The sequence below is a fragment of the Oleiphilus sp. HI0066 genome, from assembly GCF_001635725.1.
Map to the genome: position 1 here is coordinate 1 of NZ_LWFH01001356.1, position 57,671 is coordinate 57,671.

Sequence of the window (57,671 nt, forward strand, 5' to 3'; positions counted from 1 at the left end):
ACCTCACCTGAGCTCAACAATGGCTTAAGTAGGTTAGAAGCATCCATGACACCACCGGATGCTGAACCAGCGCCAATAATCGTGTGAATCTCATCGATGAATAAAACCGCGTGCTCGCGTTTCTTAAGCTCTGCTAATAGCGCTTTGAACCGCTTCTCAAAATCACCGCGATATTTAGTTCCAGCTAAAAGAGCACCCAAGTCCAAAGAATAAACTTCAGCATTTGCAATGATCTCAGGAACCTCATTCTCAACAATCTTCTTAGCTAGGCCCTCTGCAATCGCAGTTTTACCGACACCAGCTTCACCCACCAAAAGCGGGTTATTTTTGCGACGTCTAGAAAGAATTTGAACAACACGATCTACTTCGTGATCGCGTCCAATCAAAGGATCGATGCGTCCTTGTAGCGCAACTTCATTCAAATTCTCAGCATAGCTTTCAAGCGGATTGCTTTGGCCAGAACCCTCGGCACTTTCTTCAGCCATTTCTGAATCAGTGTTTTGCTCTTCAGCTTGCCCAGGAACTTTCGAGATACCGTGTGAAATGAAATTCACGACATCGATACGCGCCACATTCTGCTTTTTCAGCACATATACCGCTTGGCTTTCTTGCTCACTAAAAATAGCCACCAGTACGTTTGCACCAGTAACTTCTTTCTTCCCAGAAGATTGAACATGGAAAACAGCGCGCTGTAAGACACGTTGAAAGCCCAAAGTAGGCTGTGTTTCGCGCTCGTCGTCGGCGCTTGGAATTAAAGGCGTTGTTGAATCAACAAACTCTGTCAGCTCTTGACGAAGTATTGCGAGCTCAACACCGCATGAATCTAAAACCTTTAAGGCAGAGTCGTTATCTAGCAAGGCTAGTAGCAAATGCTCAACCGTCATGAACTCATGACGTTTGTCTCGAGCATTCTTAAATGCCTCATTTAGCGTTAGCTCTAAATCTTTACTTAGCATATTTGTACCCCGACCAATCCAGGTTAATCTTGCTTCTGCAGTTCACAAAGTAGCGGATGATCGCACTCAGCTGAGTATTCATTTACTTGCGCCACTTTGGTCTCGGCAATGTCTTTCGAATAAATCCCACACACTGCTTTTCCTTGTGTATGTACGGCCAACATGACTTGCGTAGCCTTCTCTTCGTTCATTGCGAAAAATCGAACCAGCACTTCAACAACAAAGTGCATGGGTGTGAAGTCATCATTTAACATCACCACCTGGTACATCGAGGGGCGTTTCAGTGCCGGTTTATCTGGCGCCAAAAGCAATCCATCATCCTGATTCGGTTGGCTCGGGTCCACATCTGAGCCCTGATTCAATACTAGTAGACTATCTTTCAACTTACTCATTACCCGAAACGTTTTTTTACACAAATGTTAAATGGGTTCACATTCACATATTTCAATACGTTTAAACCGTCAAATCGGCCTATTTCAACATTATTTTACATCGCAAAGTGTCACCTAACAGTTTGCACCATCAATTCCGTTCTCAGGATTAAATTTGTGAAATTCTGAAAACTGATTTGTGTGATGAGTCAATTTTTTCGTTAGAAGAACTTGACACTGTTTAAAAACCAACCAGAATTAACACGCTGTAACAAATAACACGTTACAGCTTACGAATAAAAATAAAACGCAGCAGGATTATCTAGGTGGTTGGAACTAGACCCTGCAAACGACACGGGAGTCACCTCATGTACCAAGGTAAAGTTAAGTGGTTTAACAACGCAAAGGGATATGGATTTATCGTTGAAGACGGCTGCACTGAAGACCTATTCGCACACTTCTCATCAATTCAAATGGATGGGTATAAAACCTTAAAAGCTGGACAGTCGGTGATGTTTGAAAAACAGCCGAGCAACAAAGGCGTGCACGCTGTAAATATACAGTCAGCAGAAGTCGCACAAAATCAAGTAGCGAATCTTGACGACGAAGTAATTTCAGTAGAAGAACAAGCAGCGCCGAGCATCGCGGCTGTTTCCGAAACTTCTTCAAACATTGAAGAAGCTAAAGCCCCTATAATGTAAGGGTTGCTATTAGTGATTCTGGGGCGTTCTCGTGCGCCTCAGAAAGTTACTTTTGTTTGAATAGCTCTGGTAGACTTCGCACGTAATCTGCGAGCGAGTTTATGGCTGACCTACTGTTATTCAACAAACCCTTCAACGTCTTGTCTCAATTCACTGATCGTGAAGGCAGGTCCACACTTGCCCAATTCATCAAAACCAAAGACATGTATCCAGCTGGTCGCCTTGATTACGACTCTGAAGGTTTAATGCTGTTGGTCAATGACGGTCAATTGCAGTCACGCATCGCCGATCCAAAACACAAGCTACCCAAAACTTATTTAGTTCAGGTCGAAGGTATTCCAAATGATAGAGACTTGGAAAAACTTCAAAAAGGCGTCACTCTCAAAGATGGTCCAACGAAACCAGCCAAAGCACGATTGATCGCCCCTCCGGATTTGTGGGAGAGAAACCCTCCAGTACGCGACAGAAAAAACATCCCAACAAGCTGGCTTGAAATCATCATTACAGAGGGTCGAAACCGACAAGTTCGCAGAATGACCGCACATATAGGGTTCCCGACACTTAGACTGATTCGGCATGCCATCGGCCCTTGGAAACTCGATGACTTAAAACCAGGACAGATGCGAACAGAAACAGTTCATTTACCCAAGCAAAGTAACAAACCTCGTAATTATCAAAAGAAAAGAACTGAGTCATGACAAATATTTGGACGCCTCATGCCATCGTTGCTTGCGTGGTAGAGCAAGATGGTAAATATCTAATGGTTGAAGAACTTAGCCACGGGAAACGCGTATTTAACCAACCAGCAGGGCATGTCGACGAGGGAGAATCTATTTTGACTGCCGCTGTTCGAGAAACACTCGAAGAAACCGCATGGCAAGTCGAGCTAGTAGGTCTAATTGGACTTTATGTCTACACAGCGCCTCAAAACGGCATCTGTTATCATCGTTATTGTTTTTTGGCCAAACCTATCAGCAATACGCGTCAAAGTCTTGATACCGACATTCTTGAGGCCCATTGGTTGAGCTTTGAGGAAATTCAAAACGAAAGTGAAAATCTTCGCAGCCCTCTGGTTTTAAAATGCCTTGAAGATGCACGAAATAAGCCGCTTACCCCATTAGATTTCATCTACGAGCATTAACAAACAAACTGCTGTTTTTTTAACCATAAGCGGTTACAATCCGCGCTCTTCAACTACGCTAACTATCGCAGCGTTTTAACGAAAGGTACTTAATGAAATCTCCCAATGAAACTCGCGTCATCGTCGGCATGTCAGGCGGTGTAGACTCTTCTGTATCAGCACTTTTACTTCAGCAACAAGGCTATCAAGTTGAAGGCTTATTCATGAAAAACTGGGATGAAGATGACGGCACTGAGTACTGCACAGCGATTGAAGATCTAAATGACGCACAAGCAGTCTGCGACAAACTTGGGATCAAACTGCATCAAGCAAATTTCGCAGCTGAATACTGGGATCGCGTATTCGAGTATTTCCTAGAGGAATATAAAGCTGGTCGCACACCCAACCCAGACATTTTGTGCAACAAAGAAATTAAGTTCAAAGCATTCTTGGATTATGCATTAACTCTTGGTGCAGACTACATCGCGACAGGGCATTACGTGCGCAAGCAGGATAAAGACAGCGAAGCATGGTTATTGAAAGGCTTAGATGTTAACAAGGACCAAAGCTACTTCTTGTATGCTGTTGGTGGCGACAAGATTGCAAAAACTCTGTTCCCAGTGGGAGAGATCGAAAAACCTGAAGTGCGCAAACTCGCAGAACAGCATGACCTAGTAACGCACGATAAGAAAGATAGCACCGGCATCTGCTTCATTGGGGAGAGAAAATTCTCAGACTTCTTGAAACAGTACTTGCCAGCGCAACCAGGCGATATCATTACCGATACAGGAGACACCATCGGCAAGCATCAAGGTTTGATGTATCACACTATCGGTCAGCGACAAGGCCTCGGTATTGGCGGCTTAAAAAACTATGACGAATCACCTTGGTATGTCGCGCAAAAAAATCTAGACGACAACACTCTGGTCGTTGTTCAAGGAAAGAATAATCCACTGCTCTTTGCAAATCAGTTGATCTGCAAAAATCTAGATTGGATTAATGGTGAACCAAACATGCCTTTCTCTTGTACAGCTAAAGTACGCTATCGACAAGCAGACCAGTCTTGTCATGTCGAAAAGCTAGATAACGGAGATCTTAGCGTGCGGTTTGACACCCCCCAACGAGCCATTACCCCAGGCCAATCGGTTGTTTTCTATATTGAAGATCGTTGCCTCGGCGGTGGGATCATTGCATCTACTAGTAGCGAGCCTAACGATGAGCTTAACTAACGATCAGAATAAGGCACTGGCACTATCTGGCTTATTCGAATGCTGCGTATTGGTAGATAGCATTGCGCGCAATGGCTCTTGTGATCACGATGCACAAAACGTGTTGATTGAATCGCTTTTCAACACGAACCCCAATGATGCACAAGATATCTATTCTGACTTGCATGCTCTTAAAAAAGGGCAACAAGCTTTACTAGGCTGCTTAGGAGAATCAGGGGTCGATGCAAACCCACAAGTACTCCGTTACGCACTAGCGCTTTTACATCTGCAACAAAAGCTAAGCAAACAAAGCGATATGCTTTCCTTGATAGGAAATAAACTCGAGCTAGCGTCTAATCAAGTATCTCACTTTGGCATTGATCACGAGAACGTCATCGCGAATTTGGCTTCTACTTACCAAGAAAGCATTAGCACATTTAATATGCGTATTCAGGTATCTGGCCATGCCCGTCATCTGCAAGTGGAACACAACGCCGCAAAGATTCGCGCATTACTTCTTGCAGGTATTAGATCCGCAACATTATGGCGACAACTCGGCGGTCATCGTTGGCAATTTCTGTTTGGTAAAGGAAAGATCCGCAAGGCAGCCAAGTCGCTAAATTCCATCCTGATATAAACCTCTTACTTCTAAGTTTCGTCACCTAATTGTTTGTAGTAAACTCGCGGCCTTTCTAAAGCAGGTACGACAAGTAGAGTAGTCTTATGGAACTAAGCGCACTAACCGCAATCTCACCCATCGATGGTCGCTACGGAAGCAAAACTTCCAGCTTACGCGCAGCATTCAGCGAATACGGCCTTATTTACGCACGTGTTACCGTTGAAATTCGCTGGCTACAAGCGCTTGCTCAGCACTCCGACATCATTGAATTACCTGCTTTCTCAGATGAAGAAAACAATTTCTTAAACGCTATCGTTGATGAATTCAGCGAAGACGACGCCTTGCGCGTGAAAGCGATTGAGCGCACCACAAACCACGACGTGAAAGCAGTTGAATACCTTATTAAAGAAAAATTCGAAGCTGTTGCTGATTCGCTACCAAATTTAGCGAAGAGCCTAGAATTTGTGCATTTCGCATGTACCTCTGAAGACATCAACAATTTGTCGCATGCATTGATGCTTAAACAAGGTCTAGAAAGCAGTGTACTTCCAGAGATGCAAGCTGTTGTGACTAAGCTCAGCGAGCTAGCGCAAGATCTTGCAGAACAGCCGATGCTATCTCGCACGCATGGCCAAACCGCATCGCCGACTACAATGGGGAAGGAATTAGCCAATGTTGTTGCACGACTTAATCGTCAGCTAACTCAAATCAAAGAAGTAAAATTCCTTGGCAAGATTAACGGTGCCGTTGGTAACTACAACGCGCACTACTCTGCCTACCCGAACACTGATTGGCCAGCTCACGCGAAAAGCTTTGTTGAATCACTCGGCATTACGTTCAACCCTTACACCACGCAAATTGAACCGCACGACTACATCTCTGAATTGTTCGATGCTGTTGCGCGCTTCAACACAATCCTGATTGATTTAGATCGTGACATCTGGAGCTACATCTCACTTGGTTACTTCAAGCAAAAAACGGTAGCGGGCGAAGTAGGCTCTTCAACGATGCCGCATAAAGTAAATCCTATCGATTTCGAAAACTCAGAGGGTAACCTTGGCCTAGCGAACGCGGTATTAACGCACCTAGCTCAAAAACTTCCGATCTCTCGCTGGCAACGCGACCTAACCGACTCAACGGTATTGCGTAATCTAGGTGTAGGCTTAGCGCATGGTTTAATTGCTTACCAATCAACACTTAAAGGCCTTAACAAGCTTGAGATCAATCCAAACAAACTCGCGCAAGATCTCGACAATGCGTGGGAAGTGATGGCCGAACCGATCCAAACCGTGATGCGCCGTTACAGCATCGAACAAGCCTACGAGAAATTGAAAGAGCTAACGCGTGGTCAGTCTATCAACAAAGAGACGATTACAGAGTTCGTTAACAAACTAGAGATCCCTGAAGAAGCAAAACAGATTCTTTTAGATCTTACTCCGGGCAGTTACATCGGTAACGCTGTCGATCAGGCAAAAGCCATTGACGCCTAACGAACCATTAGACGTGCTTGGCGGTATTTCCGCCGAGCNCTTTCTGCGCGAATACTGGCAAAAAAAACCTCTACTCATTCGTCAAGCCCTCCCTGAATTTGAATCTCCTATTACGCCTGATGAAATGGCCGGCCTCAGCTTAGAGGAAGACATTGAGTCTCGAATCATTATCGAGCAAGAAGGCACTCAGCACTGGAAACTCGAAACAGGCCCCTTTAGTGAAGAGCGATTTTCCGAGTTAGAAGGTCTCAACTGGACTCTTCTCATCCAACAGCTAGATGCCTGGCTTCCTGAGGCCAACGCACTCAAAAAGTTGTTTAACTTTATTCCTGATTGGCGCTTTGACGACATCATGGCTTCATACGCACCCAAAGGCGGCAGCGTCGGCCCACACTGTGATTTCTATGATGTATTTTTGGTGCAAGCCTATGGTGAACGCCATTGGCGTTTAGGCCAATGGTGTGACGCAACAACACCAACAAGATCAGATACAAATTTAAGCATCTTAGAAGAATTTGAAACAAGCGATGACTGGGTATTGAAGCCTGGTGACATTCTTTATGTTCCACCCAAGCTTGCGCATTACGGCATTGCAGAAAACGACTGCATTACTTTATCTGTCGGATTCAGAGCACCGAAGGCGCTAGAAGCCCTAAGTAGCTTTACCGATTATTTATGCGAAAAAGCAAAGGTTAACCCGTTTTTTTCGGATCCTAATCGAGCACATCAATATGAAAGCGCCTTGATTTCAGATAACGACAAAGCTGCACTGCAGCAATTATTGCTCGACAGTATTTCTGATAAAGAAATGTTCAATGAATGGCTTGGCAGCTTCTTATCAAAACCAAAAAACAACCAAATACTTATTCCAGACGACGACATAAGTGACGTGCAAGACGCATTAGAAGGGCTATCTCAATCAGATGTCGTATATAAAAACGAAGGCTCTCGTTTCTTCTACACCACGCTCGACAAGGACGTATATCTCTCCGTTGATGGCGAGTCGTTTAAGCTGAACAATGCGCATTTAACATTTGTTCAACACTTATGTGTAGAAGATGAATTTGACGCACAGAGTTTATTAACTTATTGCAATATGCTAGAAACTCAAGAAGTCATTGCTATTCTGCTAAACAAAGGCAGTTTGCAATTAGAAAGTGACTAACAATAACGACTAGGAATAACGGTGCCGTCTATGGCTTCGGTCAATATTAACTATTTACGTGAAAATGAGCTTCCCGTAGAAGTAAGAAAAGAAGTCGAGCAACTAAAGGGTTCTCGCATCTTATCTGGTTCGCGATTGTGCATTGCCTTATTCAATGGCCATGTAATCGCCGCAAGCGGCGCACGTCCTGCAGCTCAATTTGCTAGACTCGACTTTCTAAGTGTTGCCCAAGAACATATCAAGACACGCCTCGGAGAAGTAGTTTTAAACCATAGTTTGAAACAGCTTCATAAAGCAGGCGTGAACGAAGTGAATACCGCCGTTTCCGAGCAGCAACTTCAGTTATTTCTCGATGCCGGATTCATGGAAGAGAACATTACGATTCCAGGCATGCATGATAAAACAAGCCTCACGGAGCTTGTTCACCCAAACTTAGACTCTCTTGGCCCTCGCTTTAAATTGATTGGCGACAACCCAAAACCAATCAAGAAAACCAGCGAAAAGCAAAAAGAAAACGATATGCGTAGCATCCGCTTCGACTCAATGGGAAGTTATCGTGATCTTTGCCGCATGGTGATTTGCAACGCGCAACGAAAAGTATTCATGCTGTGTGAGAGCCTTGACGACCCTATCTTGAATGATCGTGAAGTTATCTCGCACATCCAAGAACTAGTGCTACACAGCCGACACGTCGAAGTGCGCTTACTCCTCGAGAATGATCGCCACCCGAGCTCAGGGCACAGCGCAATTCTCGATTTAGCACAACGACTTTCAAGCTTTGTGAGTATCAGAAAAATACATGACAAGCGCATCGCACCAAAAGAGTGGCTATATCTCTGTGATGACCTGCATGCCGTTGAACGTCGTCGCGAGCATGGATACAAAGGCCAAGCCTTCGTTGAAAGCCCAATGACATTACAACGCCTCAGTTATCAATTTGAAAACTTATGGCTGCATTCTGCACCGTCTTCAGAACTGAGACGTTTAGCGATCTAAAATCACTATTCTGATTTTGTCGGACCTTTAAGTACCGACAAAATCATCTCTGCCGCATACAAAGACATCTCTTCCACCGCCTCAAGGCTCACAAACACGCCATCTGTTTTTAAACGACACAAGCCATGTAAGGTCGCCCATGTCGTTTGCGACATACGCGTTGCATCAAACGAAGACGGCATCCCTCCCTGCTCTTTTAACTGACTAATAATTTTTGTATAGCGTCGAAAGGTTGCATGACCTTTTTCCGTCAACTCTGGTGAAGGTTCGTTCCGCCATGTCACCGCACCAAACATCAATTCATACTTCTCAGGATTCTCTGCTGCATAACGCACATAGGCAATCACGTAGTCTTTAAGCCTTTGTTGAATCGATGCGGGATCATCACTCAAACCCGACTGATCAAGCAAAGCATTTAAATCATCAAAAGACCGTTCAGCCACCGCGCACAGCAATGCATGTTTAGACGAAAAATGGTGATATGGCGCTTGGCGCGACACATTCGATCGCTCCGCCAACTCACGCAAGGTCAAACCCGCAATACCTCGCTCGCTCATCAAGGCTTCGGCATTTTCCAACAAGGTGTTGCGCAAATCCTGATGATGGTAGGTGTTTTCGTTTTTATTACTGCGGGTGCTTTTTTTCATGTTGGCGAAGATAACAAATCAATCTTGACACTGTCAAAATAGATGTTATCTTGACGCCGTCAAGTTGAGTTTTACGCTATTTATATTCTGAGAGGTCAGGCTTTATGAGCAACCAACCATACCCACACATGCTGGAACCATTAGACCTAGGTTTCACCACGCTTAAAAATCGTGTCATTATGGGATCAATGCATACCGGCCTAGAAGACCGATTCTGGCAAATGGACAAGCTTGCAGCATACTTCGCGGAACGTGCAAAAGGTGGCGCAGCACTGGTGATCACTGGCGGCTACAACCCAAACAAACGTGGTTGGTTCTACCCTACTGCCGGACTATTCAATAGCTATCTAGATATTCCTAACCACCGTAAAGTCACGAGCGCCGTGCACAAAGAAGGCGGCAAAATTGCCCTACAAATCCTTCACGCTGGACGTTATAGCTACCACCCATTCTCTCACTCAGCGTCGGCCAAAAAAGCGCCTATTAACCCATTCAAGCCGCGCGAAATGTCAGATCGACAAATCCGCTCGACCATCAAAGATTTCGCTAAAACAGCAAAACTCGCAAAACTTGCGAACTACAACGGCGTTGAAATCATGGGTAGCGAAGGCTATTTGATCAATCAGTTTATGGCGCCTCACGTCAACAAGCGTAAAGACAAATGGGGCGGCAGTATCGAAAACCGCATGCGCTTCCCAGTTGAGATCGTAAAAGAAGTACGCAAAGCGGTAGGCGAAGAATTTATCGTGATCTTCCGTCTATCAATGATGGAACTGGTCGAAGGTGGTATGACCGCCAACGAAATCGTCGAGACAGCAAAAGCCCTAGAAGCCGCTGGCGTTACCATTATGAACACAGGTATTGGCTGGCACGAAGCACGTGTTCCAACCATCGTTACTTCTGTGCCGCGTGCTGCCTTCCGTGAAGCGACAGCTCGTGTTAAAAAAGAGCTATCGATTCCAGTGTGTGCATCAAACCGTATCAATACACCAGGTGTTGCAGAAGACATCATCTCTTCAGGTGATGCAGATCTTGTATCAATGGCACGCCCATTCTTGGCCGATCCGCACTTTGTGAACAAAGCGGCTGAAAATCGTGCAGACGAAATCAACATTTGTATTGCCTGTAACCAAGCTTGTCTTGACCATACATTCGAAATGAAACGTGCATCTTGCTTAGTAAACCCACAAGCATGTCACGAAACAGAATTGGTCTACATTCCCGTGACTAACAAAAAGAAAGTTGCCGTGATTGGAGCTGGCCCTGCAGGCTTATCAGCCTCTACCGTTGCTGCGGAGCGCGGCCATGACGTAACGCTATTTGATATGGCAAGCGAGATTGGCGGTCAGTTTAACTACGCGAAGCAAATTCCAGGTAAAGAAGAATTTTACGAGATGATCAAATACTACGGTCGTCGTGTAGAAGTATCAGGGGTAAATCTACAGCTCAACACCAAGGTTGATGCTGAGATGCTCGAGAAAGGCGGTTTTGATGAAGTGATTGTTGCCACCGGCATCAACCCTCGCAAGCCACCGATTGAAGGTATCGAACACAAGAAAGTATTGTCTTACCTTGATGTCTTAACCGGCACAGAAGTAGGTAAAAAAGTAGCGGTTATTGGCGCCGGCGGTATCGGTTTTGATGTTGCAGAATTTCTTGTGCACCCAGGCGCCAAAGCAGATAGCACACCACGCCCACAAAGCATCGCAGAATGGAGCGAAGAATGGGGTATCGACGTGAACAGCGACAACCCAGGTCAACTCGTTGAGAAGAAACCACACGCATCTGAGCGCGACGTTTACCTACTTCAACGGAAAAAGAGTCAGTTGGGCGCAGGCTTGAACAAAACATCTGGTTGGGTTCACCGTGCTGTGTTGAAAATGAAAGACGTTGAGATGATTGGCGGCGTCAGCTACGACAAGATCGACGACGCGGGCCTACACATCACAGTCGATGGCGAGCAACGCCTTCTAGATGTCGATAATGTGGTCATTTGCGCAGGCCAAGAATCACGCAAAGAGCTATACACTGAGGATTCAGCTACCGCGAACTATCACTTGATTGGTGGCGCAGAATTCGCTGGCGAACTCGATGCTAAGCGCGCGATCAAACAAGGTGCAGAACTAGCTGCAGCGCTATAAGCTCAACCTCAAAGCATGAGAGCCAACACTCTCATGCTTTACTCTTCTTCATCCATAAAACAATAAACACACAGTAAAACGCCATGAAGTTCAACCATATTATTTACAAGGTCGAAGACGGCATCGCGCACGTTATTTTGAACAGACCCGAAAAATTCAATGCGTTTAACTTTGACTTGATGTGCGACATCGTCAATGTGCAAAAGGTCATTAAAAAAGATCGCGACATTCGCGTTGTTATTATCTCAGGCAAGGGCGAGCACTTTAGTTCTGGCATCGACATTAAGAGCATCATGGGTAAGCCAATTCAGTTCGCAAAGATCGGCTGGAAGCTAAATCCTTGGGGCACCAACATGGCTCAGCAGTTTTGCATTGGCTGGCATCGTCTTCCTGTACCAGTGATCTGCGTCATGCAAGGTATTAGTTATGGCATGGCAATGACTTTGGCTCTCGGCGCCGATATGCGATACGCACGCCCAGACACAGAGCTTGCCATCATGGAAGCGAAATGGGGCATGGTTCCAGACATGGCTGGCCTGCAAACGATTCGCAGCACGATCTCTCAAGACATCGCGAACGAATTGATTATGACTGGCGATCCAGTAAAAGCCGACAAAGCACTCGAATACGGTCTAGTAACCCGCGTCGTAGAAGATCCAATGGCCGAAGCCTTGGCAATGGCAGAAAAGCTTAAAGCTCGCTCACCTGATGCAACCGCTGCAATCAAGTTCACGAACCAAAAGAGCTGGAATGGTTCAACAAGGAACTTATTAGCACGTGAAACGATTTATCAAATCGCACAACTCATCAGCAAAAACTGGCGCATCATGGATATTCGCAATCGCAAAGATCCAAACAAGCCTTTCGTTAAACGCCAATGGTGGTGGTAATACTGCTTAAGTAAATAGTTAAGAGCAAGCTGTCCGCAAATTGGCTCCGCTTGCTTTTATGAGATCAAATCATCAGACCGCAGAGTTAGCTGTTCTCCGACTCCGCTTGCCACGCCTCGATCGCTTCTTTCGCTGATCGGAATGCCTCAACACCAGACGGCATGCCACAGTACACCGTAGAGTGAAGCAATACTTCTTGGATTTCCTCGATCGTACAGCCGTTGCGCAACGCACCGCGCACATGTCCTTTTAATTCTGTTGAAGCCTTCAATGCGGCCAAGGTAGCGATAGTCACCAAGCTGCGCGTTTTTCTATCGATACCCTTTCGCACCCAGGTTTCGCCCCATGCATTTCTTGTCACCAAATCTTGCAATGGTTGCGTAAAATCAGTCGCGGCATCTAAAGCTTTATCGACAAAAGCGTCACCCATTACTTCACGCCTTACCGTAATCCCGCTTGTATATTTATCTTGTTCAGTACTCACAGTCTCTGTGCACTCCATAATTCCAATTTCATGTTTACCAATAACGCGCCGTTTTTTAATCAATATATGCACGCTATCTTGAGAATCTAGATGATCCCCGTTTTATGTTTTATTTCTCAATGCCCCACAGTACTCGAAAATACATTCATTACAACAATGCCGCTAATGATGAGAACAATACCCACTATCGCCGCAACATCGATCTTTTGATCAAAAATAATAAAGCCAACGATAGAGATCAAAACAATCCCTAAACCCGACCAGATTGCATAAGCCACCCCCATCGGAATAGATCTCAGCACTAACGACAAGCAATAAAACGCCACAGAAAATCCAAGCACCACAAGAACGCTCGGCCCAAGCTTGGCAAACCCTTCCGATGCTTTCAAAGCACTCGTACCAATTACTTCCGAAACAATTGCGATGAGCAAATACAGATAAGCCATTTATTTTCCTTTAAGACTACTTTTCTTGAGGGGAATTAGAACCATTCTATAAAAATCAATTCTTTTATTGTCTGATATCCACTAAATCAAAGGGACCATAATAATTGGATTGCAGCGTTTCAATAACGCGCTCTTCCAATATGACACGAGAAGCATTTTTGCTCTTGTGCGCCAACCAGTTTGTAGCTCTCGCCTCTTTCATACCGAATAAGATGCAAATATTTGGCAAATGACCATATTTGTAGTCGTCATTTGGCAAAGCCGAGGATGGGTTACCAAGCTTATCGCCTGCTTGCAATTTGATAGCAAAATGACTCAGAGCATCGTCACAATAAGATGGCTTAAAAGCATGAGCACTCGTTACTACGCTCATGATTATTAGAGTGAAGATTAATCTCATAGTGAGTAATGCGCAGCTAAGCAAAAGCTTGAGCAATTTATAAGGCCTTTATTCGTCATGTGACTATTGCCTCAAAGCCAGAACTATTAATAGAAAAATTACAACGCAAGCAATAATAGTTCGGATTTGGGTTGATTGATTCCAACGAGGCTCAAACCCGATGCGGGCCTTGTGTAACTCCTCAACGCTAATAGTTTCAACATCGCACGCTTGTAGCTTGTTGTTAAGTGACAAGTGAATGGCAATTGTTGATATCTGTACGCCAGCTAAGTAAGCGGCCGTAACTGATAAAAGCAAGAAAAAGTCCAAGCCTTGAAGTTTTGAAAAACCAGTAAAAGCACAAAAAATAAGTGAAATAGCTGATCCGACCCAAACGAATAAAAATACGGGATGATTATCTTGAATCACTCGATCTGTGACTTGAAAAGCCTTAATAAACTGTTTGTCTTCTAAGTTTTTTATTCCGGGCATTATGACGATTGCGTAAGCGAATAGGAGCCCCGCAACCAGCGAGCATAGTAATGTACATAAAGCTAACATGACATCAAAAATACTCATTATTCATATTTCCCAGCTTTAGAGTCTAACGCCTCAAACTGAGGCCGCGGTCCGCAGCTTTGACTGGTTAAGGGGATTGTTAATCAACATATGACGCTCTCCGGACATAATCACAGAACTGCTCAAGTGCAGACTCATATTCGTCTTTACTACCACTAGCCTTCAAAGCTAATACATTCTGCTTTAAAAGCGCGCCTTCTACTATTGCGAGTTTATTCGGATAGCCAAGGTAGAACTGTTCTTGCAGTAATACTGAAGACATTCTAAGTCGCACAATATCGATTTTACTTTCAATCTCCAGGGCTTCTTCAACCACATTAATCTGGGAATCATGAGCTTTGGAAATGAGGTCCGGAATTTCCTTTTGAAGGCTTTCCAGTGCACTGAGTGCCTCTTTCATGGTGTACCGATTTTCACCAATAACTAAGTCATGCTCCTTATCCGCTGAACACAGCATCTCCGCATTAGCAGCAGAACAAAACGTGTAAATTGTAAGAGCGACGATTCGACCCATGCGAAATACTCTTAACGCCTGCATTTGCGGCAAATTTAGGAGCACCAGCGAGTAAATTTTGCATAGCAGTGCTTTGTTATCCATTTTTCGCCACTGCGATTGTATCGAAACATTCCTCGGGGGTAGAAGCCATAAAGTACTTTGTAACCTGTTCAAAAATTTCCGGTGTATCTGTTGCCGATCTTTCTAGCTGTTCTTTGCGCGGTTTTTCAATCTACTTTAAGCACTCCGCATTTGACAGGTCTACGTATATCAAATTATGTGGAGCATCAATCACGGCGAAAATACTCCGAAACCTGACTCTTTGTGACAGAGTATTTGCTGGAAAGTCCATTACTACATTAATTCCTGTAGACAAAATAATTTGAACAAGCTTTTTAAGCTGCGACTTAAGTAGATTTGAATATTCGATATAGTCATTCAGTGACGAAATCTTATTTGGGCAAAGTGACGCGAGCCATTCATCTTCTGAAAGCAATACTGCATTGCTTTTATGCGCAATTTCGCGAGCTTTAGTGGACTTTCCTGCCCCCATTTTTCGACAGAAGAAGATCGATGTTCCTTTCTTCATCTTCGCTCTCCATTTTGATACATAACGCCGCCTTCCGCCGCGGAACAATGAGGCCAATTTCTGCAGTTCTTTTTGCAAAAAAAGGGCGACGTTGTGGAGTCGCTTGGATGGTTTTTTATGTGATTAGTCACGAATTCCTATACGTTGAATCACAGGAAATGAACCAGGATTGTCAGTTTGTGGAAAAGCATGACAAACATCATCTCGAACAGAAAAGTATACTTTTTTATTTGCCTTTTTAGCAGCTAGCAGAATACTAAGCGCCCCTCTGGTGTCAGAAGAAGGAAGCATCGCGTAAGACTGAGTCTGATCGCATCTTGCAGGGTTAACTGTTCCACCGATAGGTATGAAGGCAATGCTCCCATCAGAATATCCAGCGAAAACAAAATCGATCTTTGCATCAGTGAATTTTGCAGCAGAATTTGCAAATGGCGAAATCAACAAAAGTGCAAAAAGAAGTGTTCTAATATTGTTCATAAATTCTTCGTTTATAAATTACCATCACATAATGCCTCAAACAGGGGCAGTTTTGGAGCGACGAAGCCGCAGAAAAGCTGTTCAGCTAGTCACTTGGAGGCTTTCCCAAGCTATGGATGCTGCGATCTATGTCATTTTCATACAGCAGTCGATTGAATTCTCTCTCAGTCATAGTGACACTTAACAGCTTATTATATGGAATTCTCTATAAACCGCAGACGGCAACGCGTCTTCACGATGATCAAAATTCCATTTTTGTTTAATTGATTCAATCACTTAAATAGCACCCTATCACTAGAAACTAAGATTCTCTTTTCGCAGAAAGAATACTTGGGTTTACACAGATCCGTATAAACCCAGGAGAAAAAGTTTAGTTAATTGTTTTATAAAACAATATCAGAAGGAAGCCGTAACAAGACAGACTTAACTCTCAGTGGTAACGATACCGATAGTACAAATATGATCAAAACAATAGATGATATGGCTCGCTTACCCTTCGAGCCGACCGTTGGTCGTTTAACGAGCTAAAGCGCTTTTGTACCGCCTACACGTGAATGACGACATGTAGTCACTTAGAGTGACTCCACACCTATGCTTCCTGCTATAGCTCAAACGCAAAAAAACCGCATTAAGCGTTCACCTAATGCGATTTTCGAAACTCATCTACGATGTGATTACCGGATCAAGTCCGGCATGACACAAATAGATTAGTTAGCAGCTTTAAACTTCAAGCGGTAAGCGTGAAGAAGTGGCTCTGTGTAACCACTTGGTTGCTCTTTACCTTTGAAGATCAAATCAGATGCTGCTTGGAAAGCAATCGTATCGAAGCTTGGTGCCATGTTGATGTAAGCGGCATCGCCTGCGTTTTGCTCATCAACGGTTGCAGCCATGCGCTTCAAGCTTTCTTCAACTTGCTCTTTTGAACATACGCCGTGCTCTAACCAGTTCGCAACGTGCTGCGCAGAAATACGCAATGTTGCACGGTCTTCCATCAAACCAACGTTGTTGATATCTGGAACTTTAGAACAACCAACACCTTGATCAACCCAACGTACAACGTAACCCAAAATACCCTGACAGTTGTTGTCGAGTTCTTTCTGGATTTCACCTTCAGTAAGCGCAGCTCTTTGCTCAGCCGTCATAAGCGGGATAGTAAGAATGTCATCTACGTTTGCGTGCTCACGAGACTTAAGCTCGTTTTGTACCGCAAATACATCTACTTGATGGTAGTGAATTGCGTGAAGGGCTGCAGCTGTTGGTGAAGGAACCCAAGCAGTGTTTGCACCCGCTTTAGGGTGACCTACTTTTTGTTCCATCATCATGCCAAGCTCATCAGGGATAGGCCACATGCCTTTACCGATTTGCGCACGACCTTGTAGTGATGTTTCAAGACCTGTATCTACGTTCCAGTCTTCGTATGCACCAATCCATGTTTGTTGCTTCATAGTTGTTTTTGGTACGAATGCACCAGCAAGCATTGAAGTGTGGATCTCGTCACCAGTACGATCTAGGAAGCCAGTGTTGATGAATACAACACGGTCTTTCGCAGAGCGGATACACTCTTTCAAGTTAACAGTGGTACGACGCTCTTCGTCCATGATACCCATCTTCATTGTGAAGCGTGGTAGACCAAGTGCATCTTCAACACGGCCAAACAATTCGTTTGCGAATGCAACTTCTTCTGGACCGTGCATCTTAGGCTTAACGATGTTTACAGAACCAGTTGTTGAATTCTGGAATGGGCTGTTGCCTTTCAAATCGTGAATAGCGATCAAGGTTGTGATCACGCCGTCCATGATGCCTTCTGGAATTTCGTTGCCGTCTTCAAGAAGAATCGCTGGGTTAGTCATCAAGTGACCAACGTTACGAACGAATAGCATTGAGCGACCTTTCAATGAGAACGTATTGCCATCAGTGCCCGTGAATTCACGGTCTTTGTTCATAACACGCGTGAAGGTTTTGCCGCCTTTAGAAACTTCTTCAGCAAGGTCACCTTTCATAAGGCCTAACCAGTTGCCGTATGTAGTAACTTTGTCTTCTGCATCAACAGCTGCTACTGAGTCTTCGCAGTCCATGATGGTAGTTAGTGCAGCTTCCATAGTTAGGTCTTTAACGCCAGCAGCGTCAGTTGAACCAATTGGACTGTCTGCATCGATCAAGATTTCAATGTGAAGACCGTTGTTCTTAATAAGGATAGAAGTCGGCGCCGCAACATCACCTGTGTAACCAACGAACTTCTCTTCTTGTGCTAGGCCAGTTGTTGAACCGTCAGCCAAAGACACAACAAGCTTGCCGCCTTCAATTGCGTACTTAGTGCTACCAACGTGTGACCCAGAAGCCAATGGTGCCGCTGTATCAAGAACACCACGTGCGTATGCGATAACTTTGTCGCCACGTACTTTGTTGTAACCGCCTTTTGCTTTCTCTGCACCACCTTCTTCAGAGATAACAGTAGAGCCGTAAAGCGCATCATATAGTGAACCCCAACGAGCGTTAGAAGCGTTCAATGCGAAACGTGCATTCATTACAGGTACAACCAACTGAGGACCAGCCATTTCAGCAATTTCTGGCTCTACGTTTTGAGTAGTTGCATCGAAGTCAGCACCTTCTTCTACAAGGTAACCAATCTCTTGTAGGAATGCTTTGTATTCTGCGAAATCGAAGTCTTGACCTTTACGCTCGGTGTGGAAAGCATCAATCTTAGCTTGGATATCATCACGCTTTGCAAGCAACTCACGGTTACGTGGTGCTAGTTCGTTCGCGATAGCACTGAAGCTTGACCAAAATGCTTCTTGATCAACACCTGTGCCTGGAATTGCTTTTTCGTTTACGAAATCGTATAGCTCTTTTGCGACCTGAAGGCCCGCAGCTTGAACGCGTTCTGTCATATTTGTATTCGCCTCAACGCTTTAATTACTTAGAAAACCGCTCTCAATACCTTGATAAAAAGTCGAGAAACGTCTAAAAAAGGGGCGAAGATAGTACATGAAAATCGTTCAAATCCCAACCACTGACAACGTGCAAAGCTATTCACCATGTTAATAGTCGTTGTCATGCTAGACGCCTGAGCAGTCAGGCTTTTTGCAGCAGTGATCAAATTTTGAGCTACACTCAAATAAAACAACAATTTATCACAACAAGCTTAGAGATTAGTTTATGTCGGCAGTGACGATTACCATCGCCATTGGAAGCCTTATTTGCGCAGGTATTGCATTGATCGTATTCGTTCAGGCAAGAGAGAAGGCGCGTATTGAGCGATTACGTCTGATCATCAAACTACAAGACCGACACACCAACATTCAAAACATTCTATCTAACATGCCACCGCAGTACCTCAACCCTACTTTGAGAAAAATTCTGCACGAGCAATCCATCGAAACCATCAAAGAACTCACTAAATTCAAACCCTCGTCTAAACATGCCGGTTACATCCAAGAAGACGAGCGAGCTATAAAGGAACTCCAAGAAAACCCGAAAAAGCTTCCACCCGTTAAGGTTGACTCAACTGAGAAAGCCCGCGAGGTACGCATCATGCTGCAAAACTTATATAAGTTGCTGCATTTTTGGCGTAAAAAATCGCAGCTTTCACCTGATTTAGCCCAGCAACAGATGGCTCATGTAGGTTTTCTAGCGCGACAATCCAAGGCAGATTTATTTGCAGAGAAAGCAAAGCAAGCCGAGCTTGCAGGTAAACCGCGTGTTGCTATCCACAACTACCATAGTGCCATTGAGGTGTTAAGTGACGTATCAACGCACCCTTCTGCGATGCAAAATATTCAGGCATACAAACAAAAAATGGCAGAGCTGAATAAGAAAGCAGATCAACGTACTGAAGAGATCAATGCAAAAGCACAAGCTGAGCTTGAACAAAACGGTGAATGGGACGAATTTTTGAGCTCAGAAGAAGACTGGAAGAAAAAGAATAGTTACTACGATGATTAACGAAAGAGCGCGCTAATTAACGCGCTCTTTATATGGCACTACTTGAATACCTGAGGCACTAGGCCAGCAAATCTTTAATATCTTGCTCGATGGCTTTCGGCTCAGTCTTAGGTGCGTAGCGCTTCAAGATCTCTCCCTCAGCATTGACCAAAAACTTGGTGAAGTTCCATTTAATTTTCTCAGAACCGAGCATCCCTTTAGCATTTGTTTTTAACAACGAGAATAAAGGGTGTGTGTCAGGGCCATTCACGTCGACCTTACTGAACATCGGGAATGTGACACCATAATTTAGCTCGCAAAACTCGCTAATTTGACTGTCGCTACCTGGGTCTTGGCTTAAGAACTGATTGCAAGGAAAGCCCAAGATTTCTAGACCCTGTTCTTTGTAGGTTTCGTACAACGATTCCAAACCTTTGAACTGCGGTGTAAAACCACACTTACTGGCTGTATTTACTACGAGTAATGTCTTGCCCTTGTAGTCTGATAGAGACTTGGTTTCACCTTTGATTGTGGTGACTTCAATATCGTAAATCGCACTCATTCACTGTCTTCCTGATTATGTTTTTAGATCCAATGCACCTTCAGTACGTGTACCTTATCTGATCCGATCAAACAAAGACAGCGAGGTAATACGATTAAAAGATGAATACGCGGCATCCAAGCTAAATTGCTGTAATGACAGCAAACTTACTGTTTCTGCGTAATCAATGGATTCCAAGTTACCTAGTACTTCTTGGGTAAGAATCTCCGCATCTTTTAACTGCTCTAGCCCTGTGTCGAGCGTATTGAGACGCGCACCCAATTGTCCTCGCGCCTCAAGTACCGATGTTGCCGCAAAATCAAAGTTGGCAATCGTCCCTTCTAGTAAAGATTCAAACGCTTCGCGCCCATCTGTCGTCGGCGCGAAGTTACGTAAGCCGTAGACGAACTTCTCTACCGTTGTAAGCAAACCTTGCTTCTCGGTAGATTCAACTGTAAATGTGTCGCCCGTGGCTGGCGCTCCCCGAATTTCGAACTGAGTACCCTGAGCGTTGATCGTGCCATTTGGTGCATACGCGACATTCGACTGAAGTGTTACCCCTGTCGATTTCTCACGGAGATCAAACGTGTTTGGCGATGTAAATTCAATCACCAAATCTTCAGGATAAAACGCATCATAGTCAGCTTGATCGACCACTTGACCGACCGTAATTGTTGCCGGCGGCTCTGCTTGGTTTCCCTCGCTGGCTCGCGTGAAGAATGAGTTCGTATAGGTGGGCATATCTTCGAAAATAGCCTGCCCATTGATAGTTGATTGAATAGTGACTGAAGCGTCGATTTGAACGTAACGAACCCCTTCATCACCATGGTAGCGATACGAACCAGAATCGTCTTGTTGAAAGGGCTGTGTTCCGCCTTGAAATCCGCTGAATACATACTCGCCACTTGCATCGCGTGCATTGAGTAGCCCTGCTAACTGGTCTAGACGTGACTCTACTTCTGCGGCGATCGAACCTAGATCGTCTTTTGTAAGCGCACCATTACCCGCTGAAACCGCAAGCGTTCTCAAACGCTCAATCACTTCGTTGATGCCACCTAAGCGATCATCTTGCAGTGATAAACGCCCTTCAGCCAATTCAACATTTCGTTGAAACTGCTGATTAACCGACAGCTCCTGTTTCAGCTCTAGAATACGCGTGGAAGCAACAGGATCATCGGCTGGCGTCAGTACGCGCTTGCCCGACGCGAGCTGCTGCTGCGTTTTCTGTTGTTGCGCGGTGACATCTTGAATAGACGACATCGCTCTGTCATAGATCTGTACTGTAGAGATTCTCATATGTGCTCGTTCCTATCTCTATCTAAATGCGCCTAGCAGGGTATCGAATAAATCTCGTGCCACCGAGACCACCTGTGCAGAGGCGTTATATGCAGCCTGAAACTGCACTAATTTGCCTGCTTCTTCATCTAAGTTCACCGCTGCGATCGAGTCTCTTAGACCGGATGTTTGATCTAGCAAAGCCTTGGCAGACTCACTCTCAAGACGCGCTCTATTGGTTACAGTGCCGACTTTCTCGACCACTTGCGCATAAGACTCACCATACGAGACCGAACCCTCAACTAAGCCTTCAAACTCGAGCCCCGCCATCGCTAAGGCATTTCTGTTATCAGATACACCATCGGTATTGTATTCAATGGTGAACTCATCCCCTTTTACACTTTCGCCTTGAATTTCAAACGTAAAACCACGATAAGCTGATAATGCTGGCGGCGCTAAATCAAACACTGTCGCCGTATTGCTCGTAAATGAAATACCTTGCGCCATCGACATATCAACAGCACCAGCCACCGCTATACCTTGTGCAGAGTTGACGGTTTGCGTGGCGACAACTGGCGAACCAGCAGCATACGGATCAATACGACTTACATCGACACTATCACCAAGACCCGTCACCTCAATAACAATGTCTTCGCCCGTCACAGAACGCAGGTCTATTTGGGTTCCATCACTGACAGCAATAACGTCAAGGTTAGGGTTATCGTTAATGGCACGCGCTATTTCTACTGGCGTATAGGTAGCAGGAGGCGTAACGGTAATCGTCTCACCATTAATGATTAAACCTAAAGGGTTCGGGTCACCATCATCTACAAAATTAGTGAGTCGCACTTGCGTGTAGGCATTTGCTTTAATGCCCTCGACGGCAGTGAGGTCTTGTGCGATTTGTCTGGCGGAGCTGTTAGCCGCAATATTCACTGTTTGCGATGTCACGATTCCGGTATTGGTGTCTCGCGACTGAACTTGTAAGGTTTGCGCGCCATAACCGTTTACAAAAGGTCCCGCGCCAGCTGCTGGTAGCGTCAAGGTATCTGGCCCTGTTGCCGACACTAAGGTTTCACCTGGGTCGGACGTAAACAACATGTTGCTTAAGCCTTGCGCATAAAACTGGTTATTGATCGGTGGCGACAAAGGCTCAGGACTAGCCGGATTGCTGTTATCAAGCACTTCGTAATAATTGTCTGTGACGAAGCGAATCAACAAAGGAGGGCTCAGCTCACCTGGCACTGCAAATTCTGACAAAGGTTGATTGGTCAGAGGGTTATTAACATCGAGCATTTCACCTAGCGTAATTTGAGCGTTACCAATATTACCTAAGCTACTGCGCGAACGAATGGGCGATGCTAAAGCGATCTCATCGACTCGATCAATCACTTGCTCAAAATTGATAGCGCCAGCTTGCGTGGGATAAAGCGTAAAGCGATCCCCTTCTTTGAAGGTGCCACCATTAAACGATAACTGAAAACCATCGATCGAAACGCGACTAGGGAAAACATTCGACAGGGTCGATTTATAAACGGTTTCGTCTGTGGATTGATTCACCACAATAAAGTCGGCATCGGTCGGCCCTTCAAATCTCAACTCATAATTATCCGTGGTGAGCTGGGATGTATCTTGAATAAAAATCGATACCGATTGATCGTAAGGTGGTGTGTTTAATGAGTTTGCAAGAACACGCTCCGCTGCAACGGCTGGGTCATTAATATCGGCGAAAAACAAACCGCCTAAATTGTTCTCTAGATCCATGCCCACGGCATGCTGATCGTTCATCGAATCCGCTAATGTCATGGCAATACGACCAATGGCATTAATGGATGTGGTCAGCTCTCCATCGCGAAACGCTAATAAGCCACCGACGGAGCCACCAGTAACATTATCGGTGATGTTTTGCTGTAGCCCATCTTTGACGATGGCGAGATCTAATAAGCGTCCATCAGCAGGATTACGAATGGTCTGTAGCTGAGACGCAGAATTGCCTAATACGAGCGGGTCGCCTTTTCCGAGATACACATTTACTGTTCCGTTGTTCGGGTTTTCAACAACAGAAAGTTGAACGTATTCAGATAGTTCACGCAATAGCTCGTCGCGTTCATCAAGCAATTGATTCGGCTTTTGACCTTCACCTGTAGAACTACTAGCGAGTGCGATAGCTGCATTCGTTTCAGCAAGCCCCTGCGCCAGCGCATTGATCGACGAAACATCCGCTTCAAGATTCTGATTGATATTCGCAACTACGCCTTCAAGGCGCGCCGCCAATGTTTGAAAGCGCGACACTAAGCCTTCAGCTTGCGTGAGCAATAATTGACGCTGAGGTACAGAAGTTGGGTCTTCAGCCGCGCCTTGCAAAGATTCAAAGAAACGGCTCAGCGATGGCGTTAAGCCTGTTGCCTCGCTCGCTAAAAGATTATCGATAACAGAAGCTTGATCAAGAATCGCCTCACGTTCGTTATAAATACTGGTATCAAAACGCTGCTGCGCCAAAACAAAGTCCGATGTAATACGACGAATCGCATCAACACTTGCGCCCTGCCCAACATAACCTGCAGCCGTTAGCTCCCCTGGTTTATCAACAAAGATCGCTTCTTGGCGGCTATATCCAGGCGTATTAATGTTCGCAACGTTATTACCTGTGACAGACAGGCCAACCTGATGCGTTTTTAAGCCACTAATACCTATGTTAATTAAATCAGCCACGTCTAGTTACCACCCTTTACTGATTGAAAGATGGCATCCATGTCTGACAAACGATTCTGAACAATATTTCCAATTTTGTTCGCGTACTCTGGATCAGTCGCATAACCAGATTGCTGCAATGCTTGCGCAAAGGCGATCGGCTGTTCTTTCATAGAAAGCGCTTCTTCATAACGCGGATTGCCTTCTAAGAACTTGGCATAATCAGCAAAGCTTTCTTCATAAGATTGATAGGTTCTAAAGCTATCACGCTGCTTTAAGGCGACTCCCTGATGAAACTCAGTGGTAAGAATATTGGTACTGTCACCTTGCCAACCATTATTGGCCTTAATGCCAAATAGGTTGAAACTTGGAGCTCCATCTTCACGCAATATTGGTTTGTTTCCCCAACCAGTTTCAAGCGCTGACTGAGCCAACATGAGTTTGGCTGAGATGCCAGTTTGGGCTTCGATTTTTTGAGCAATCGGAGCAAGCGATGCAATAAAATCATTTGGACTATTAAATACAGTCTTTTTAAGCTCGCTAGTTCCTGACGTTAACAATGAAGCATTCTCTTCATTGCTCGCATCATTCGCTTGCTTAGCACTCAATTGATCAACTTGTTGCATTGCTTCAACGAGCTTCGCAGGCTCTAATCGAGGGAAGCCTTTACGCTCATAATCGCTCAAGGACATCTTCTTGTTCGCGATACTGAGGTCGCTCGGTACTAAGCCCTTACTTTCTAATATCTGGCGCTCGATAACTTCAGCGAGGCCAATACCGCCGCCGTTTTTCCCCGCCAATGACACAGAAATCTGGGAGTCGAACATTTCTTGATAGAATTCGCTCTCATTACTAGAAAGAATATTGCCTTCTGAAAAGCCCTTATTCGCCTCTCGCATTGATTTGAGCATCATTGAAATAAACAAGGACTCAAACTGCTCGGCAACTGCTTTGATACCCTCTCGTGTATCTTTAGTTGAGGCAGACTTTAGCCCCTGCAGCGCAGATAAATCGTTGTAGTTGGAGACGTCTGGCGTTTGGATCATTAGATCACCACCAAATCCGCTTTCAGTGCGCCAGCTTGTTTGAGCGCTTCTAGCACCGCCATGATATCGCCAGGTGCTGCTCCTACACGGTTAACAGCTTGTACAATCTCACTAAGCGTGGTCGCAGGACCAAACTCAAACATGCGGCCTTTTTCTTGTTCAGCACTGACATCTGAACGCGGCACAACGACTGTTTGGCCGTCCGAAAATGGATTAGGTTGGCTGACTTCAGCTTGCTCGTTGATCGTCACCGTCAAACTGCCATGGGTTACAGCGGCAGGAAGTACTTTTACATTTTGCCCAACAACGATGGTTCCAGTTCGCGAATTAATAATGACTTTTGCGGCAGCCTCACCTGGCTCAACATTCAGATTTTCTAGCATTGCGAGATACGACACGCGCTGCGCTGAGTCCCTCGGAGCACGCACACGAATTGATGTGCCGTCTTGCGCATAGGCTGTGTCCGGACCAAGCATATCGTTGATTTGCTGCGAGACGTTCATGGCCGTTGTAAAGTCAGGCTGATGCAAATTAAATGTGATCGTATCGCCTTGGCTAAACGGACTCGCAATACCGCGCTCTACCGTCGCACCATTTGGTATACGCCCCACACTTGGAACATTCACCGTAATCGATGAACCATCGCTACCATCTGCACCAAAACCACCAACGACCAAACTGCCCTGCGACATGGCATAAATTCGACCATCGGCACCTTTAAGCGGTGTCATTAGCAAAGACCCGCCACGTAGGCTCTTCGAATCACCGAGGCTTGATACCGTGACATCAATGCGTTGGCCAGGTTTGGCGAACGCGGGCAAATCCGCATGCACAGCAACCGCTGCAATATTCTTCGCTTTTGGATCAACACCAGGTGGAATCGTGATACCAAATTGATTCATCAAATTACGGAATGTTTGGCTCGTAAATGGGGTTTTATCACCCGTGCCATCTAAACCAACAACGAGACCATAACCGATCAATTGGTTGCTTCGGACACCTTCAATACTTGCCATATCTTTCAATCTATCTGCGTGCGCAGGCGATAGTAACCACACACTTACTAGCACGATACATAATAAATTTATTAGAAAAGATAATTGTCTCAGCATCATTAACGCTCCCTACTACAGAGGCCACCATTCGCTGTTAAAGAATCGCGTCAACCAACCTTGTCGATTCACTTGATCAAACTCACCCGTGCCACCATATGCGATTCGGGCATTCGCAATTTTTGAAGACGGAACCGTGTTATCAATACCGATATCTTGAGGTCGAATCAGACCAGTTAAACGGATGTACTCATCCCCTTGATTCAAACTCAACCATTTCTCACCTTGCACGCGAAGTAATCCGTTAGGAAACACCTCAGCAACAGTGACTGAAATAGCACCCGCAAGACTATTGCTTTGCCCAGATTCAGCTGAGCCCTCAAATTCGCGTTCAAACGATGGATCGGTTGCTAAGCTCATACCCTTAAAGCTGATGGTATTGCCGAGAATATTCGCTTCGTTAAAGTCGACTTCATCGCTTTTGTCATAAGTCGTGTCTGCGCTTTTACTCGCTCGCGTGGACTCTTGCAGGTTCACGGTCAAGATGTCACCGACATTGATCGCAACTTGATCGCCATAGACACTAAACTGGCGATGAGATTGAAAAATACTACCGGTCACAGGTTCACCCATGCGCAAGCTTTGCGCAGGGATCGGCGCATATCTGGGATCATCCGGAACAGGGTGCTCTCGCGTAATCGCAGCACAACCAACGCTCGCCAAAATGGCAAGCGTATTAGCAAGTTTCAATGCAGCTTTGATTACGTTCAACATAGACAAAAACTCAACAACAGCATTACACGTTCTGCGAGATAAACTGCAGCATTTGATCTGCAGTCGAAACGACTTTTGAGTTCATTTCGTAGGCGCGCTGCGTGGTAATCATGTTCACCAACTCAGTCACAACATCTACGTTTGAGGTTTCCAACATGCCTTGGCTCACCGTGCCAATTCCATCTAAGCCAGGCGTGCCAACAATTGGATTGCCACTAGCTTCGGTTTCGCGGAACAAGTTATTACCAATGGCTTTTAAACCTTGCGGGTTAATAAAATCTGCAAGATCAATTTGCCCAAGGTTCTGCAAAGCTGGGTCACCCGCAACAGTGCCTGTAATCACGCCATCTTCGCCAATCGTAATTTCGTTCATTCCTTCTGGAATAGTAATGGCTGGCTCTAAGGCGTGGCCGTTAGCGGTCACAACTTGCCCATCTGAATTAATCTGAAATCTACCATCGCGCGTGTATGCGGTAGACCCGTCAGGTAAGGCAATCTGAAACATGCCTCGACCAGAGATCGCCATATCTAGAGGACGCTCCGTTACCTGCATTGAGCCTTGACTAAATTCTTTAACCGTTCCAACAACACGAACACCCGTACCAAGCTGCAGGCCTGATGGGAGCTGAGAATCCTGTGAGCTAAGCGCACCTGGATCTCTCTTAATTTGATATAGAAGATCTTGAAAAACTGCGTCATCACGTTTGTAACCAACGGTGCCGACATTGGCCAAGTTATTCGAAATGGTCGATAACTTGGTATCTTGTGCACTCAGGCCCGTTTGACTGACATATAAAGCGGGATGCATGACTCTCTCCTATCTAGAACAACCCAAGCGAGGGGTTGACCTGAAATCGGGCAGCAAAATCATGCCGCCCACAACGTTAAATTGACTTATTTAGGAAAATTGCAACAAGCGTGCCGAAGCTTCACTATTTTGATCAGCTTGACTCATTAATTTGACTTGCAGCTCGTATTGACGCGAAAGCGTAAGAATTTCGGTTAACGCAGATACGGCATTCACATTCGAACCTTCAAGAAAACCAGATTCAACGTGAATGGTTTCATCTAAAGGAGGCTCAATACCATCTTTGACGTACATTAAACCGTCACCACGTTTTTCCATATTGGCAGGATCTGGATTCACCAAGCGAATACGATCAATCTGTACAACTGCAGCCTCACCACCTAGCGGGATAACGGAGATAGCTCCATCCACTCCAATCTCAACTCCAGCCGATGGAGGAACAACAATTGGCCCACCCTCACCCAGAACTTCTAGACCCGAACCTGTGCGCAAGAAACCGTTTACATCAATCTGCAAATCACCCGCGCGCGTAAAGGCTTGCTCGCCATCAGGAGACTGAACAGCAATCCAGCCCTCACCCTTTAAAGCGATATCTAGCGCATTGCCTGTTTCCTGCAGCGGACCTTGCTCAAAGCGCGTCGCTGGACGCTCTGTCATTGAATATGCACGACTTGGAAAATGCTCACCATACACAGACATCGCGCGCGCCTGCGCAAAATCTTCTTTAAACCCCGTGGTATTCACATTCGCCAAATTGTTGGAATGTGCGCGTTGCGCATACATATTTTGCTTTGCGCCACTCATCGCAATATATAAAGCTTTATCCACTTGAGTGTCCTTTTTTCGTCAGATATTTACTATTAAGAGGTATAAAGCAATTTATCTGCCAAGGACTAAACGCAAAAAAGGAAAACACAGAAGTGCTTCCCTTTTTTATCGCCTTCAACCAGAAGGCGGCGAATATCAAAAAAGAAAATTAGATATTCAGAATAGTCTGCTGAATCGTATCAGCGGTCTCGATAGTCTTTGAGTTAGCCTGATAATTACGCTGAGCAACGATCAAGTTCACCAGCTCTTGCGACAAATCAACATTCGATGACTCTGTCGCAGAAGAAGTTAATAAGCCTAATGATGCAGTCCCCGGCGCACCAACAACAGCATCACCAGAAGCAAATGTTTCTACCCAAACACTGTCACCAACCGGCGCCAAACCCTCTTTGTCTCGGAAGTTTGCCAAAGCTACTTGACCAAGAACCTGAGTCTCACCATTTGAGAAACGCGACAAAATAACACCTGAACTGTCTACATCTAGACCAACCAGTCGACCGGTTGTATACCCATTTTGCCCTAAGTCATTCACAGCAAACGGGCTGCCGAATTGCGTCAGTGTAGCGATATCGATTTCAAAGTTTGAACTGGTTGGAGGGAATTCTACCGGCAAGGTTCCGCCGTCTACCAAATTGATCGGTAATGCTGCGCCATTTGGATCACCATTTTCATCACGAGGCACCCAGTTAGAAATCAACACATCATCGGTCAAAGTCTGATTAAGCGAACCATCGCCATTGAAGACAACGTTGAATGTTGCGCGAGACGCCTGATCGCCAATTAAAGGGTCACCCACATCGAAGCCATCAATTTGAACATGCATCTGCCAAGTGCTCTGCTCTTGTGCCACGTTAGATGGCTGAGGCTGCTTCACAAAATACAAGTTCAAGATATGCGAGTTACCAAGACTATCGAAGATTTCTGTTGACGTTGCATGGTTATAAGTACCTGCATCTGTTGGATCAAAGCCATTATTGACAAATGGCTGACCAACGGTTGAACCAACGAGTGTGCCGGTACCAGAACTAAAGGAGAAGTTGTCATCCAAGGTAAAGTCGACAACACCACCAACCGTTGCCGCGACAGTACCGCCAACTGCTAAAGCAAGTGCACCAGGAGAAGAGCCTTCAATGTTGTATGCGTCACCTGCTGCACCCGCAACACCGAAGCGCAAATCTTCACCCTGATCTTGAATAATTTCTAGGTCACCTGCGCCATTGATAACAGCAGTAGTACCGACTAATGCAGACGAGTTAATTTGCTGACCAATGTCCGCCAATTGCTCGGCATTGGTTTGGGTTGCAGCTGAAGATGGCTGAAACGTCACTCCATTGACAGTAATCGTCATTGAATCAGAAGTGTTAGCCCAGCTCGCCACTGGTACCGTCACAGTTGTTCTTGCCGTTGCATTTACACCATCAACCGCACTGAAACGATCAGCGACAGCTCGCGCACTTTCGTTAGCGACAGTGGTTACGTTCTCTGTTGTAGTCGGCGTAGCAGGGTTACCGTCATCATAGGTGATTGTAACGGTCTGAGCTGAGTAGTTGTTGTTGGCACCAGCTTGCGCAATACCAACTTCCGTACCATCAGCAACTACAGTTGTACCTGAAACCGCTAAAACTGATTCAGAAGAATCGAGGTTCAACAAAGTATTAACAGAGGTTGTTTGACGTGGCGCCAAGTCATTTGTTTCTACTTCCAGATCACCAAGCACACCAGACACATTGCCTTCGTCATCAGCCTGAAAACCTTGAACTTGCATTCCAGTATTATTAACAAGGAAGCCTTCTCGGTTCACACCAAATTGCCCTGCACGCGTATATTTCACTTCATCGTTATCATTGACGATGAAGTAACCGTTACCGGTAATCGCCATATCAAGGCCGTTATCAGTGAACTCAACATTACCTTGGCTGTGGATCTGACGAATAGCCTGCACCTGCACACCATCACCAACGTCGGTTACCCCACCGCCAAAAAAGCTATTTGAATAGGCATCACCAAATTCAGCACGTGAACGCTTGAAACCAACCGTACTTGCATTCGCAATATTATTACCAGTGACCTCGAGGTCTGTTGCGGATACTTTTAATCCACTGAGTGCTACATTGAATGTCATATTGAACCTCTACTGATTAATTAATTAATTTCGCGCACGTTCTCTAACGGAACGCCACCTAAGCCAGCCAAGTTAAGTGTCACTTCGCCGCTTTGAGCGATTGATACACTATTCACTTGCGAAGCAAACAAGGTATCGACCTGCTCAGCGCCCGCGCTTGTTTTTATTTCTGCTTTTATTGTGTATTTGTCTGCAGGCATCTGATCACCCTGCTCATTCAAACCATCCCATTCAAACGGCACTGAACCGGCAAATTGTTGCCCAAGGTCAACACGCCGCACGAGCTCACCTGAACCATTCAAAATAGAGATAGAAAGATTGCTAGTTCCAGACGGAATGTCTGCAATGCCGCTAATCGTTCCACTTGCCGAAAGTGGAGCCTCAGCGCCTGGCACCAACACAGAGCGCCCAACCATGGCAGACGCTTGCAATGCTTGTGTAGACTGGAACTTATTGGTGAAGTTATTCACCGTGTTGTTAATTTGTTGCATTTCTTCTAGCGCACTAAATTCAGCTAGCTGCGAGATAAAGGCACCGTTATCTTGAGGCTCAAGAGGGTTTTGATTCTCGAGCTGAGCGATCATCAGATCCAAAAACTCGTTTTTACCCAAGTCACCTTTCTTTGCCGCTTCGCCGTTATTTTCTAAGCGATACTGCGCTAGAGGATCAGCAACACCGGAGGTATTAATACTTGTCATCGTCTATCTCGCCTATTGGCCTAAAGTTAAAATTCGTTGCATCATGGTTTTGGCTGCCTCCATGACATCGACATTTGTTTGAAAACTGCGCGAGGCGGACATCATGTCAGCCATTTCCTCTACAACATTCACATTGGGATATATGACGTAGCCCTGCTCATCCGCCAAAGGGTGATCCGGCTGATAACGCATATCCAACGCTGCATCACTCTCGACAATACCTTTAATCTGAACACCTTGAGAACCCGCATCTGTCATACTCGGCATTGCACCTGTCATAGCGCTTTCTTGAATCGCTGCAAATACAGGCTTTCGCGCTCGATACACTTCGCCAGTACTGCTCGCTGCACTATCTGCATTCGCGATGTTACTAGCGGTTGTATTTAAACGTACCGACTGTGCCGACATGCCAGAACCGGCAATATTAAAAATGGAATTTAAAGACATGCTTATTCACCCTTTATTGCTTTGCTTAGGGATTTAAACTTTCCATTCAAGAACTGAAAGCTCGCCTGATAGTCGAGAACATTCTTGGTAAATTCAGCAAGCTCTTGCTGCGTATCTACTGTGTTCCCGTCTACGGATGGCTGAGTTGGCGTTCGGTAAAGAACTTCCGCTCCGGATTGACCTTGGTTCGGAGCAATGTGACCGCCTTGCGTAGCGCTCATCGCTAACTGCCCATCAAGCATGCTTTGCTGTTCAGCCATCGCCGCTTTGAAGTCAATGTCGCGCGCTTTGAATCCGGGCGTATCTGCATTTGCTAAGTTGTTTGCCATCAACTCAGCACGCTGCACTCGAAGCTCTACAGCTTGCGGGTGAACACCTAATGCATTTTGAAATGAAATCGCCATTTAACTCATCCTAGTTAATCTAAGAGGTTAAAAAGCAAGAGAAGTGCCAATTATTTTTTCTTATTTTTCAATAACTTATAAATTGCCGCTTTTATTGCCCGCGGCAAGGCTTATCCGTCATGCGACGCGAGCGTTATTGGCCAGTCCAAAAAGAAAAACTATCCTCTAAAACGGGGTCTACAATACGCTTTGCGTCTCCTTCAGGCGTTCCTATATATAAAAAGCCGACGAGACTTTCGTGCTCAGAAATTCCTAAACCACGCTTCACAACAGAGTCGACTGCCATATCGCCCGTTCGCCACATCCCTCCAAACCCTTCTGCTTGTAAAGCCAAAAGGATGTAGGACAACCCGGCAGCAACACATTGCTCCTGTTCAAAATAAGGCACTTTGGGATGATCGATATTCTTCGAAACGGCCACTAAAATCATCGGTGCGCGAAACGGCATTTTTTTACACTTTTCGATCTTCGCTTCACCACAATCTGGATTGGCCGCAACTGCAGCCTGCGCAAATAGCTCACCTAGCTTGGTTCGCGCATCACTTTCCACAATCAAATATCGCCCTGGGCGAAGTACCTTGTGGTCAGGCGCACGTAGTGCACTTTTCAAAATACCTTTTAATTGTTCACCTTCAGGTGCAGGTGAAACTAATCGTGGAAAAGACACGCGCTGATGCAAGAAGTTTAGGATGCTGTTTTCATAGCTCATGATGAATCGCTTTACACAGAGAACATTTGTTAATAAAAAAAGGAGGTGCTAACCTAAGCCACCAAAATTAAGGCTAGGCAAGACTCAAGCAGCAATAATACAGAATAAGCGCGCTTGCCTAAATAGATTGCGAAGAAAGGAAATACCCAGTTTTACGAACACCTCTTTTATTCGTTTGGGCAGTAAACTATGGCAAGTGAACCAAGTATAATTAATTATGATGCGCCGCCGTCAGTCATGCCGGCCTATAATGGGCGCGTACTTGCTTACCTAACGTCTACTCTCACCTTTATTACGGGCATTTTATTAGGTCATTTTGATAAGAACCTAATTTGGTTTGTGCCTTTCGCCATGCTTTGGCCCCACCTTTTATATTTCTTCGTACGTCATTTCAAACTTGCTGATAATCCAACCGCTCGTGAAGTAACCTTACTTATAGACGGTGTTATTGTTGGGTGTACGATTGTTCTCATCGAATTCAGCCTCACTGCTTCTTTATTCTCGATCATTATGGGTGCGTTTAGCTTCATTGTTGTAGGAGGTATGAAGCTATTAGTACTCGGCTGCATCACGGCATCTATATCATTAGGATTAAGCGGCTTAATTTTCGGATTTAACTTCAATATAAATGAGCCGGTATTGGTGACTCTTGTGGCTGGTATTGGGGCAGGTGTCTATGTTGCTGTTACCGCATATTACACACACCAACAAGCGAAGGCCTTGGTAAAAGCGAAGTCACAGATTCAGCATCAACGAGAACAGTCGATCTCACTATCGCATAAGCTTGCGAAGTATCTTTCACCACAAGTATGGCAATCTATCTTTACCGGTGAACGTGACGTTCGTCTTGAAACACAACGTAAGAAATTAACGATCTTCTTCTCAGACATTAAGGGCTTTACCGAACTTGCTGAGGAAATGGAGCCAGAGAGCCTCACTGAGCTTCTGAATAACTACTTTAATGAGATGTCTCAAATCGCATTAAAGTATGGCGGCACTATTGATAAGTTTGTCGGCGATTCGATCATGATCTTCTTTGGCGACCCGACAAGCCGCGGACCAAAAGAAGATACGCTTGCCTGTGTAGCCATGGCGATCGAGATGCGTAAGCACATGAAGATTCTCCGCCAAAAATGGCAAAGCCAAGGGATCAAAACACCTCTACAAATTCGTATCGGCATCAGTACTGGATACAGCACGGTAGGTAACTTCGGCGCCGAGAATCGCATGGATTATACGATCATCGGAAAAGAGGTAAATCTTGCGTCTCGTCTTGAGAGCTTAGCGGAGCCTGGAGAAATACTGATCTCTTACGAGACCTTCTCGTTAGTCAAAGATAAGGTAATGTGTAGAGATAAAGGCGAGATCACTGTAAAAGGATTCTCTCGCCCTGTGCCAATTTATCAGATCGTCGATTTCCGCAGAGATATTGGCGCTGGCCAGAGTTTTATCGAACATGAAACAGGCGGCTTTGCGCTGTACTTAGACACCGAAAAAGTCACAACTGAAGAGAAAGACTTAGTTGTTCGGGCCCTTGAGCGCGCCGCGGAAAAACTCAAGGACCGCGATTAAATCAAATAGTTCTCTTTTAAGAACTACTGCCTAACATATCGCGTTTGAGGACAGACAGAAACACGGTCTTCGGTTGCTCGATAAGGGTTGATATCTAAGCCCCCGCGGCGCGTATAACGAGCCATTACACTCAAAGATGTACATCCACACTTCGCCAAAATATCAGTAAATATTTGCTCACAGCAATGTTCGTGAAAGTCCTGACAATTGCGGAAAGATACCACGTAGCGTAGCAAACTTTCACGATCAATCTTAGGCCCTTTGTAGGAAACAACCACAGTCCCCCAATCTGGTTGACCCGTTACCGGACAATTCGATCGTAACAAATCTGAATATAAGGTTTCTTCAACAAGCTCATCGCTATCAGCTTGAAGCAGATCTGCGTTTGGCTCGTACACAAAATCTTTGGCATCCAGATGATCAACGCTTTCACCAGCTGGTAGGTTTACCGCTTGAATATCAACAAGGTCGTGTAACTGAACCGTTACTGCAGCACCTGCTGCTGTACTCAAGTCCTGCTCTAGAGTTTCAATCAATGCGTCTTTACTTTTTATCTTCTCTTGATTAAATGAATTGAGATACAACTTAAACGACTTAGACTCGATGATATTCTTCGACTGACAAGGAATACTAAAAACCCCAATGGCGACTTCTGGCTTACCATTAGTGTTTAGCCAAGACACCTCAAAACTCGTCCAAACATCTTCACCAGCAAATGGTAAATCCGTGTCTTCGATCCCTAAACTCGCGCGAGTTTCACTCCGTGCAATTGGGAATAGCACCTCGGGTGCGTATCGATCTAAATAATTCGTTTCTTTACCTAACTGGCTGTTCTCAACAATCGCCATACATACCTCAAATAATTTTCCGTCGCGCTCGTATTGCTATAAAGCAGTTACCACGAAGAATCGCAGTCTAGCTGCGAATGCCCTTGCCTTTAGAAAGTAAAAACAAAGCCGTCGAAAATAATAGAACAATAAAAACAATAACCATCCCAAACGCGAATCGAATATCGATATCACTCACACCCAATATTCCGTAACGAAAAGCATTCACCATATATAAAATCGGGTTCGCTTGAGATACGTTCTGCCAAAACTCTGGCAGAAGCGAAATACTATAGAACACACCACCGAGGTAGGTGAGCGGCGTTAATACAAAAGTAGGGACGATAGAGATGTCATCAAATTTCGTCGCGAATACTGCATTAATAAATCCGCCAAGCGAAAATACAATCGCAGTCATTATCACCATACTGGCCGTCACCAGTACGTTGTGAACAACTAAATCGGTAAAGAATAAAGAGAGTAAGGTAACGATAATCCCTACCCCAACACCACGCGCAACACCTCCGGCAACGTAACCGCTCAGCACAACCCAGTTTGGAACAGGTGAAACGAGTATTTCCTCAATACTGCGCTGGAACTTCAAACTAAAGAAAGACGACACCACGTTTGCATAAGAGTTAGTAATCACCGACATCATAATCAAGCCTGGGACAATAAAACTCATATAGTCATAGCCGCCCATTTCTCCGATACGAGGCCCGATAAGATTGCCAAAAATGACAAAATACAAAGCCATGGTAATCGCAGGTGGAAGCATCGTTTGCGCCCAGATTCGTGTAAATCGACGAATCTCTTTTACTACGATGGTCGTAAAAGCAATCCAGATTTGATGTGCGTTCATTTGGTTTGCTCCTTCGAATTTAAGTCTTGGCTAGAGCTAACCAAAGATAAAAACAACTCTTCCAAACGGTTACTTTTATTGCGAATACCCAATACCTTCCAGTCTTCATCTTTGACGGCATCAAAAAACGTCCCTAAGTCTCTTCCCTGCTCGACAGTCAGCTCGATAGCACCGTCGTACGTTAGCGCGGTATCATATCCATCTAACTCTGGCGCCTTACTTAATGGCGGCGTCGTTTCGAAGACATAGGTTTGCTTGGTTAACTTACTCAGCAATTCGTGCTTTGGACTATTCTCGAGAATTTCACCCTTATCAATGATGGCAATATTGCGACACAACTCCTCAGCTTCTTCGAGGTAGTGTGTAGTCAAAATGATGGTAGTACCCGCATCGTTAATTTCTTGAAGGAACTTCCACATGGATCGACGCAGCTCAATGTCAACGCCAGCAGTAGGCTCATCTAGAATCAGCAATTTTGGCTTATGAATAAGTGCTCGTGCGATCATTACACGGCGCTTCATGCCACCGGAAAGCATTCGAGCCGGCTCGTTGCGTTTTTCCCAAAGACCAAGTGCTTTTAAATATACTTCTGCGGTTTGCTTCGCCTCTGATGCAGGAATACCGTAATAGCCCGCTTGCGTCACAAGAATATGCTCAACTTTCTCAAACTGGTTGAAATTGACCTCTTGCGGTACGACGCCCAAACAAGTCTTTGCCTTCTCGAGCTCGCGATCTAAGTCATAATCAAAGATTTTTACCGTGCCGGACGTTTTATTTACGAGTGAGGAGACAATACCAAGCGTCGTTGATTTACCCGCTCCATTTGGTCCTAACAAAGCAAAGAAGTCCCCCTTCTTCACATTCAAGGAGACATCTTTTAAGGCAACGTGCCCATTGTCGTAAGTCTTGTTCAAGCTCACGACCTCTAACGCATTGGTCATCGAGATATTCACTTTAGTAGGTTTGAGGCAGTTTGTATGAGGGCGCACTTATCAAATTTCAAGCGATCGTCAAAAAAGACTTTGATAAGCGCAGATGAGGAGAGCGCGTAGGAAATGTCAGTTAGAGATATTTAGTAGTAAAAAGCCAAGCTTACATGCCCGACATTATATGCTTCAGACTCCATTTAGAAGTTGCGCCAGACAGAAGGAAGGCATTCTCATCAATGCCAAATGCTCCCTTAGGCAAACTATCTTTAATATATAGCGCCTCTGCTTCGGAATGACTTTCATTCCATGCTTTTAAATCCAACTTACGGCCGCTTTTCAGCAATTTTTTGTCTTTATCCGTCACAACAATAATCTGTGGAAGCAAACGTCGTTCGCTATTGTGACCTGTAACAATTCCAACTTCTTGAGTGCTCAGTTCAACCAAGGTTCCAGTCGGAAATACGCCAATCGCTTCGATGAAGCGTTCAACAAGATCTTTTTGAAACAGGACGTTTCTTTGCTCATAGAGTTCCGCGACAGCCTCTCGAGGCGACAAACCTTTACTTTCACCCCTAGGCGTAATCATCGTTTGATATTCGTCCACTAAGCCCGCAATTTTTGCTAATAAAGGAATTGTTTGACCAGTGACACCTTTCGGGAACCCTGAACCGTTGTGTCTCTCGGCATGAAACTCAACAATGCTCAACACACTGTCAGGCAAGCCATCACATTCTTTCAGAATATCTAAACTGTGCTGAACGTAGGACTGATAATTTGGGTTCTGCTTGCTATCTTCTGGTTCAGCATCTCTCACAGACTGCTCTAACTTTATCTTTCCGATGTGTGACAAGAGCACGCCAACCGCTAGACTTTTCATCAAAGGCTTTGTTAACCCAAGGTGTCTTGCAAAAACGAGCGCCCAAATCGATGCGCGAACCACATGCTGATAACCTTGTTGATCTTCATCGTCCATTTTTGCCAACCAGATAAGCGCGTCTGGATTGCGAACGACACTCACGACCATGCTCACTGCAAGCTTTTGCGTATCTTGGACGCTTACTTGCTCTCCATTCGCGACACTCTCACAAATGTTTCGAACAGCATCATTTACTTGTTGATGTAATCGTTTTACGCGCGCCGCTTCTTTCTGAATACTTACTTCAGACTTATAACTTTCTGGCGATTTGATAACCACTTCAGGAAGTTCCAGCGTAGCTTGCCCGCTTTTCTTTACACCGGAAGATGATGCCTTACTAGGATTAAATGCAGCGTGCTCTGCATGAGCATTTTTTACGCGCGTTTTTTTACTATCGATAAAGACGTGGCTACAAAATTGAGCAATCGCTTTTCTATCGTCTTCGGCCCGTATATAAAAACCCTGAAGCGGAAACGGCGTTTCGTGCCACGGACGATCTAGGTCTGCAACAAACATCCCTTCTTGCAGATTCGATACCGCTGTTTTGACACGTTCAACACTCATATCTCGTTCTCTTTACCCGTTAACACGCACAATTCTCGTTATTATGACTCACTCAAAAATTGATACCACTAAAGCCTGTAAGCCTTTGTAACGTATAGTAATTAACGACCCTGCGTTGGGTCACATACCGACGAATGATTCCATAATTGAGGTACGTGCCCATCCTTATCACTACCAGGTACGGTCTTAGTCGAAACCACATAGGGAATACTCGATGGCTTAAGATAATCACGGTTTACCCACTTCCTACCAACCCTTACCTGAGGCTCTTTAGGCTGACAACGCATGATTATCTGGATTTCATCACCTAAATATTTGATCTCCCCAGCCCCTTTCGCGTCGACAACATAAGCACAAGCCTTACCTTTTTCTATGGGTAACGCCCTGTGATCTAGATCTTTGCGCTCAGACCCACAGTAAGCAATCCCTAACTGATCATTAGGGATGCACGCTCTTTGCGCCCGAAAATTAGCATCATAGAAGCGCACAGCGCGCTGCGAGCACTGAGCCTGTAATACGAGAGGAGTTGAATAGCGTTCTCGGGAGTTGAACCCTTGTACGTCAATAGTTTCCCAATGAACACGAAACTGTCTCAACTCGCCTTGCGAGTTCTCTGCCTCAAAAAAACCATAATGCGTTGTGGTTCTTGACGTTGCACAGCCTTGCAAAAGCAAGCTGAAACCGAGCAGAAAGACCGAGAAAATTTTCAATAAAGTCATTTATATACAAACTTTTTGTAGAACTTGTCTTAAGACTAGCAAGGAATACGCATATTGGCCCAGATCAAGACAAGTTATTTACTTGCATAAAAAGCTTGCTTAATGCATTCTCGATATTAAAATTGAAATCGTTCTCATTATTAACTTCATTAAGGATAAACCATGCGTTTTGGAATTAAGTCACTACTCGCCGCAATGCTATTTACCTCAGTAAGCAGCAGTGCGATTGCATCAGAAGAAGTCAATGTCTACTCATACCGCCAACCATTTTTGGTAGAACCATTATTCAAAGGCTTCACTGAAGAGACAGGAATCAAGGTAAACGTGGTATTTGCCAAGAAAGGTCTAGCAGAGCGCCTTAAGCGTGAGGGTGCTAACTCTCCGGCTGACTTAGTATTCACTGTTGATATTGGCCGCCTAAATGAAGTTGTTGAAATGGATTTAGTTCAGGCTGTTAACTCAGATACTCTTAACAGCAATATTCCTAGCCAATATCGTGATCCAGAAGGACTGTGGTTTGGTCTTACGACTCGTACTCGCTCTATCTACGCATCAAACGAACGTGTAAAAGATGGCGAAATCACAACATATGAAGAGCTTGCCGATGAAAAATGGAAAGGTCGTATTTGTACTCGTAGCGGCAAACACCCATATAATTTAGCGTTGATCGCTTCAATGATCGCTCATCACGGCGAAGCAGAAACGGAAACATGGTTGAAGGGCGTTAAAGCAAACCTTGCTCGCAAACCACAAGGCAATGATCGCGCACAAGTAAAAGCTATTTATGAAGGAGTATGTGACCTTTCACTAGGCAATAACTACTACCTAGGCAAAATGCTTCAAGATGAAGAGCAAACAAAATGGGCAAATGCCGTTAACATTCTGTTCCCTAACTCTGCAGATCGCGGTACTCACGTAAACATCAGCGGCATGGCATTGACAACGAGCGCACCAAACAAAGCAAACGCCATTAAGCTAATGGAATACTTAACAGGCGAAACAGCTCAAACAATGTATGCTGAGCAAAACTTTGAATACCCAGTTAACCCAGCAGTTCAACCAAGTGAACTCGTTGCATCTTGGGGTGAATTCAAAGCAGATCAACTACCTCTTGCTGACATTGCCGGTTTACGCAAAGCTGCTGCAAAGCTAGTAGATAAAGTAGCATTCGATCAATAATGCATCGACTCATAAAGAAAGCGGCCTAGAGCCGCTTTTTTTGTTTATACTAAGTTTCTTTAAGACAACCGAATCATTTCTCTTTGCGCACTAATAGCCCGACATATCCCGTTAAATCTTTTTGGCGATCAGAGCATTACTGGAAGCTCAGTGCTTTTTTAACGACCAGCATCATCTGCCTACCAGTATTGGCCGTTTTGTATTTAGCCGCATTTCCAGACGACAACATTTGGGTTCATTTATCTGAGACAGTACTTCCTGCCTATATTAAAAGCACGCTGATATTAATGCTCGGAGTTGGATGTCTGAGTACCGCTTTAGGCATTGGTGCTGCATGGTTAATAAGCCATTATAGTTTTCCAGGCAAACGTTTTTTCACGTGGGCGTTATTACTCCCTTTTGCGATGCCTGCGTATGTGATTGCTTATGTCTACACTGACTTTCTTGAATATGCTGGCCCTCTCCAATCAATGCTTAGAGAGATATTTGGCTGGCAATCGAGCAGAGACTACTACTTCCCCGAAGTCCGAAGCATGGGGGGCGCCATTATCCTCATGTCACTAACTCTATACCCTTATATCTACATGCTGGCTCGCGCCGCATTTTTGCAACAATCAGTTTCTCTTTACTACGCCGCTAGAAGCCTGGGTTCGAATTCTTTTGGCTTTTTCTTCCGCGTATCATTACCGATTGCGCGACCTGCAATTGTCGTCGGTCTATCTTTGGTTCTGATGGAAACACTGAATGACTTCGGTACCGTTGATTACTTCGCAATTCAAACGCTGACTGCAGGCCTTTATGACACATGGCTGAATATGAGCAATTTAGGCGGTGCAGCTCAAATTGCTACCGTGATGATGTTAGCTGTCGTGTTTTTAATCATGATGGAGAGAAAATCTAGGGACCAACAGCAGTCGTTTTCTAGCAAAACTCAATCACGTCCTCTGCCAACTCAACACCTGACTGGAAAAAAGGCTTTCTTCGCTACTCTACTCGCATCAACACCAATTGTTTTTGGTTTCTTAATTCCGGTCATCATTCTTTCCGACTATTCGATTCATTACTTTGACAAAAGCTGGAACACGCAATTTTTTACCTACGCATTTAATAGTTTTTCTCTGAGCTTTAGCGCCGCATTCATCACTTTAGTCATCGCATGTATTTTGGCTTATACGAAGCGCTTAGATAACTCAAAATTCACCCGCTCTATGACACAAGTATCTAGCCTAGGGTACGCAATTCCAGGTGCCGTTTTGGCAATCGGCGTAATTATTCCGCTCGCGGGCTTTGATAACTGGCTTGATAGCATTGCTCGCAGCCATTTCGGATTCAGCACTGGCTTATTATTGAGTGGAAGTATTGCGGCATTACTTTTTGCCTACACTGTGCGCTTCTTAGCCGTCGCAACCGGAGCTATAGATTCAAGCCTTGAGAAAGTTACACCATCGATGGACATGGCCTCTCGATCTCTTGGAAAGAGCAGCCTGACAACGCTAATACGCATTCACTTACCGATCATAAAACCAGGCGCATTAACGGCCATGCTTGTCGTGTTTGTAGATTGTATGAAAGAGCTTCCTGCAACACTGATACTGCGCCCATTCAATTTTGAAACACTGGCAACGCATGTGTATCAATTTGCGTCAGATGAACTGATAGAACAATGCGCATTATCAGCTTTAGTAATTGTTATTGTGGGAATTATTCCTGTGATTTTACTTAGCCGCTCAATCAATCGAACGTAGTACTTATCTGAAATGTTGAGACATAAAAAAAGCGACCCAAGGGTCGCTTTTTTTATCGCTGGGAACTTATTCCCAAACTACTTTAGCTCTACCAGCATACCAACCATCAATTTGATCTTTGTACTGTCCTTCAACAACATCACGCTTGATCTTCATTGTTGGCGTTAAGAAGCCATTCTCAATCGCCCAAAAATCTTTTACAACAACCATGAACTGCAAAGCTTCATGCGGATCAACCGTTGCATTCACCGATGCCATTAGCTCAGTCAAACTCTTCTCTAAGTTTGCACGAAAATCTGGCTCATCGCGTTTTGGCAATGCCTCTTCAGAAAGATGAATCAATGCGTGAGGCTGCGGACACTCAGCACCAGCAACACATACCATTTCAATTTCATCGTGACTGATGATTTTATTTTCAATTGGCGCCGGAGCAACGTACTTACCCTTACTCGTCTTAAAGATCTCTTTGATACGACCAGTAATTTTAAGGCGACCCATGTCATCGATCTCACCTTTGTCACCAGTTAGCAAGAAACCATCTTCGGTGAAGCTTTCTTTGGTTTTCTCATCGTTTTTGTAATAACCCATCATATTTGCAGGGCTGTTCACTTCGATTTCACCAATCTCAGAAATACGCTGCTGAACACCGGGTAAGGGCTCACCAACATAACCAACACGCGAACGGCCAGGTAGTGAAATATGCGAGTAAGCAAAATTCTCTGACATGCCATAGCCTTCAAGCAGCTCAAGGCCAAGACCGCGGTACCACTTGATAATTTCTTCAGACAACGGAGCAGAACCACTACCAGCAAACCGACAATGCTCCAAGCCTAGTCCAGTCAATACTTTCTTCTTCACAATGCCTGACAGAATTGGCACTTTTAATAGACGATTAAGTTTCTTAGGAGGCATTTTCTTGAAAATACCTAGCTGGAACTTAGACCATAAACGCGGCACTGAAACGAATACTGTCGGACGTGCTCGCTGAAGGTCTTGCAAGAAGGTGTCTAACGCTTCTGCAAAATAAAGTTCGAAACCAATGTAGAACGACGACTGCTCAACAACATAACGCTCAAACACGTGCGCAAGTGGCAAGTATGAAAGCATGCGATCTTCAGTGAATAATTTAAGAGCCTGAGATGCACCGGAAGCAGCTACACCCATTGCTCCAAACGACAACATAACGCCTTTTGGACGACCGGTACTACCTGAGGTGTATACGATAGTCGCTAACTCATCTGCTGAACGCTCAACTTCACCCTCAAGAGGAGCTGTTTCAGCAATTAATGAATCCCACGTTGGGTAATCATTTTCTGGGCTTAAAGGATAAGAGATACAAGGCATGTCAGCTGGAACGCCCGGAGCCATATCTTCCCAATCATCGAGCTTACCTACGAATAAAGCTTGCGCTTCACTGTGCTCAAGAATGTAGCTAACCGTGTCAGCATTCAATGTTGGATAAAGAGGAACCGTCACATGACCTGCCATCCAGATTGCTAGATCTGACATGATCCAGTGGGCACAGTTTTTTGAAAGAATCGCTATTTTACTTTTCGGAGGGAGGTTCTGAGCTTTGAGGTAGTTCGCCATACGTCGGGCTTCGTTCATGGCACGTGCCCAAGTATATTCTTGCACTACACCATTACCCATTGGCTGAGTCATATAGACTTTATCAGCTCTTTGTTTTTCCCACTTATAAACAGACTCTAAAGGAAGCGTCACATTCTGAACTGCACTCATAATTATTCGATCGCCTTTTATTCGTATTTTAGAAAACGTGTTTCATTAATTTTTTGACAATATTTTTGAATGATAAAAGGACTGAGTTCAAATTGAAACAACAATTTAAACTCAGTCCCGATAGCGCAAATTAGCCTTGCTTATACAAACCCTAAACTCCTACGGTCAATCCCATAAGACAGATTCTTTCGCTTTAAACCAAGTCTCAACTTTCGGCGCGTAATGTGACTCAATCACATCTCTTTTTATTTTCATCGTTGGTGTTAAGAAATTATTCTCAATCCCCCAGACATCACTCACCACAACAATAAACTGAATTGCCTCATGCTGATCTAAGGTTGCATTAACAAACTTGATTAATCCCTTAAGGCTCTCCGAGGTTTTGTCGCGAAATGCTTGATCACCATGCATAGCCTGCAAATGCTCTGGCAAAACAGCCACAGCATATGGTTGAGCACAATCTGCACCCGCAACGCAAACAACTTCAATCGCTTGATCGACCATCAACTTATTTTCGATAGGCGCTGGCGCAACGTATTTACCTTTACTGGTCTTAAAGATTTCTTTAATTCGACCTGTAATCTTTAATCGACCTAACTCATCAATCTCGCCTTTATCTCCCGTCAATAAGAAACCATCTTCGGTGTAGCTTTCTTTGGTTTTCTCATCATCTTTGTAGTAGCCCATCATCGCAGCAGGGCTTTTAATTTCTATCTCACCTTTTTCAGAAATTCGCTGCTGAACCCCAAGCAATGGCTCGCCGACATACCCGACTCTAGCGCGACCAGGCATACTGATATGTGAATAAGCAAAATTCTCCGACATGCCATACCCTTCCATCAATTCCAGTCCTAAGCCTCGGTACCAATTAATAATATCTTCTGACAAAGGAGCTGAGCCACTCACAGCAAAGTGACAATGATCTAAGCCCAAGTTCTTCAATACTTTTTTATTTACAAGAGAAGATATGATCGGAATACTCTGAAGGAACTTCAGTTTTTCAGGTGTCATTTTCTGGAATACACCGAGCTGGAACTTCGCCCATAATCTCGGTACAGAGATAAAGACCGTTGGTCGCGCACGCTTTAAGTCCTGAACAAATGTATCAAGCGCTTCTGCAAAGAAAAGATGAAAACCCACATACAAAGACGCCTGCTCTACGGCATAGCGCTCAAATACGTGCGCCAAAGGCAAATAAGAAAGCATGCGTTCTGAATCTTTCATCTCAAGTGCCTCAGAAACACCTTTCGCTGCCATACTCATAGCCCCAAAAGAAATCATGACACCTTTAGGTTTGCCAGTACTCCCCGAGGTATAAACAATCGTTGCTAACTCATCGGCATCACGAACCGTTTCTTCCATAAGCGGTTTATGGTCGGCAACAATTTGCTCCCAAGTTTGGAAATCATTTGGCGGGCTAAGTGAATAAGATAAACAGGGAAGATCATCTGGAACACCAGCTTTCATCTCATCCCAGTCATCCAATTTACCAACAAAAAGAAGTTTTGAATCACTGTGTTCTAGAATATATCGAACGGTCTCTGCGTTTAATGTCGGATACAGAGGTACAGTGACATGCCCCGCCATCCAAATAGCCAAATCTGACATGATCCAGTGCGCACAGTTTTTCGATAAAATAGCAATCTTGCTTTTGGGAGGGAGGTCTAGAGACTTTAAATAGGAGGCCATTCTTCTCGCCTCACCAACCGCTCGATTCCATGTGTATTCTTGTACCTGATCCCCGCCCATCGGCTGTGTCAGATATAAGTCATCAGCTTTTGCTTTTTCCCACTTATAGGCGTAAGCGAGTGGCGATAAAAATCCGTTATTTGCTCCCATGAACCCCTCTCTATTTATTATTGGTGGACTTACGAAGAGCAACCATCATAAAAGCAGTGCCACAAAAAAGATATGTTAAATGCAGCCAAGCGACTATTTGCAGTGTGATTGCAAACACAACAAGCAATAATAGAATTTGCTGCGCTCTGAAATCTCGACTATATCACTACGGCGCTTGGTAATTTTGCTAGGCTAATCATCACAATTAAAACGATAACCATAGGCTTAAGGAACTGATATGTCGCCTAATCAGGTCGTATCGAACGAGCATATGGATACCTTGAAGTCGCCATACACATGTATCAAATGTGGCGAAGGTTCTATGATACCAGCCGTTCAAGAAGGTGAGCCGGAGTACACCGAAAACTATCTATGCGTGAAGTGCCATTTCCATGACACGATTCCCGCGCATGGGATACTCATTAGTCAAGCAGCAACGAGTGTCATAGGACTGTTGCTATGCTTCTTTCTATTTTATGACTATGTATTCGCCTCAACGCCAGATTCTGCTAACACTGTCGAACATAGCGCCTTAGGTTTAGTCGTTGGAGCGTTTTGTATTGGCTTTATTTTTGTTCTTTTTAAAGCATGGAAAGGACATTTGCTAAGACAAAGCTACTTGACTCGTTAGCAACCAACCAAGAAGTGACCCTACTAACACCAATGCTAAAACAGGCTTCGTGATAGCAAGCAGCTTGTTACGTACTCGACGCCTAGCTCTTAACTGTGGCAAATCTTTTAGTAATGAACTTGGCTCGTTCAATGGATAATGTATAAAGACCGCACCGTCTAAACATTGATTGTAGTCGCTGCTTCTCGCGATATTTTTGACTGCGCCCTCAACAGAGTTAGGTGATTCAGACAGCATCAGATCCAAAGCATCACCTATCTTAGAAACATTAGGCAATAATAAAGAGTTGCCAAACACCAATATTTCATCAGTATGAAGGTCGCCGATAATTCGCTCAACCTTATGAGAAGATTCCGAAATTAGAGGCAATACGCCCTCATCTCCATGGAGTAAGGCAGCTCCCATCTCGCCGATCCAACACAACTCATAATGGAACGAATCAAAGCGGCATAGAAGAATATTTGCACCATCACGCTGAAATTCGTCAAGTACACCAAGGCCAGCTTTCAAAGTCTCAGAAAGGCTTAAACCACACTCAAGACCATTCTGAATTCGCTCGTTCAGCGCGGATATATCAAAACCAGAATCAACACAAACCCATACACCATAGTCACTTAATTCAAATGAAGAAGACTCAGAAGATCCGAGATGGATATAGGTATTAAGCATGCCGAAAAAACCATTGTATTTTTGCGGCAGAGGTTATCAGTGCACAGAGCAGTTAGATAGAGGAAATACTTACCATGCGATTACATATTTGAGCACACAGTAAAGAAACAATTAAATTAGTGAGAGCTAACCAATTTCGCTTCATCCAGCATAGCCAAGACAACTTTATCCGACATCACTGGATTTGCCATAGAAGGTTCGTCATCCCCTTCAACGAGAATAACCTCTTCATCGAGTTCCTTTACCTGTTGCAAGAACTTTGCAGTCATCATGCTTTCAGGAATAGGACGATGAAGAGTAGGAATAGATTCTTCTTTCGGAGGGTTAACTTTATAGCTCGCTAAATCAACCGCTGGAGCGATTGCTTCAACATGATCATTCTCGGCAGCAGAATCTAGAAAATTACTAGTTTCCGATACGTCAGCTGCACGAAAAGCTTTGATCTCATTTTGTGCAGGCTCTACATCGTCAAAAAAACCACCGATGTAATCATCAAGAATTTGCGAAGCTGTTGTATTTGAAGATTCTGAAATGGGTGCAGATTCAGGCTGTGAAGGAGCATTACTTTCTACTGAGCGAGAGAAACGATCAACAATGATTTCTTCCGAATCAATCGATTGCTTGATCGTAACGTGTTCATCGTTCTGCTTTTTCGTTGCAATACGATACTGTCGAGCGACTTGAACACCCAGTAATGCGAGCAAGAGACCACATGAGGCCTCAAGCACGTGAATAAACATGCTGATGAACATACCTTGGCTTTCCCTAGTTGCACTTTCGGAACACATCACCAAACATCAATGTTTTAGGTTGTTCCGCTATATTATTTATAGTTTTTTGAGTATCTGAGGCGTTTAGTAAGCGATATTTAGCCTCAATATCTTTTAGCAACAAGCGCGTTGCAGCGTCTCTTTACAAACTTTTTCTATACAACTTTTTTAAGAAAAAACATTATACGAGTGTGATCGTATCAAACTGTGATTGATTGTCCAAATCGGTCAATTAGCGACCATTAAATTTGAGCTAATTCAGCGTCTAATTTTTCAATTTCTTCTCTAATCTGCGCATGCATCGAGGCGCATAATTGCGGTATATCGTCTTCGGTTTTCCCTGCGGCGTCAACGGCAGGCAATATGTCTATCAAAACCTTTCCTGAACACCATTTATTTAAATCTAAACGCCCCGCATAGGTGCTTGCAGCAATGGGAGTTATCTTACACTGAGCTTGGACTGCGATATGGAAAGCCCCTTTCTTAAACTCTCCTAAGCCCTTTCCTAGGTTTCGCGTTCCTTCAGCAAAGACCCATATTGAGCGACCTTGGTCATTAATTGCTTCACTAACCTGACCTAATGCATCGATTGAGCTTTTTGCATTCCTGCGATCAATGAGAACATTGCCTGCCAGCCAATACAATTGACCAAAAAAAGGAATCCATTTCAATGAACGCTTCCCAATGCTAGCTGTACCGTGCGGTACAATGCAGCCAAGCACATAAAGATCAAGATTGGACTGATGATTCGAAACGATGACGCCTGGTTCAAGTTTCTTGAAACGTTCTTCGTTACGCACTTCAACATTAACACCCAAAAGCTTCAAACCACCATAGCTAAATGCTTTTGCCATAATTCGGTTATTATCGAGATTGAATGGACGGCATAGACAAACGAATACACCCAACACCGCAACCACAACAAAATACAGCGAAAACAAAATAATTCGAACCAACTTCAGCATCGTCAAAAACTACCTAACGCAATGTAATACAGAGGCGCACAGTATAGTGTTTGAAACAAAAGTACAGATAATTTTTGTGAGATTTCGCGTCACAAAAAAGATGAGCTACGCTTTACGCAGAAACGAGTAAGCTTTTTAGGTGTTCTCTTGTACATACACAGCTTTATATTCCTTATTCTTATTAGCCTTCATCTGATTGCCCCTTTGTCTTATGCGGACTCTAGCGTCACAAGCGCAGGCGATGTCCAGACACCCGTTGACGCCGAAGAAAAATCTACTTCAGAGGATACGCCTGAAACCGAAGATTTATATTCAGTCGCGAACGCCGAATTCCGTGATGCACTGAGCGCAGTGCATCACGATGACCTGTTTGAAATTATTGAGCGCGGCTCAATCCGTGTTCTCGTTACCTATAGCAAAACACATTTTTTTCTTGATAAAGCGCGCCAGCACGGTCTCAGTTACGAGATGCTCAATGCCTTTGAGCAGTACTTAAATAAGCGTTACAAGAAACGTCGTAAAGGACGCGCATTGTCAGTGATTGCAATCCCCGTAACGCGTGATGAACTCTTTGAAAAATTAGAGTCAGGGCAAGCCGAACTCGCCATTGCCAACTTAACTATTACACCTGAACGCAAGCAATTCGCAGATTTTTCAATCCCTACCATCAAACAAGTTAAAGAAGTCATTGTCGCCAATAAGAGCGCTCCCATTTTAAAAAGCATTGATGACCTCTCTGGAAAAACCGTATTCGTTCGGGAGAGCAGCAGCTTCAATCAACATTTACTCGAACTTAATGAGTCATTTGTCGCGAAAGGAATTCCTCCTGTCATCGTTATTCATGCCGATGAACATTTAGAAGTCGAAGATCTCATAGAGATGGCCAACGCCAACCTCATTCAATACACCGTTGCAGATGACCATATTGCAAATTTGTGGCTAAAAATATTTGACGATGTCACCTCTTATCCGGGACTTGCAATTAATACTGGCGGGAGTATTGCTTGGGCTGTCCGAAAGAATACGCCAAACCTTATTTATGAAGTAAATCGTTTTCTCAAGCGTCACCGAAGCGGAACACTGTTCGGCAATGTCGTAAAAAATAGGTACTTAGAAAACCCTTACTGGGCCAAGAAGGCTCTTACAGAGGACAGCAGAGAGAAGTTTGAAACGGTGGTAGGTATTTTTGAAAAATATGCCGACTTGTATGATTTCAATCATCTCATGTTACTCGCTCAAGGCTATCAAGAGTCAACACTAGATCATTCGAAGAAAAGCCCTGTTGGCGCCATTGGTATTATGCAATTGATGCCCAAAACCGGTTCATCAATGAAAGTGGGAGACATAAAAGAACTAGAGAATAATGTGCACGCTGGAGTGAAGTATTTAAGAAAGATTATCAATCACTACTTCAACGACCCCAAAATTTCAGACGCCAATAAGGTACTGTTCGCATTTGCTGCTTACAACGCTGGACCAACAAGAATTCATCGATTGAGAAGAACAACAAAAAAACTTGGTTTAGACCCAAACAAATGGTTTGGTAACGTAGAGCATGCCGTTGCTAGACATGTAGGCAGAGAAACGGTGAGTTACGTCGCCAACATTTCAAAATACTTTATCGCTTATCAATTGATTGAGGAACAGCAGAAAATTAGAGATGCCGTTAAAGAAAGTAGCAACGACACCTTCTAAATACTGGATTACAGAGAAGCACCATCAAATACAGTAATCTCTAACGCGCGAGCATCGACATCATCTAAGCAGACTACATTGACTCTAAATTGACCAGGCTCCCTGCGCGTTTCATGAAAAGTGTAAATACCGCATTTATTACAGAAAAAATGTTCTGCCACCTCAGTACCAAAATGGTAGCTACTTAAACACTCGTTTCAATAGACAGATCATTTGCAGCAATCGAGAGGGGCGTCATGACAGCCCCTTTGCGCCGACAGATTGAACAAATACATAGCAAACCGCTCTCGATTTCAGGTCCATCAAAGTTAAACTTGACCGGACCACAGTGGCAACTTCCTTGATGCTTCATCTTATATTTTCCTCTATGCGATAACTTTCTTAAGCTTTTCTAGATAATTATTTTCCAAGTCTCCAGATATAAAACTACTTCGAATGCTATTTTCAGCAAGACGCGCGGCTTGAGCTCGCGTCATCGCTAAATCATTTGCCATGAATTGAAAGTTATCTAACAAGTATCCTCCAAAGAATGACGGGTCATCTGCGTTAACAGTCGCCATCAACCCCCGATCGAGCATTTGAAGGATTGTGTGATCAGCCATCTTCTCAAACACTTTCAAACGCACATTGCTTTGCGGACAAACCGTCAGAGGAATACCCTCTTCCACTAGCCGTTCAACAAGCGCTTCGTCTTCCAAACACCGAACGCCGTGATCAATACGATCAACTTTGAGTAAATCTAAAGCCTCATATATATATGACGGCGGTCCCTCTTCACCAGCATGAGCGACAGCCTTCAGCCCAAGGTCTCTAGCCTGTGCAAAAACACGCTCAAACTTAGAAGGAGGATGCCCAACTTCCGATGAATCAAGCCCTACTCCGAGAATATGATGCAAATATGGCTTGGCTTGCTCAAAGCATTCGAATGCATCCTGCTCACTGAGATGCCTCAAAAAGCACAAAATCAATCCGCTCGTTATGCCAAGTTGTGTTGCCGCGTCGCTCAGTGCCCGCGTTATTCCATCAAACACCACACCTATATCGATCCCACGTTCGGTGTGCGTTTGAGGATCAAAAAACAACTCCGTATGCACAACACCTTGCTCGTGACAGGTAAGTAAGTAAGCCCAAGTCAGATCATAAAAATCTTGTTCGTTTAATAAGACTCCCGCACTTTGATAATAGATATCTAGAAACGTTTGAAGGTTCGTAAACTGATACGCTTCACGAACCTCTTCCACAGAATTGTATGGTAGAGCCACAGCATTACGTTCAGCGAGTTTGAGCATAAGTTCTGGCTCAAGAGAACCTTCAATATGCAGATGCAATTCCGCCTTCGGCAATGCGCGTAAAAAGGCCGTATCCGCTACTTCCTCAGGTCTCGAAGTAGTCTTCCAAATATCTCTCAACTTACTCACCAAATTTCGATTTCATTAAAAATATGCATCTCATTTTGCCATCAAGGCTATCGAATGCAAACGCACTACAAATCCTTTAACTAACCTTGGTCTTATGCATCACATTTAACAATGCACCGAGCATAATCAAAACAACCCCGACTACTGCAAGTATGCTCGGCACTTCAGCAAAAAACATCCAACCAAAAATAACGGAAAAAACAACCTGCACATAAGAAAATGCCGTTGCCCTCGCAGCAGTTTCTGTTTTCATCGCTTTTGTTAAGCCCTCTTGACCGATCTGAGTAAATATCCCCACGGCCAATAAAACAAAATACGTTGTCCAAGACTCTGGCACCACAAAGTCGTTCCCTAATACAACAAGAGAAAACGGTAAAGCGATTAAGGGGAAATAAAAAATAATGACGGAGCTGTCTTCAAGGTGACTAAGTTTTCGCACCAGCACATAAGCAATGGCACTGCCGAATGCTCCAATCAAGGCAAAAATAACGCCTAGTTGATCGAGTTGAGTAAGACTACCTCCATGCACCCAACTTGGCTCAACAACCAAAATTAAGCCGACAAGACTCAAAACGATGCTCCCCAACAAAGACGCATGAAAACGCTCGGCTAAAAAAAACAAAGCTAGTACTGCGACGAAAACAGGGTGTAAATATTGAAGCATCGTGGCTTCGGCAAGAGGAAGACGAGTCAATGCACTGTATACAGCAAGCAAGGCCACTGCACCAACAAAACCTCGCGCAAACAATAGACCTCGATGACTCCCTAAAACAGACAAGCCTTTTCGCTTGGCAAAAAAGTAGCTAAGGAGCAGAGACACCAGCGCTCGCGCTGCCACAATTTGTAGCACTGGAATACCATCCTCGAATGCCAGCTTTACACAAACAGCCATCAACGAGAACCCCAAAGCGCTCAGAAGCATATAGCGCAATCCGATAGAAAAATTCATATGCATCTAGCTCTCTCAATTTTGAAATGCATCTATACTTTCTGTTGAACAATATGAGGAACAAAAAATGTTCAGCTGGAAACAACTTAATATAAAAAACAAGCTCATACTTATCATGAGCTCAGCGCTTATTATTTCGATGGCAATATCTATGCTCATCACTAACTATTTGGTGAGCTCTAGTACTACAAAGCGCGTCGGAGAAACTGAAATCCCCGCCATATTATCTAGTTTATCGAACGAGCTTGAGCTTCAAATTGCCCTGCCGCTGAATACAGCAAAAAATATGGCCAGTAATGCCTATATTAATGACTGGATAAAACAAGGCGAAAGCGCTGATGGCCAACCTGATCTGGCAAACTATTTAGCGCAAATCCAAGCCAGCACAGGCGCTAAATTTAGCTTCTTAGTCTCAGCGGAATCTGAAAACTATTACACTGGCGGAGGTATTCTACGATCCGTTAGTCGCGCAAACGATGGCTGGCTTTATAGCTTCCTAGACTCTCCAAACACTTTCAGCCTAGATTTAGACCAAGATACTACCACAGGAATCTTCACCCTGTTCGTCAACTATCGTGTTCAGTCTGGCAAGGCGGTGACGGGCGTCGGTATTACTGTTGAGGAATTATCGAAGCTGATTCAAAACTATTCAATCGGCGAAAATGGGTTTGTATATTTAGTCGATGGAGAGGGCCAAGTTCGTGTTCATCCTGAGACATCGCTTGCCGGTAGTGCGAACCTAAGCACGCAAGAAAAGACAAAGAACTTCTCAGAATCTCTCCTAAACAAGGAAGGGCGAATCATCCTTGAAACCGGTTCTGATACGATTCTCGCTTCACGTTATATTCCGAGTTTAGACTGGTACATTATTGCCGAAATCCCAAGCAGTGAAGTGTATGCAGCCATCAGTAACACAACCAACGCTATGATCATTTTGAATGTAATTCTGATCGCGATCATCGTCGCGATCATCGCCCTGATCGCAAATTCATTGAGTAAACCTATTAGAACCACCGCTGAGGTACTTGCCTCCATCGCCGACGGTGATGCAGATCTTACGCAACGTCTTGAGAGTAATCGCAGCGACGAACTCGGCCAGCTCGCGCAGTCTTTTAATCAATTCATGGACAAGATGGCTTCCCTCGTTGAACAAATATCTCAAACGTCATCCACCGTTAATCAGGTTGCCATAGATGTGTCGAATTCTGCCCGTCAAACCGAACAAGGCTCGAGCGAGCAATTACAGAGCGTGAACATGGTTGCCACTGCCATTACCGAAATGGGAGCAACGGTAAAAGAGATCGCTCAAAACGCCACACACACAGCAGATGCCAGCAGCAATTCAGCAAATGAAGCAAACCAAAGCCAATCTGCAGTGAGCCAAACAGTCAGCGAAATTCAAAGCTTGGATGGAGAGCTAGCAGATGCATCCAATGTTATTTCAGAGTTAGCGGAAGACATACATAAAATCAGTTCTACGCTTGAAGTCATTGCGGGCATTTCAGAGCAAACTAATTTACTTGCTCTTAACGCGGCAATAGAAGCAGCTCGAGCAGGTGAACAAGGTCGTGGTTTTGCTGTCGTTGCAGATGAAGTACGAATGCTTGCAAAACGCACGCAAGAATCGACCGAAGAGATTAATGAGATGATCTCTCGACTTGAACAGGGCTCGAGCAATGCTGTTCAGGCAATGGAAGCGGGCAAACAACGCTGCGAACTGGTTGTTACCGGCTCTCAAGAGATCAATGCATCTCTTGAATCGATTCGCATAGCCATCCAAAGCATTTCTGACATGTCCTTCCAAGTTGCAACGGCAACGGAACAACAGTCGAGTGTTGTAGAGGATTTAAACCAGCATATTGTTGCCATCAACGATATGGCAAACCAAACCAACTCTCGTTCAAAAGAGAATGCGATGTCATGCGAAAACCTCTCTTCGCAGTCACAAACACTCGCTCATCTAGTGGGCAACTTTAAGTACTAAACCACAAAGGCAGGTTCGCCCTGCCTTTAGCTTCCGCAAGTAACTCAATAAAGATAATGTTACGATTAGCGTTGGTTTAAATCCCCATACTCGAATTCAATAAGGTGCCTTGATGTTCTCTGCATTGATGCTTTATCAAGAAAGCAAAACAACCGTTGCACACGTAGCGCAAATAGACGAAAGTCAATTGCCTGACGGCGACACAATTGTCGCGGTCGATTATTCATCTATCAATTACAAAGATGGCCTAGCCATTACTGGCAAAGGAAGAATCATTCGCGACTTCCCAATGATTCCGGGTATCGATTTCGCAGGCAGAATTATCGAAACATCAAGCGATGCCTACAACGTTGGAGATTCAGTTGTACTAACCGGCTGGGGTGTAGGTGAAACTCGGGGCGGCGGCTTGGCTGAAAAAGCACGTTTAGACGCAAACCTCCTTGTCCCCTTACCTGAGGGCTTAAGCGCATCTCAAAGTATGATTATTGGTACTGCGGGATTAACTGCAATGCTCTGCGTTGATGCTCTGATAGAGAGTGGCATCAAACCTGAGTCAGGAAAAATCTTAGTCACAGGAGCAAGCGGTGGAGTCGGCTCAACTGCCATCACTCTACTTCATGCTCTTGGATACGAGGTCACTGCATGCAGTGGTCGAATAGCGCAAAACACTGCACACCTGACGCAATTAGGTGCCACTGAACTAATTGAACGATCTGAATTAGAAGAAGCCGCAAAACCTTTAGAAAAGCAACGTTGGGCAGGTGTCATTGATACCGTTGGAGACAAGGTACTAGCTAAAGCGATTGCTCAAACACATTACAATGGCGTGGTCGCTTGCTGTGGTCTTGCCGGAGGTTTTGGACTCCCTACAACGGTGATGCCTTTTATTTTACGAAATGTGCGACTTCAGGGTATTGATTCAGTTATGTGCCCTATCGAAAAGAGAACGACTGCTTGGAAACAACTCACCGAACTTTTACCACAAAGTTTCTACGAGCAAGCGAGTGAGACAATTGAACTTAAACAAGTGCCAGAATATGCCGATCGTATCACTAAGGGTGATGTCACAGGTCGTGTAATCGTCAAGCTTTAGCGCTTTGTTCTAAATTGTAATCGTTGCAGAAGTCCCAAAAAAAGATGCCATACTTAACGCGACATAAATAGCGTGAAACAGGCTCGCAATGAAACTTCAAAAACTTGAACATCCGGAGCTGGATAAGAAAGAGTACGAGAAGAAACTAGAAAAGCTGCAGCTACAGTTAATGACGCTGCAGCATGGCTTATACAATCAAAATATGCGCTGCGTGGTTGTAGTTGAAGGTATTGATGCCGCTGGCAAAGGCGGCATGATTCGCCATATGACCGAGTTTATGGACCCTAGAGGGGTTCGTGTTCATCCAATTGGGGCACCAAGTATTGATGAGCTAGAAGAACATTACATGCAGCGCTTCTGGCGTTTACTTCCAAAGCGTGGGGAAGTTTCAATTTTTGACCGATCTTGGTACGGACGCGTTCTCGTCGAACGTGTTGACAACCTTACCCCCCACAAAAGATGGCAACGCGCATACAAAGAAATTTCTCAGTTTGAAAAACTGCTTATCAATGACGGCGTCATTGTCATTAAGTTGTTTTTGAGCATCTCAAAAGACGAGCAACTCAAACGTTTCAAAGAGCGTATAGAAAACCCTAAGAAGCGCTGGAAAATCACAAGTGAAGATATATTAAATCGACAAAACTGGGACAGTTACCAACAAGCATTTGAGGACATGCTGGATAAAACTGATGGCAAGAAAAACCCTTGGCATATAGTAGCGGCAAACAACAAACGATATGCCCGCATCAACGCGATGAAACATATCGCCAAACGATTAAATGCCCATATCGACACGGAACAAGTTGAATTACTGAAACCTGAAGTAGAAAAATTGGCGACTAAATATCTGCCTTAACGATTGAAATTCTTATCAACCAATACGCTACACATCATAACTCGACGACGAAGTATCTCCACCTCGCCCAGTCCAATCAGTGTGATAGTACTGTTGAGTTTCATCACCGTCTAACTGATAGGTATGCGCCCCGAAGTAATCTCGCTGCGCTTGGATCAAATTTGCAGGTAGTTTTTCGCGACTATAAGCCTCAATAAAACTTAGCGCTGAGCCAATACATGGCACCGGTACTCCACTCTCAACCGACTTGGCCACTAGCTTTCGCCACGCAGGTAAACAATCTTGCAAGATCTCATTAAAGTAAGGAGCTAAGCCTAGAAAATCGAGCTGACCATCAGAGGCGAAAGCATCACGAATTTGTTCTAAAAATACACTACGAATAATACAGCCTTCGCGCCACATCAATGCGACATTGCCATAGTTAAGTTCCCAGCCATGCTCGTCTGACGCTGCTTTCATCAGCATAAAACCTTGAGCATATGAGATAATCTTTGATGCCAACAAAGCCTTACGCGCTATCTCTATCCACTCATCTTTGTTATCAGGAATTTCAACACTAGGTTTAGAGAAATGCTTAGATGCAATTGTGCGCTGATCTTTCAAAGCAGAAATACAACGTGCAAAAACCGACTCGCTGATTAAGGTCAACGGAACACCTAAATCTAGTGCGTTGATTCCA

At 44.5% G+C, this 57,671-nt stretch carries 56 protein-coding genes (1 of these 56 running past the window's edge); 19 read left to right on the plus strand and 37 right to left on the minus strand.

Annotated features, from left to right (window positions below; translation table 11 throughout):
• Both A3738_RS20340 and clpS read right to left on the minus strand, forming a co-directional pair.
• Positions 1–956 (minus strand): Clp protease N-terminal domain-containing protein (locus A3738_RS20340; RefSeq protein WP_156504371.1); only part of this gene is annotated, 956 nt, incomplete at its 3' end.
• Positions 957–979: 23 nt separating this feature from the next.
• Positions 980–1,348 (minus strand): ATP-dependent Clp protease adapter ClpS, encoded by a 369-nt coding sequence (clpS, locus tag A3738_RS20345; RefSeq protein WP_068476489.1) that lies wholly within the window; start codon positions 1,346–1,348, stop codon positions 980–982.
• A 347-nt stretch (positions 1,349–1,695) separates the two neighbouring features.
• On the opposite strand from clpS, the gene A3738_RS32420 reads away from it, so the two are divergent.
• From A3738_RS32420 to A3738_RS20385, 8 genes are all read left to right on the plus strand, one after another.
• Positions 1,696–2,028: a cold shock domain-containing protein gene (locus A3738_RS32420; RefSeq protein ID WP_068476491.1), complete on the plus strand. Its 333-nt coding sequence runs from the start codon at positions 1,696–1,698 to the stop codon at positions 2,026–2,028.
• Between the two features lie 101 nt (positions 2,029–2,129).
• A complete protein-coding gene (locus tag A3738_RS20355; RefSeq protein ID WP_068476493.1) occupies positions 2,130–2,726 on the plus strand; it encodes a pseudouridine synthase in 597 nt (198 codons plus the stop codon).
• Complete coding sequence (locus A3738_RS20360) at positions 2,723–3,169, plus strand: NUDIX hydrolase (RefSeq protein WP_068476495.1); 447 nt, start codon at positions 2,723–2,725, stop codon at positions 3,167–3,169. The genes A3738_RS20355 and A3738_RS20360 overlap by 4 nt, the downstream gene beginning before the upstream one ends.
• Before the next feature lie 92 nt (positions 3,170–3,261).
• A complete protein-coding gene (gene mnmA, locus A3738_RS20365) occupies positions 3,262–4,377 on the plus strand; it encodes a tRNA 2-thiouridine(34) synthase MnmA (protein ID WP_068476497.1) in 1,116 nt (371 codons plus the stop codon).
• The gene (gene hflD / locus A3738_RS20370; RefSeq protein WP_068476499.1) at positions 4,364–4,993 is read left to right on the plus strand and encodes a high frequency lysogenization protein HflD; all 630 of its coding nucleotides are present in this window, start codon (positions 4,364–4,366) and stop codon (positions 4,991–4,993) included. Before mnmA ends, hflD begins: the two co-directional genes overlap by 14 nt.
• Before the next feature lie 86 nt (positions 4,994–5,079).
• Complete coding sequence (gene purB / locus A3738_RS20375; protein WP_068476501.1) at positions 5,080–6,465, plus strand: adenylosuccinate lyase; 1,386 nt, start codon at positions 5,080–5,082, stop codon at positions 6,463–6,465.
• Positions 6,455–7,630 (plus strand): cupin domain-containing protein, encoded by a 1,176-nt coding sequence (locus A3738_RS20380; protein WP_068763814.1) that lies wholly within the window; start codon positions 6,455–6,457, stop codon positions 7,628–7,630. Before purB ends, A3738_RS20380 begins: the two co-directional genes overlap by 11 nt.
• A gap of 30 nt (positions 7,631–7,660) precedes the next feature.
• A complete protein-coding gene (locus A3738_RS20385) occupies positions 7,661–8,626 on the plus strand; it encodes a hypothetical protein (RefSeq protein ID WP_068476505.1) in 966 nt (321 codons plus the stop codon).
• A gap of 5 nt (positions 8,627–8,631) precedes the next feature.
• On the opposite strand, the gene A3738_RS20390 is transcribed toward A3738_RS20385, so the two are convergent.
• Positions 8,632–9,273 (minus strand): TetR/AcrR family transcriptional regulator, encoded by a 642-nt coding sequence (locus A3738_RS20390; RefSeq protein WP_068476508.1) that lies wholly within the window; start codon positions 9,271–9,273, stop codon positions 8,632–8,634.
• A 104-nt stretch (positions 9,274–9,377) separates the two neighbouring features.
• Between A3738_RS20390 and A3738_RS20395 the strand changes: the two genes are divergently transcribed.
• Positions 9,378–11,414, plus strand: a complete 2,037-nt coding sequence (locus A3738_RS20395) for an NADPH-dependent 2,4-dienoyl-CoA reductase (protein WP_068476510.1) — start codon at positions 9,378–9,380, stop codon at positions 11,412–11,414.
• An 83-nt stretch (positions 11,415–11,497) separates the two neighbouring features.
• On the plus strand, positions 11,498–12,304 hold the full coding sequence (locus A3738_RS20400) for a crotonase/enoyl-CoA hydratase family protein (protein WP_068476512.1): 807 nt from the start codon (positions 11,498–11,500) through the stop codon (positions 12,302–12,304).
• An 85-nt stretch (positions 12,305–12,389) separates the two neighbouring features.
• On the opposite strand, the gene A3738_RS20405 is transcribed toward A3738_RS20400, so the two are convergent.
• The 8 genes from A3738_RS20405 to A3738_RS20440 form a co-directional block, all read right to left on the minus strand.
• Entirely contained in the window at positions 12,390–12,788 is a 399-nt protein-coding gene (locus A3738_RS20405) for a carboxymuconolactone decarboxylase family protein (protein WP_231876712.1), read from the minus strand.
• A gap of 116 nt (positions 12,789–12,904) precedes the next feature.
• Positions 12,905–13,234 (minus strand): multidrug efflux SMR transporter, encoded by a 330-nt coding sequence (locus A3738_RS20410; protein WP_068476514.1) that lies wholly within the window; start codon positions 13,232–13,234, stop codon positions 12,905–12,907.
• 64 nt (positions 13,235–13,298) lie between these two features.
• On the minus strand, positions 13,299–13,607 hold the full coding sequence (locus tag A3738_RS20415; RefSeq protein WP_068500731.1) for a hypothetical protein: 309 nt from the start codon (positions 13,605–13,607) through the stop codon (positions 13,299–13,301).
• Between the two features lie 90 nt (positions 13,608–13,697).
• Positions 13,698–14,192: a DUF1772 domain-containing protein gene (locus A3738_RS20420; protein ID WP_082878646.1), complete on the minus strand. Its 495-nt coding sequence runs from the start codon at positions 14,190–14,192 to the stop codon at positions 13,698–13,700.
• A 79-nt stretch (positions 14,193–14,271) separates the two neighbouring features.
• Positions 14,272–14,790 carry a hypothetical protein gene (locus A3738_RS20425; RefSeq protein WP_068476519.1) on the minus strand — a complete coding sequence of 173 codons (519 nt, stop codon included), beginning with the start codon at positions 14,788–14,790 and terminating at the stop codon, positions 14,272–14,274.
• 130 nt (positions 14,791–14,920) lie between these two features.
• Entirely contained in the window at positions 14,921–15,277 is a 357-nt protein-coding gene (locus tag A3738_RS20430; RefSeq protein WP_231876713.1) for an ATP-binding protein, read from the minus strand.
• 123 nt (positions 15,278–15,400) lie between these two features.
• A complete protein-coding gene (locus A3738_RS20435; RefSeq protein WP_068476521.1) occupies positions 15,401–15,754 on the minus strand; it encodes a hypothetical protein in 354 nt (117 codons plus the stop codon).
• Between the two features lie 707 nt (positions 15,755–16,461).
• Positions 16,462–18,642 carry a malate synthase G gene (locus tag A3738_RS20440; protein ID WP_068476523.1) on the minus strand — a complete coding sequence of 727 codons (2,181 nt, stop codon included), beginning with the start codon at positions 18,640–18,642 and terminating at the stop codon, positions 16,462–16,464.
• Positions 18,643–18,910: 268 nt separating this feature from the next.
• On the opposite strand from A3738_RS20440, the gene A3738_RS20445 reads away from it, so the two are divergent.
• Positions 18,911–19,696: a hypothetical protein gene (locus A3738_RS20445; RefSeq protein WP_068473702.1), complete on the plus strand. Its 786-nt coding sequence runs from the start codon at positions 18,911–18,913 to the stop codon at positions 19,694–19,696.
• 58 nt (positions 19,697–19,754) lie between these two features.
• Here A3738_RS20445 and A3738_RS20450 read toward each other — a convergent pair whose 3' ends face one another.
• The 13 genes from A3738_RS20450 to A3738_RS20510 form a co-directional block, all read right to left on the minus strand.
• A complete protein-coding gene (locus A3738_RS20450) occupies positions 19,755–20,237 on the minus strand; it encodes a glutathione peroxidase (RefSeq protein ID WP_068475668.1) in 483 nt (160 codons plus the stop codon).
• 54 nt (positions 20,238–20,291) lie between these two features.
• Positions 20,292–21,512 carry a flagellar hook-associated protein FlgL gene (gene flgL, locus A3738_RS20455; RefSeq protein WP_068476525.1) on the minus strand — a complete coding sequence of 407 codons (1,221 nt, stop codon included), beginning with the start codon at positions 21,510–21,512 and terminating at the stop codon, positions 20,292–20,294.
• Between the two features lie 18 nt (positions 21,513–21,530).
• A complete protein-coding gene (gene flgK / locus A3738_RS20460; RefSeq protein ID WP_068763815.1) occupies positions 21,531–24,203 on the minus strand; it encodes a flagellar hook-associated protein FlgK in 2,673 nt (890 codons plus the stop codon).
• A gap of 2 nt (positions 24,204–24,205) precedes the next feature.
• Positions 24,206–25,228 (minus strand): flagellar assembly peptidoglycan hydrolase FlgJ, encoded by a 1,023-nt coding sequence (gene flgJ / locus A3738_RS20465; protein ID WP_068476529.1) that lies wholly within the window; start codon positions 25,226–25,228, stop codon positions 24,206–24,208.
• Positions 25,228–26,340 (minus strand): flagellar basal body P-ring protein FlgI, encoded by a 1,113-nt coding sequence (locus A3738_RS20470; protein WP_068476649.1) that lies wholly within the window; start codon positions 26,338–26,340, stop codon positions 25,228–25,230. Before A3738_RS20470 ends, flgJ begins: the two co-directional genes overlap by 1 nt.
• A 15-nt stretch (positions 26,341–26,355) precedes the next feature.
• On the minus strand, positions 26,356–27,054 hold the full coding sequence (gene flgH, locus A3738_RS20475; RefSeq protein ID WP_068476531.1) for a flagellar basal body L-ring protein FlgH: 699 nt from the start codon (positions 27,052–27,054) through the stop codon (positions 26,356–26,358).
• Between the two features lie 22 nt (positions 27,055–27,076).
• Positions 27,077–27,862: a flagellar basal-body rod protein FlgG gene (gene flgG, locus A3738_RS20480; protein ID WP_068476533.1), complete on the minus strand. Its 786-nt coding sequence runs from the start codon at positions 27,860–27,862 to the stop codon at positions 27,077–27,079.
• Between the two features lie 90 nt (positions 27,863–27,952).
• Complete coding sequence (flgF, locus tag A3738_RS20485) at positions 27,953–28,690, minus strand: flagellar basal-body rod protein FlgF (protein WP_068476536.1); 738 nt, start codon at positions 28,688–28,690, stop codon at positions 27,953–27,955.
• A gap of 148 nt (positions 28,691–28,838) precedes the next feature.
• Positions 28,839–30,812: a flagellar hook protein FlgE gene (locus A3738_RS20490; protein WP_068476537.1), complete on the minus strand. Its 1,974-nt coding sequence runs from the start codon at positions 30,810–30,812 to the stop codon at positions 28,839–28,841.
• Positions 30,813–30,832: 20 nt separating this feature from the next.
• The gene (locus A3738_RS20495; RefSeq protein ID WP_068476539.1) at positions 30,833–31,510 is read right to left on the minus strand and encodes a flagellar hook assembly protein FlgD; all 678 of its coding nucleotides are present in this window, start codon (positions 31,508–31,510) and stop codon (positions 30,833–30,835) included.
• 12 nt (positions 31,511–31,522) lie between these two features.
• Positions 31,523–31,957 carry a flagellar basal body rod protein FlgC gene (flgC, locus tag A3738_RS20500; protein ID WP_068476541.1) on the minus strand — a complete coding sequence of 145 codons (435 nt, stop codon included), beginning with the start codon at positions 31,955–31,957 and terminating at the stop codon, positions 31,523–31,525.
• 2 nt (positions 31,958–31,959) lie between these two features.
• On the minus strand, positions 31,960–32,361 hold the full coding sequence (flgB, locus tag A3738_RS20505) for a flagellar basal body rod protein FlgB (protein ID WP_068476543.1): 402 nt from the start codon (positions 32,359–32,361) through the stop codon (positions 31,960–31,962).
• Positions 32,362–32,494: 133 nt separating this feature from the next.
• Positions 32,495–33,070, minus strand: a complete 576-nt coding sequence (locus tag A3738_RS20510; protein WP_068476545.1) for a nitroreductase family protein — start codon at positions 33,068–33,070, stop codon at positions 32,495–32,497.
• 189 nt (positions 33,071–33,259) lie between these two features.
• Between A3738_RS20510 and A3738_RS20515 the strand changes: the two genes are divergently transcribed.
• Positions 33,260–34,642, plus strand: coding sequence for an adenylate/guanylate cyclase domain-containing protein (locus tag A3738_RS20515; RefSeq protein WP_068476546.1), 1,383 nt, complete (start codon positions 33,260–33,262; stop codon positions 34,640–34,642).
• 23 nt (positions 34,643–34,665) lie between these two features.
• Here A3738_RS20515 and queF read toward each other — a convergent pair whose 3' ends face one another.
• The 5 genes from queF to A3738_RS20540 form a co-directional block, all read right to left on the minus strand.
• A complete protein-coding gene (gene queF / locus A3738_RS20520) occupies positions 34,666–35,490 on the minus strand; it encodes an NADPH-dependent 7-cyano-7-deazaguanine reductase QueF (RefSeq protein WP_068476548.1) in 825 nt (274 codons plus the stop codon).
• A gap of 67 nt (positions 35,491–35,557) precedes the next feature.
• Positions 35,558–36,331 carry an ABC transporter permease gene (locus A3738_RS20525; protein WP_068473135.1) on the minus strand — a complete coding sequence of 258 codons (774 nt, stop codon included), beginning with the start codon at positions 36,329–36,331 and terminating at the stop codon, positions 35,558–35,560.
• The gene (locus A3738_RS20530) at positions 36,328–37,272 is read right to left on the minus strand and encodes an ABC transporter ATP-binding protein (protein WP_068476550.1); all 945 of its coding nucleotides are present in this window, start codon (positions 37,270–37,272) and stop codon (positions 36,328–36,330) included. Before A3738_RS20530 ends, A3738_RS20525 begins: the two co-directional genes overlap by 4 nt.
• Positions 37,273–37,423: 151 nt before the next feature.
• Complete coding sequence (locus A3738_RS20535) at positions 37,424–38,740, minus strand: DUF3391 domain-containing protein (RefSeq protein ID WP_068476552.1); 1,317 nt, start codon at positions 38,738–38,740, stop codon at positions 37,424–37,426.
• Between the two features lie 101 nt (positions 38,741–38,841).
• Positions 38,842–39,459, minus strand: a complete 618-nt coding sequence (locus A3738_RS20540) for a hypothetical protein (RefSeq protein WP_068476554.1) — start codon at positions 39,457–39,459, stop codon at positions 38,842–38,844.
• Between the two features lie 162 nt (positions 39,460–39,621).
• On the opposite strand from A3738_RS20540, the gene A3738_RS20545 reads away from it, so the two are divergent.
• Positions 39,622–40,638 carry a Fe(3+) ABC transporter substrate-binding protein gene (locus A3738_RS20545; protein WP_197468953.1) on the plus strand — a complete coding sequence of 339 codons (1,017 nt, stop codon included), beginning with the start codon at positions 39,622–39,624 and terminating at the stop codon, positions 40,636–40,638.
• An 83-nt stretch (positions 40,639–40,721) separates the two neighbouring features.
• Positions 40,722–42,383, plus strand: coding sequence for an iron ABC transporter permease (locus tag A3738_RS20550; RefSeq protein WP_068476557.1), 1,662 nt, complete (start codon positions 40,722–40,724; stop codon positions 42,381–42,383).
• A gap of 66 nt (positions 42,384–42,449) precedes the next feature.
• On the opposite strand, the gene A3738_RS20555 is transcribed toward A3738_RS20550, so the two are convergent.
• Positions 42,450–44,123 (minus strand): AMP-binding protein, encoded by a 1,674-nt coding sequence (locus A3738_RS20555; protein WP_068476559.1) that lies wholly within the window; start codon positions 44,121–44,123, stop codon positions 42,450–42,452.
• A 165-nt stretch (positions 44,124–44,288) separates the two neighbouring features.
• Entirely contained in the window at positions 44,289–45,962 is a 1,674-nt protein-coding gene (locus tag A3738_RS20560; protein ID WP_068500409.1) for an AMP-binding protein, read from the minus strand.
• A 238-nt stretch (positions 45,963–46,200) separates the two neighbouring features.
• Here A3738_RS20560 and A3738_RS20565 point away from each other — a divergent pair, with 238 nt between their 5' ends.
• Entirely contained in the window at positions 46,201–46,593 is a 393-nt protein-coding gene (locus tag A3738_RS20565; protein ID WP_068476562.1) for a hypothetical protein, read from the plus strand.
• Here A3738_RS20565 and A3738_RS20570 read toward each other — a convergent pair.
• From A3738_RS20570 to A3738_RS20580, 3 genes are all read right to left on the minus strand, one after another.
• On the minus strand, positions 46,567–47,262 hold the full coding sequence (locus A3738_RS20570; RefSeq protein ID WP_068476564.1) for a hypothetical protein: 696 nt from the start codon (positions 47,260–47,262) through the stop codon (positions 46,567–46,569). The genes A3738_RS20565 and A3738_RS20570 overlap by 27 nt on opposite strands.
• A gap of 116 nt (positions 47,263–47,378) precedes the next feature.
• Positions 47,379–48,014: a hypothetical protein gene (locus A3738_RS20575; RefSeq protein WP_068500406.1), complete on the minus strand. Its 636-nt coding sequence runs from the start codon at positions 48,012–48,014 to the stop codon at positions 47,379–47,381.
• A 260-nt stretch (positions 48,015–48,274) separates the two neighbouring features.
• Positions 48,275–48,997: a 1-acyl-sn-glycerol-3-phosphate acyltransferase gene (locus tag A3738_RS20580; protein WP_068476568.1), complete on the minus strand. Its 723-nt coding sequence runs from the start codon at positions 48,995–48,997 to the stop codon at positions 48,275–48,277.
• 147 nt (positions 48,998–49,144) lie between these two features.
• On the opposite strand from A3738_RS20580, the gene A3738_RS20585 reads away from it, so the two are divergent.
• Positions 49,145–50,692, plus strand: coding sequence for a lytic transglycosylase F (locus A3738_RS20585; RefSeq protein WP_068476570.1), 1,548 nt, complete (start codon positions 49,145–49,147; stop codon positions 50,690–50,692).
• Positions 50,693–51,057: 365 nt separating this feature from the next.
• Here the strand turns inward: A3738_RS20585 and A3738_RS20590 are convergent, their stop codons facing one another.
• Positions 51,058–52,101: an adenosine deaminase gene (locus A3738_RS20590; RefSeq protein WP_231876714.1), complete on the minus strand. Its 1,044-nt coding sequence runs from the start codon at positions 52,099–52,101 to the stop codon at positions 51,058–51,060.
• Positions 52,102–52,186: 85 nt separating this feature from the next.
• A complete protein-coding gene (locus A3738_RS20595; RefSeq protein ID WP_231876696.1) occupies positions 52,187–53,059 on the minus strand; it encodes a DMT family transporter in 873 nt (290 codons plus the stop codon).
• A gap of 67 nt (positions 53,060–53,126) precedes the next feature.
• Here A3738_RS20595 and A3738_RS20600 point away from each other — a divergent pair, with 67 nt between their 5' ends.
• From A3738_RS20600 to A3738_RS20610, 3 genes are all read left to right on the plus strand, one after another.
• Positions 53,127–55,043 carry a methyl-accepting chemotaxis protein gene (locus A3738_RS20600; protein ID WP_068476574.1) on the plus strand — a complete coding sequence of 639 codons (1,917 nt, stop codon included), beginning with the start codon at positions 53,127–53,129 and terminating at the stop codon, positions 55,041–55,043.
• Between the two features lie 112 nt (positions 55,044–55,155).
• Complete coding sequence (locus tag A3738_RS20605; protein WP_068476576.1) at positions 55,156–56,136, plus strand: MDR family oxidoreductase; 981 nt, start codon at positions 55,156–55,158, stop codon at positions 56,134–56,136.
• An 88-nt stretch (positions 56,137–56,224) separates the two neighbouring features.
• The gene (locus A3738_RS20610; RefSeq protein ID WP_068476578.1) at positions 56,225–56,992 is read left to right on the plus strand and encodes a polyphosphate kinase 2 family protein; all 768 of its coding nucleotides are present in this window, start codon (positions 56,225–56,227) and stop codon (positions 56,990–56,992) included.
• Positions 56,993–57,019: 27 nt separating this feature from the next.
• Here the strand turns inward: A3738_RS20610 and gnd are convergent, their stop codons facing one another.
• A protein-coding gene (gene gnd, locus A3738_RS20615) for a decarboxylating NADP(+)-dependent phosphogluconate dehydrogenase (protein ID WP_068476580.1) crosses the window boundary here: on the minus strand, positions 57,020–57,671 show its 3' portion. The gene runs 797 nt beyond the window's last position; the window shows 652 of its 1,449 coding nt (coding positions 798–1,449); its start codon lies off the right edge, out of view — the gene reads right to left on this strand; its stop codon occupies positions 57,020–57,022.

Coding starts and splice junctions, on each gene's coding strand:
- clpS (WP_068476489.1), bottom strand. CDS start 1,348: ATGAGTAAGTTGAAAGATAGTCTACTAGTATTGAATCAGGGCTCAGAT.
- A3738_RS32420 (WP_068476491.1), top strand. CDS start 1,696: ATGTACCAAGGTAAAGTTAAGTGGTTTAACAACGCAAAGGGATATGGA.
- A3738_RS20355 (WP_068476493.1), top strand. CDS start 2,130: ATGGCTGACCTACTGTTATTCAACAAACCCTTCAACGTCTTGTCTCAA.
- A3738_RS20360 (WP_068476495.1), top strand. CDS start 2,723: ATGACAAATATTTGGACGCCTCATGCCATCGTTGCTTGCGTGGTAGAG.
- mnmA (WP_068476497.1), top strand. CDS start 3,262: ATGAAATCTCCCAATGAAACTCGCGTCATCGTCGGCATGTCAGGCGGT.
- hflD (WP_068476499.1), top strand. CDS start 4,364: ATGAGCTTAACTAACGATCAGAATAAGGCACTGGCACTATCTGGCTTA.
- purB (WP_068476501.1), top strand. CDS start 5,080: ATGGAACTAAGCGCACTAACCGCAATCTCACCCATCGATGGTCGCTAC.
- A3738_RS20385 (WP_068476505.1), top strand. CDS start 7,661: ATGGCTTCGGTCAATATTAACTATTTACGTGAAAATGAGCTTCCCGTA.
- A3738_RS20390 (WP_068476508.1), bottom strand. CDS start 9,273: ATGAAAAAAAGCACCCGCAGTAATAAAAACGAAAACACCTACCATCAT.
- A3738_RS20395 (WP_068476510.1), top strand. CDS start 9,378: ATGAGCAACCAACCATACCCACACATGCTGGAACCATTAGACCTAGGT.
- A3738_RS20400 (WP_068476512.1), top strand. CDS start 11,498: ATGAAGTTCAACCATATTATTTACAAGGTCGAAGACGGCATCGCGCAC.
- A3738_RS20410 (WP_068476514.1), bottom strand. CDS start 13,234: ATGGCTTATCTGTATTTGCTCATCGCAATTGTTTCGGAAGTAATTGGT.
- A3738_RS20415 (WP_068500731.1), bottom strand. CDS start 13,607: ATGAGCGTAGTAACGAGTGCTCATGCTTTTAAGCCATCTTATTGTGAC.
- A3738_RS20420 (WP_082878646.1), bottom strand. CDS start 14,192: ATGAGTATTTTTGATGTCATGTTAGCTTTATGTACATTACTATGCTCG.
- A3738_RS20425 (WP_068476519.1), bottom strand. CDS start 14,790: ATGGATAACAAAGCACTGCTATGCAAAATTTACTCGCTGGTGCTCCTA.
- A3738_RS20430 (WP_231876713.1), bottom strand. CDS start 15,277: ATGAAGAAAGGAACATCGATCTTCTTCTGTCGAAAAATGGGGGCAGGA.
- A3738_RS20435 (WP_068476521.1), bottom strand. CDS start 15,754: ATGAACAATATTAGAACACTTCTTTTTGCACTTTTGTTGATTTCGCCA.
- A3738_RS20440 (WP_068476523.1), bottom strand. CDS start 18,642: ATGACAGAACGCGTTCAAGCTGCGGGCCTTCAGGTCGCAAAAGAGCTA.
- A3738_RS20445 (WP_068473702.1), top strand. CDS start 18,911: ATGTCGGCAGTGACGATTACCATCGCCATTGGAAGCCTTATTTGCGCA.
- A3738_RS20450 (WP_068475668.1), bottom strand. CDS start 20,237: ATGAGTGCGATTTACGATATTGAAGTCACCACAATCAAAGGTGAAACC.
- flgL (WP_068476525.1), bottom strand. CDS start 21,512: ATGAGAATCTCTACAGTACAGATCTATGACAGAGCGATGTCGTCTATT.
- flgJ (WP_068476529.1), bottom strand. CDS start 25,228: ATGATCCAAACGCCAGACGTCTCCAACTACAACGATTTATCTGCGCTG.
- A3738_RS20470 (WP_068476649.1), bottom strand. CDS start 26,340: ATGCTGAGACAATTATCTTTTCTAATAAATTTATTATGTATCGTGCTA.
- flgH (WP_068476531.1), bottom strand. CDS start 27,054: ATGTTGAACGTAATCAAAGCTGCATTGAAACTTGCTAATACGCTTGCC.
- flgG (WP_068476533.1), bottom strand. CDS start 27,862: ATGCATCCCGCTTTATATGTCAGTCAAACGGGCCTGAGTGCACAAGAT.
- A3738_RS20490 (WP_068476537.1), bottom strand. CDS start 30,812: ATGACATTCAATGTAGCACTCAGTGGATTAAAAGTATCCGCAACAGAC.
- A3738_RS20495 (WP_068476539.1), bottom strand. CDS start 31,510: ATGACAAGTATTAATACCTCCGGTGTTGCTGATCCTCTAGCGCAGTAT.
- flgC (WP_068476541.1), bottom strand. CDS start 31,957: ATGTCTTTAAATTCCATTTTTAATATTGCCGGTTCTGGCATGTCGGCA.
- flgB (WP_068476543.1), bottom strand. CDS start 32,361: ATGGCGATTTCATTTCAAAATGCATTAGGTGTTCACCCGCAAGCTGTA.
- A3738_RS20510 (WP_068476545.1), bottom strand. CDS start 33,070: ATGAGCTATGAAAACAGCATCCTAAACTTCTTGCATCAGCGCGTGTCT.
- A3738_RS20515 (WP_068476546.1), top strand. CDS start 33,260: ATGGCAAGTGAACCAAGTATAATTAATTATGATGCGCCGCCGTCAGTC.
- queF (WP_068476548.1), bottom strand. CDS start 35,490: ATGGCGATTGTTGAGAACAGCCAGTTAGGTAAAGAAACGAATTATTTA.
- A3738_RS20525 (WP_068473135.1), bottom strand. CDS start 36,331: ATGAACGCACATCAAATCTGGATTGCTTTTACGACCATCGTAGTAAAA.
- A3738_RS20530 (WP_068476550.1), bottom strand. CDS start 37,272: ATGACCAATGCGTTAGAGGTCGTGAGCTTGAACAAGACTTACGACAAT.
- A3738_RS20535 (WP_068476552.1), bottom strand. CDS start 38,740: ATGAGTGTTGAACGTGTCAAAACAGCGGTATCGAATCTGCAAGAAGGG.
- A3738_RS20540 (WP_068476554.1), bottom strand. CDS start 39,459: ATGACTTTATTGAAAATTTTCTCGGTCTTTCTGCTCGGTTTCAGCTTG.
- A3738_RS20545 (WP_197468953.1), top strand. CDS start 39,622: ATGCGTTTTGGAATTAAGTCACTACTCGCCGCAATGCTATTTACCTCA.
- A3738_RS20555 (WP_068476559.1), bottom strand. CDS start 44,123: ATGAGTGCAGTTCAGAATGTGACGCTTCCTTTAGAGTCTGTTTATAAG.
- A3738_RS20560 (WP_068500409.1), bottom strand. CDS start 45,962: ATGGGAGCAAATAACGGATTTTTATCGCCACTCGCTTACGCCTATAAG.
- A3738_RS20565 (WP_068476562.1), top strand. CDS start 46,201: ATGTCGCCTAATCAGGTCGTATCGAACGAGCATATGGATACCTTGAAG.
- A3738_RS20570 (WP_068476564.1), bottom strand. CDS start 47,262: ATGCTTAATACCTATATCCATCTCGGATCTTCTGAGTCTTCTTCATTT.
- A3738_RS20575 (WP_068500406.1), bottom strand. CDS start 48,014: ATGTTCATCAGCATGTTTATTCACGTGCTTGAGGCCTCATGTGGTCTC.
- A3738_RS20580 (WP_068476568.1), bottom strand. CDS start 48,997: ATGCTGAAGTTGGTTCGAATTATTTTGTTTTCGCTGTATTTTGTTGTG.
- A3738_RS20595 (WP_231876696.1), bottom strand. CDS start 53,059: ATGAATTTTTCTATCGGATTGCGCTATATGCTTCTGAGCGCTTTGGGG.
- A3738_RS20600 (WP_068476574.1), top strand. CDS start 53,127: ATGTTCAGCTGGAAACAACTTAATATAAAAAACAAGCTCATACTTATC.
- A3738_RS20605 (WP_068476576.1), top strand. CDS start 55,156: ATGTTCTCTGCATTGATGCTTTATCAAGAAAGCAAAACAACCGTTGCA.
- A3738_RS20610 (WP_068476578.1), top strand. CDS start 56,225: ATGAAACTTCAAAAACTTGAACATCCGGAGCTGGATAAGAAAGAGTAC.